The 56177-nt window shown below is 69.7% G+C and carries 51 protein-coding genes and 1 other annotated feature (1 of these 52 running past the window's edge); of the genes, 24 read left to right on the top strand and 27 right to left on the bottom strand.

The features are described from left to right. Positions 1–184: 184 nt before the first annotated feature. Complete coding sequence (locus J3P31_RS16450) at positions 185–673, bottom strand: MarR family winged helix-turn-helix transcriptional regulator (protein WP_368373095.1); 489 nt, start codon at positions 671–673, stop codon at positions 185–187. 150 nt (positions 674–823) lie between these two features. On the opposite strand from J3P31_RS16450, the gene J3P31_RS16445 reads away from it, so the two are divergent. Further along, positions 824–1267, top strand: a complete 444-nt coding sequence (locus J3P31_RS16445; protein ID WP_210529585.1) for an organic hydroperoxide resistance protein — start codon at positions 824–826, stop codon at positions 1265–1267. Positions 1268–1393: 126 nt separating this feature from the next. On the opposite strand, the gene J3P31_RS16440 is transcribed toward J3P31_RS16445, so the two are convergent. The 5 genes from J3P31_RS16440 to hutI are packed head-to-tail and all read right to left on the bottom strand — an operon-like array spanning position 1394 to position 7150. After that, positions 1394–2038 carry a HutD/Ves family protein gene (locus J3P31_RS16440; protein ID WP_497006817.1) on the bottom strand — a complete coding sequence of 215 codons (645 nt, stop codon included), beginning with the start codon at positions 2036–2038 and terminating at the stop codon, positions 1394–1396. Beyond that, positions 1983–3644: a urocanate hydratase gene (hutU, locus tag J3P31_RS16435; protein ID WP_210529583.1), complete on the bottom strand. Its 1662-nt coding sequence runs from the start codon at positions 3642–3644 to the stop codon at positions 1983–1985. Before hutU ends, J3P31_RS16440 begins: the two co-directional genes overlap by 56 nt. Further along, positions 3644–4438: an N-formylglutamate deformylase gene (hutG, locus tag J3P31_RS16430; protein ID WP_210529582.1), complete on the bottom strand. Its 795-nt coding sequence runs from the start codon at positions 4436–4438 to the stop codon at positions 3644–3646. The genes hutU and hutG overlap by 1 nt, the downstream gene beginning before the upstream one ends. 2 nt (positions 4439–4440) lie before the next feature. Continuing rightward, positions 4441–5973, bottom strand: a complete 1533-nt coding sequence (hutH, locus tag J3P31_RS16425; RefSeq protein ID WP_210529581.1) for a histidine ammonia-lyase — start codon at positions 5971–5973, stop codon at positions 4441–4443. Beyond that, entirely contained in the window at positions 5963–7150 is a 1188-nt protein-coding gene (gene hutI / locus J3P31_RS16420; protein WP_210529580.1) for an imidazolonepropionase, read from the bottom strand. The genes hutH and hutI overlap by 11 nt, the downstream gene beginning before the upstream one ends. Positions 7151–7225: 75 nt before the next feature. Here hutI and J3P31_RS16415 point away from each other — a divergent pair, with 75 nt between their 5' ends. Then, a complete protein-coding gene (locus tag J3P31_RS16415) occupies positions 7226–8590 on the top strand; it encodes a formimidoylglutamate deiminase (protein ID WP_210529579.1) in 1365 nt (454 codons plus the stop codon). 4 nt (positions 8591–8594) lie between these two features. Here the strand turns inward: J3P31_RS16415 and hutC (J3P31_RS16410) are convergent, their stop codons facing one another. The 5 genes from hutC (J3P31_RS16410) to hutC (J3P31_RS16390) all read right to left on the bottom strand — a co-directional run bounded on the left by hutC (J3P31_RS16410) (position 8595) and on the right by hutC (J3P31_RS16390) (position 12797). Further along, entirely contained in the window at positions 8595–9284 is a 690-nt protein-coding gene (gene hutC, locus J3P31_RS16410; RefSeq protein ID WP_210529578.1) for a histidine utilization transcriptional repressor HutC, read from the bottom strand. Between the two features lie 260 nt (positions 9285–9544). Then, positions 9545–10069 carry a TIGR02444 family protein gene (locus tag J3P31_RS16405; protein WP_210529577.1) on the bottom strand — a complete coding sequence of 175 codons (525 nt, stop codon included), beginning with the start codon at positions 10067–10069 and terminating at the stop codon, positions 9545–9547. Between the two features lie 49 nt (positions 10070–10118). Beyond that, positions 10119–10700, bottom strand: coding sequence for a UbiX family flavin prenyltransferase (locus J3P31_RS16400; RefSeq protein WP_210529576.1), 582 nt, complete (start codon positions 10698–10700; stop codon positions 10119–10121). 3 nt (positions 10701–10703) lie between these two features. Further along, positions 10704–12029: a UbiD family decarboxylase gene (locus J3P31_RS16395; RefSeq protein ID WP_210529575.1), complete on the bottom strand. Its 1326-nt coding sequence runs from the start codon at positions 12027–12029 to the stop codon at positions 10704–10706. A gap of 21 nt (positions 12030–12050) precedes the next feature. Then, positions 12051–12797: a histidine utilization transcriptional repressor HutC gene (gene hutC, locus J3P31_RS16390; protein WP_368373094.1), complete on the bottom strand. Its 747-nt coding sequence runs from the start codon at positions 12795–12797 to the stop codon at positions 12051–12053. Positions 12798–13046: 249 nt separating this feature from the next. On the opposite strand from hutC (J3P31_RS16390), the gene J3P31_RS16385 reads away from it, so the two are divergent. From J3P31_RS16385 to J3P31_RS16335, 11 genes are all read left to right on the top strand, one after another. Continuing rightward, on the top strand, positions 13047–14537 hold the full coding sequence (locus J3P31_RS16385) for an aldehyde dehydrogenase (protein ID WP_246849581.1): 1491 nt from the start codon (positions 13047–13049) through the stop codon (positions 14535–14537). A 95-nt stretch (positions 14538–14632) separates the two neighbouring features. After that, positions 14633–15520 (top strand): ABC transporter substrate-binding protein, encoded by an 888-nt coding sequence (locus J3P31_RS16380; protein WP_210529573.1) that lies wholly within the window; start codon positions 14633–14635, stop codon positions 15518–15520. A gap of 66 nt (positions 15521–15586) precedes the next feature. Then, on the top strand, positions 15587–16495 hold the full coding sequence (locus J3P31_RS16375) for an amino acid ABC transporter permease (protein WP_210529572.1): 909 nt from the start codon (positions 15587–15589) through the stop codon (positions 16493–16495). Between the two features lie 14 nt (positions 16496–16509). Beyond that, positions 16510–17274, top strand: coding sequence for an amino acid ABC transporter ATP-binding protein (locus tag J3P31_RS16370; protein WP_303645128.1), 765 nt, complete (start codon positions 16510–16512; stop codon positions 17272–17274). Positions 17275–17285: 11 nt separating this feature from the next. Then, a complete protein-coding gene (locus J3P31_RS16365; RefSeq protein WP_210529571.1) occupies positions 17286–18581 on the top strand; it encodes an NAD(P)/FAD-dependent oxidoreductase in 1296 nt (431 codons plus the stop codon). A 184-nt stretch (positions 18582–18765) separates the two neighbouring features. Continuing rightward, positions 18766–20004, top strand: coding sequence for an aromatic ring-hydroxylating oxygenase subunit alpha (locus tag J3P31_RS16360; protein ID WP_210529570.1), 1239 nt, complete (start codon positions 18766–18768; stop codon positions 20002–20004). 4 nt (positions 20005–20008) lie between these two features. Next, complete coding sequence (locus J3P31_RS16355; RefSeq protein ID WP_210529569.1) at positions 20009–21079, top strand: FAD-binding oxidoreductase; 1071 nt, start codon at positions 20009–20011, stop codon at positions 21077–21079. 258 nt (positions 21080–21337) lie between these two features. Beyond that, positions 21338–22903 (top strand): trimethylamine methyltransferase family protein, encoded by a 1566-nt coding sequence (locus tag J3P31_RS16350; RefSeq protein WP_210529568.1) that lies wholly within the window; start codon positions 21338–21340, stop codon positions 22901–22903. Positions 22904–22932: 29 nt separating this feature from the next. Then, positions 22933–24042 (top strand): mandelate racemase/muconate lactonizing enzyme family protein, encoded by a 1110-nt coding sequence (locus J3P31_RS16345; protein ID WP_210529567.1) that lies wholly within the window; start codon positions 22933–22935, stop codon positions 24040–24042. A gap of 10 nt (positions 24043–24052) precedes the next feature. After that, positions 24053–24787: an SDR family NAD(P)-dependent oxidoreductase gene (locus tag J3P31_RS16340; protein WP_210529566.1), complete on the top strand. Its 735-nt coding sequence runs from the start codon at positions 24053–24055 to the stop codon at positions 24785–24787. After that, positions 24784–25518, top strand: coding sequence for an SDR family NAD(P)-dependent oxidoreductase (locus J3P31_RS16335; protein WP_210529565.1), 735 nt, complete (start codon positions 24784–24786; stop codon positions 25516–25518). Before J3P31_RS16340 ends, J3P31_RS16335 begins: the two co-directional genes overlap by 4 nt. Before the next feature lie 40 nt (positions 25519–25558). Here the strand turns inward: J3P31_RS16335 and J3P31_RS16330 are convergent, their stop codons facing one another. The 4 genes from J3P31_RS16330 to J3P31_RS16315 form a co-directional block, all read right to left on the bottom strand. Then, positions 25559–26980: an NAD(P)/FAD-dependent oxidoreductase gene (locus J3P31_RS16330; RefSeq protein ID WP_210529564.1), complete on the bottom strand. Its 1422-nt coding sequence runs from the start codon at positions 26978–26980 to the stop codon at positions 25559–25561. 191 nt (positions 26981–27171) lie between these two features. Next, positions 27172–28674 (bottom strand): aldehyde dehydrogenase, encoded by a 1503-nt coding sequence (locus J3P31_RS16325; protein WP_210529563.1) that lies wholly within the window; start codon positions 28672–28674, stop codon positions 27172–27174. Continuing rightward, entirely contained in the window at positions 28671–29612 is a 942-nt protein-coding gene (locus J3P31_RS16320) for a dihydrodipicolinate synthase family protein (protein ID WP_210529562.1), read from the bottom strand. Before J3P31_RS16320 ends, J3P31_RS16325 begins: the two co-directional genes overlap by 4 nt. Continuing rightward, a complete protein-coding gene (locus tag J3P31_RS16315; protein ID WP_210529561.1) occupies positions 29609–30322 on the bottom strand; it encodes a GntR family transcriptional regulator in 714 nt (237 codons plus the stop codon). The genes J3P31_RS16320 and J3P31_RS16315 overlap by 4 nt, the downstream gene beginning before the upstream one ends. A gap of 128 nt (positions 30323–30450) precedes the next feature. Here J3P31_RS16315 and J3P31_RS16310 point away from each other — a divergent pair, with 128 nt between their 5' ends. From J3P31_RS16310 to J3P31_RS16285, 6 genes are all read left to right on the top strand, one after another. After that, positions 30451–31542, top strand: a complete 1092-nt coding sequence (locus J3P31_RS16310) for a quaternary amine ABC transporter ATP-binding protein (RefSeq protein WP_210529560.1) — start codon at positions 30451–30453, stop codon at positions 31540–31542. Continuing rightward, entirely contained in the window at positions 31542–32531 is a 990-nt protein-coding gene (locus tag J3P31_RS16305) for an ABC transporter permease (protein ID WP_210529559.1), read from the top strand. The genes J3P31_RS16310 and J3P31_RS16305 overlap by 1 nt, the downstream gene beginning before the upstream one ends. Then, the gene (gene proX, locus J3P31_RS16300; RefSeq protein WP_210529558.1) at positions 32518–33507 is read left to right on the top strand and encodes a glycine betaine/L-proline ABC transporter substrate-binding protein ProX; all 990 of its coding nucleotides are present in this window, start codon (positions 32518–32520) and stop codon (positions 33505–33507) included. Before J3P31_RS16305 ends, proX (J3P31_RS16300) begins: the two co-directional genes overlap by 14 nt. 60 nt (positions 33508–33567) lie before the next feature. After that, complete coding sequence (locus J3P31_RS16295) at positions 33568–34518, top strand: GlxA family transcriptional regulator (RefSeq protein WP_210529557.1); 951 nt, start codon at positions 33568–33570, stop codon at positions 34516–34518. Between the two features lie 228 nt (positions 34519–34746). Then, positions 34747–34802, top strand: a sequence feature (sul1 is cis-regulatory element that is thought to sense ions involved in sulfur or methionine metabolism; They are found in Alphaproteobacteria). A gap of 74 nt (positions 34803–34876) precedes the next feature. After that, positions 34877–36367, top strand: coding sequence for a SulP family inorganic anion transporter (locus tag J3P31_RS16290; protein WP_210529556.1), 1491 nt, complete (start codon positions 34877–34879; stop codon positions 36365–36367). Positions 36368–36550: 183 nt separating this feature from the next. Continuing rightward, the gene (locus tag J3P31_RS16285) at positions 36551–37111 is read left to right on the top strand and encodes a GXWXG domain-containing protein (RefSeq protein WP_210529555.1); all 561 of its coding nucleotides are present in this window, start codon (positions 36551–36553) and stop codon (positions 37109–37111) included. 177 nt (positions 37112–37288) lie between these two features. On the opposite strand, the gene J3P31_RS16280 is transcribed toward J3P31_RS16285, so the two are convergent. Together J3P31_RS16280 and J3P31_RS16275 are read right to left on the bottom strand one after the other, a co-directional pair. Continuing rightward, on the bottom strand, positions 37289–37636 hold the full coding sequence (locus J3P31_RS16280) for a YigZ family protein (protein ID WP_210529554.1): 348 nt from the start codon (positions 37634–37636) through the stop codon (positions 37289–37291). 234 nt (positions 37637–37870) lie between these two features. After that, on the bottom strand, positions 37871–38272 hold the full coding sequence (locus J3P31_RS16275) for a DUF4406 domain-containing protein (RefSeq protein ID WP_210529553.1): 402 nt from the start codon (positions 38270–38272) through the stop codon (positions 37871–37873). A gap of 92 nt (positions 38273–38364) precedes the next feature. Here J3P31_RS16275 and J3P31_RS16270 point away from each other — a divergent pair, with 92 nt between their 5' ends. Both J3P31_RS16270 and J3P31_RS16265 read left to right on the top strand, forming a co-directional pair. Next, positions 38365–39105, top strand: coding sequence for a DeoR/GlpR family DNA-binding transcription regulator (locus tag J3P31_RS16270; RefSeq protein ID WP_210529552.1), 741 nt, complete (start codon positions 38365–38367; stop codon positions 39103–39105). Between the two features lie 77 nt (positions 39106–39182). Beyond that, entirely contained in the window at positions 39183–39923 is a 741-nt protein-coding gene (locus J3P31_RS16265; protein WP_210529551.1) for a GNAT family N-acetyltransferase, read from the top strand. Between the two features lie 131 nt (positions 39924–40054). Here J3P31_RS16265 and J3P31_RS16260 read toward each other — a convergent pair whose 3' ends face one another. After that, complete coding sequence (locus J3P31_RS16260; protein ID WP_210529550.1) at positions 40055–40408, bottom strand: hypothetical protein; 354 nt, start codon at positions 40406–40408, stop codon at positions 40055–40057. Between the two features lie 1311 nt (positions 40409–41719). On the opposite strand from J3P31_RS16260, the gene J3P31_RS16255 reads away from it, so the two are divergent. Together J3P31_RS16255 and J3P31_RS16250 are read left to right on the top strand one after the other, a co-directional pair. Next, entirely contained in the window at positions 41720–42247 is a 528-nt protein-coding gene (locus tag J3P31_RS16255; RefSeq protein ID WP_210529549.1) for a YcnI family copper-binding membrane protein, read from the top strand. Next, a complete protein-coding gene (locus J3P31_RS16250; protein WP_210529548.1) occupies positions 42244–43896 on the top strand; it encodes a copper resistance CopC/CopD family protein in 1653 nt (550 codons plus the stop codon). Before J3P31_RS16255 ends, J3P31_RS16250 begins: the two co-directional genes overlap by 4 nt. A gap of 59 nt (positions 43897–43955) precedes the next feature. On the opposite strand, the gene J3P31_RS16245 is transcribed toward J3P31_RS16250, so the two are convergent. The 8 genes from J3P31_RS16245 to J3P31_RS16210 form a co-directional block, all read right to left on the bottom strand. Further along, on the bottom strand, positions 43956–44858 hold the full coding sequence (locus J3P31_RS16245; protein ID WP_210529547.1) for an FAD:protein FMN transferase: 903 nt from the start codon (positions 44856–44858) through the stop codon (positions 43956–43958). 1 nt (position 44859) lies between these two features. After that, on the bottom strand, positions 44860–45438 hold the full coding sequence (locus tag J3P31_RS16240; protein ID WP_210529546.1) for a nitrous oxide reductase accessory protein NosL: 579 nt from the start codon (positions 45436–45438) through the stop codon (positions 44860–44862). Further along, positions 45435–46256, bottom strand: a complete 822-nt coding sequence (locus J3P31_RS16235; RefSeq protein ID WP_210529545.1) for an ABC transporter permease — start codon at positions 46254–46256, stop codon at positions 45435–45437. The genes J3P31_RS16240 and J3P31_RS16235 overlap by 4 nt, the downstream gene beginning before the upstream one ends. Further along, positions 46253–47146 carry an ABC transporter ATP-binding protein gene (locus J3P31_RS16230; protein WP_210529544.1) on the bottom strand — a complete coding sequence of 298 codons (894 nt, stop codon included), beginning with the start codon at positions 47144–47146 and terminating at the stop codon, positions 46253–46255. The genes J3P31_RS16235 and J3P31_RS16230 overlap by 4 nt, the downstream gene beginning before the upstream one ends. Further along, entirely contained in the window at positions 47115–48449 is a 1335-nt protein-coding gene (locus J3P31_RS16225) for a nitrous oxide reductase family maturation protein NosD (RefSeq protein ID WP_210529543.1), read from the bottom strand. The genes J3P31_RS16230 and J3P31_RS16225 overlap by 32 nt, the downstream gene beginning before the upstream one ends. Before the next feature lie 3 nt (positions 48450–48452). After that, positions 48453–50402, bottom strand: coding sequence for a TAT-dependent nitrous-oxide reductase (gene nosZ / locus J3P31_RS16220; RefSeq protein ID WP_210529542.1), 1950 nt, complete (start codon positions 50400–50402; stop codon positions 48453–48455). Continuing rightward, positions 50395–52734, bottom strand: coding sequence for a NosR/NirI family protein (locus tag J3P31_RS16215; protein ID WP_210529541.1), 2340 nt, complete (start codon positions 52732–52734; stop codon positions 50395–50397). The genes nosZ and J3P31_RS16215 overlap by 8 nt, the downstream gene beginning before the upstream one ends. Before the next feature lie 444 nt (positions 52735–53178). Next, positions 53179–54750 (bottom strand): trimethylamine methyltransferase family protein, encoded by a 1572-nt coding sequence (locus tag J3P31_RS16210; RefSeq protein ID WP_210529540.1) that lies wholly within the window; start codon positions 54748–54750, stop codon positions 53179–53181. Positions 54751–54842: 92 nt separating this feature from the next. On the opposite strand from J3P31_RS16210, the gene J3P31_RS16205 reads away from it, so the two are divergent. Continuing rightward, positions 54843–55766 carry a LysR substrate-binding domain-containing protein gene (locus J3P31_RS16205; RefSeq protein ID WP_210529539.1) on the top strand — a complete coding sequence of 308 codons (924 nt, stop codon included), beginning with the start codon at positions 54843–54845 and terminating at the stop codon, positions 55764–55766. 60 nt (positions 55767–55826) lie between these two features. On the opposite strand, the gene proX (J3P31_RS16200) is transcribed toward J3P31_RS16205, so the two are convergent. Beyond that, positions 55827–56177: the 3' end of a glycine betaine/L-proline ABC transporter substrate-binding protein ProX gene (proX, locus tag J3P31_RS16200; RefSeq protein ID WP_210529538.1), read on the bottom strand. 639 nt of this gene lie beyond the right edge of the window; 351 of the gene's 990 nt are visible here — the last part of the coding sequence; its start codon lies beyond the right edge, outside the window; it ends in the stop codon at positions 55827–55829.

The following is a 56177-nucleotide window of genomic DNA, read 5'->3' as shown; positions in this document are numbered from 1 at the left end:
GAGCCGCTCAAGCCCCTCTCAACAGGGAACCACAAGGATGCGTTCCGCGCCGGGCCGACGGAATGGCCCCTCCACCTAACCGGGTCGGCCGCGCAAGCAAGTCAGCCCGAGCCGCGACCCGGCCGGGCCGGGCGCCCCCGCTGGCCCGCTCGGGGTAGGACGGGGACCGATCACGGCTGCAGCATCAGGCCCGATCCGACCCCTCGGGGTCGTTCGGCCGTTCGGAGACAGGCTCGCCCCGGTCCGCGATCTGGCGCGCCAAGGCGTCCCTCAGGGCGCGGACCTCGGCCCCGAGGCGCATCAGGCGGTCCGGCGTCATGGCGCTGGCCGCCATCAGGGCCTCGCCCAGGCAGCGGCTGCGGCCCTGCATGGCCCGTCCCGTCTCCGTGAGGCTCACGAACACCTGGCGTTCATCGGCCGGGTTGCGTTCGCGCCGGACAAGACCGGCCGCCTCCAGGCGCTTGACCAGCGGGGTCACCGTGCTCGGCTCGAGCGCGAGACGGTCGGCGATGGCCCCGATGCCGCGGCCGTCCTCTTCCCATAGGGCGCTGAGCGCCAGGTATTGCGGATAGGTGATGCCGAGTTCGTCCAGGAGCGGCTTGTAAAGGCGGCCCACGGCCATCGATGCGCCGTAAAGGGCGAAGCAGATCTGCTCGTCGAGAGCGGTCGGCACGGTCGCGTCGGCTATGTGATGCCCTCCGGGTTAACGCATCCATATCACGATAACATTTCGCGCCGCAACTCAGTGCTGGACGGAAGCGGGATCGCCGGCTAGATATTGTTTATCACGATAAACATCTTTGCGATGCACTGGAGATCTCCGATGACGACCCTTTACCAGACCGAAGCCACGGCGACGGGCGGCCGCACCGGTTCGGCCCGCAGTGCGGATGGCGCGCTTGCCGTGACGCTGGTCACCCCCAAGGAACTGGGCGGCGCCGGAGGGGACGGCACCAACCCCGAGCAACTCTTCGCGGCCGGTTATGCGGCCTGCTTCCTCGGGGCGCTCAAGGTCGTGGCGTCGAAGGCCAAGGTGCGGCTTGGCGAAGAGGCCACCGTCACCGTGACGGTGGGCATCGGCCCGCGCGACGATGGCCAGGGCTTTGGCCTGACTGTAGCGCTGCGCGCCAACCTCCCCGGCCTCGACCCTGAGGTCGCGCGCGACCTCGTGCATCAGGCGGATGTGGTCTGCCCCTATTCGCACCTTGCGCGCAACGGCGTCTCGGTCGCGCTGAGCCATTCGGCGGAGACGGTGCAGGTCGCCTGACGGCCCCTGCCGTCGCTGCCTTCGGGGCCGGTTCTATCCGGACCTCGTCCCCGAGGGGCTACCGGCGGCGCCCCAAAGGATTCCGGACCGGGACGGGCGGGATGCGCCATAGGGCTGCCGCGCCGGTCACGCGTCGCGCGGGGCGATCTCGGCCAGGAGCGCGCGTCCCCTGCCCTCCAGGTCCAAGGCCCGTTCAGGACCGGTCACGAGGAGGCAATCCCTGGCCCGCAGGCGCATGTCCAAGCCGGGAAGGCGCAGATCGCCCTCCTGGCAGAGGATCGCCACGACCGGCGCCCGGATGGTGAGGCTGGACCGGCCTTCCACGTCGATCCGACGCACGGCATGGCTCCACCCCGCACGACGGGTCATGACATTGAAGTCGAGCGTGGGCCCGGCGGGCAGGCGGCTGGTGACGGCCTCCTCGCCCGTGAACGGCAGGGGATCGGCCCAGGGGTCCAACAGGATCTCCGGGCGGCCGGTGGTCAGCAGGTAAAGGCCTCCCCCCTCGATCACCGCAAGGGTGCGGTCCACGCCCTCGAAGCGGGAGAATGGACCGCCCTGCGCCACCAGCGCCAGGCTGAGGCGCCAGTCGAAGCCGTCGAGCCCGGCCCCCTCCGGCGAGACCGCCACCTCATGGGTGATGCCCCCGCCGTTCCTCCATGGCATCGGCCGGGTGTCCGACCAGCGGATCAGACGCGCCCGCGCCCCCACGGCCTCAGAGCCCCGGCAGCCTGAGATCCAGCTCGGCCGCGCAGTCCCGGGCGATGTCATACCCCGCATGGGCGTGCCGCATGACGCCGGTGGCCGGATCGTTCCAAAGCACCCGCTCCAGCCGCCGCGCGGCCTCGGGCGTGCCGTCCGCCACCACCACCATGCCCGAGTGCTGGCTGTAGCCCATGCCCACGCCGCCGCCGTGGTGCAGCGATACCCAGGTCGCTCCCGACGCCGTGTTGAGCAGCGCGTTCAGCAGCGGCCAGTCCGACACCGCGTCCGAGCCGTCCCGCATGCCCTCGGTTTCCCGGTTGGGCGACGCGACCGAGCCCGAATCCAGATGGTCGCGCCCGATCACGATAGGCGCGCTCAGCTCGCCCGAGGCCACCATCTCGTTGAACATCAGCCCCGCCCGGTGCCGGTCCCCCAACCCGATCCAGCAGATCCGTGCCGGCAGCCCCTGGAAGGCGATCCGCTCGCCCGCCATGTCCAGCCAGCGGTGCAGGTGCGCGTTCTCCGGGAACAGCCGCTTCATGGCGGCATCGGTCTTGCGGATGTCTTCGGGGTCGCCCGACAGGGCCACCCAGCGGAACGGCCCGATGCCCCGGCAGAACAGCGGCCGGATGTAGGCCGGCACGAAGCCCGGGAAGGCAAAGGCGTCCACGAGCCCTTCATCCTGCGCGACCTGACGGATGTTGTTGCCGTAGTCGACCACGGGCACGCCCTGTTTCCAGAAGGCGACCATCGCCTCGACATGGGCGCGCATGGAGGCGCGGGCCGCCTGCTCGACGGCCTTGGGATCGCTCTCCTGCCGCGCCCGCCATTCCCCGACGCTCCAGCCCGTCGGACAGTAGCCGTGCAGCGGATCATGCGCCGAGGTCTGGTCGGTGACGATGTCGGGCCGCACGCCGCGGCGGACCAGCTCGGGCACCAGCTCGGCGGCGTTGCCCAAGAGGCCCACCGACTTGGCCTCCCCGCGCGAGGTCCAGTCGCGGATCATCTCCAGAGCCTCGTCCAGGGTGCGCGCCTTGGCGTCGAGGTAGCGGGTCCGCAGGCGGAAATCGATCCGCGTCTCGTCCACCTCGATGGCCAGGCAGCAGGCCCCGGCCATGACGGCGGCCAGGGGCTGCGCGCCGCCCATGCCGCCCAGGCCCCCGGTCAGGATCCAGCGGCCGGTGAGGTCGCCGTTATAGTGCTGGCGCCCGGCCTCGGCGAAGGTCTCGTAGGTGCCCTGCACGATCCCCTGGGTGCCGATGTAGATCCAGGACCCGGCGGTCATCTGGCCGTACATCATCAGGCCCTTGCGATCGAGCTCGTTGAAGTGCTCCCAGGTCGCCCATTTCGGCACCAGGTTGGAGTTGGCGATGAGCACTCGCGGCGCGTCCGGATGCGTCCGGAAGATGCCGACCGGCCGCCCCGACTGGACGAGCAGCGTCTCGTCCTCGTCCAGGTCGCGCAGGCTCGCCACGATGCGGTCGAAGTCCTCCCAGCTCCGTGCCGCCCGGCCGATGCCGCCGTAGACGACCAGCTCCTCGGGGTTCTCGGCGACGTCGGGATGCAGGTTGTTCATCAGCATCCGGAGCGCCGCCTCCGTGGCCCAGCTCTTGGCCGTCCGGTCGGTCCCGGTGGCGGGGCGGATCACGCGGGCGTTGGTGCGGTCGAACATCAGGGCCTCCTGAGGGATGGGGCAAGGTCGGCAAGGGTCCGGAGCATGGCGCCGAGCACGGGGCGAAGGCGTTGCGCCTTCTGGTCGGAGCAGGTCCAGGGCGGCGCCTCCTCGACGAGGTAGGCGCTCTGGGCGATCTCCATCTGGATGGCGTGCCAGCCCGCGCCGGGCTGGCCGTAATGGCGGGTGGTCCAGCCACCCTTGAACCGGCCGTTCGCGACATGGGTGAAGCCGGAGTCCGCGGCGAGGTCCGCGACCGCCCGTTCGAGGCCGGGGTCGCAGGACGCGCCGGAGTTGGTCCCGATGTTGAGGTCGGGCAGGAGACCGTCGAACAGGAACGGCAGGCGCGACCGGATCGAATGGGCGTCCCAAAGGATCGCGACGCCGTGCCGGTCGCGGACCCGCTCCATCTCCGCCCGGAGCGCGGCGTGGTAGGGGGCGTGGAAGGCCGCGGTGCGCTCGGCCACCTCGGCCTCGGTCGGCGGATCGGTCCAGATGGGCTCGCCCTCGAAGTCGGTCAGCGGCACGAGGTCGGTCGTGGACTGCCCCGGGTAGAGGCTCGCGCCCGACGGGTCGCGGTTCGCGTCGACGACGTAGCGGTGCACGGTGGCGCGCACCACGGTCGCGCCGGGCGCCAGCCCGCCATACAGGTCCTCGATGCGCCAGTCGGTGTCGGTCAGCTGCCGGCCCCTGGCGTTGAGACGCGCCCGGACGGCCTCCGGGACGTGGGTGCCGGTGTGCGGGAAGCCCAGGACGAGCGGGCCATCGCCCCGTTCGACGATCACCGGATCCATGATCAGAGCTCCGGCAGCGGGCGGCCCGTCGCCTGCGCCAGCGCGCCCGCGGCGACCAGGCGGGCGGCGGCGTCGAGGTCGGGCGCCATGTAGCGGTCCTCGGCGAGTTCCGGCACGTCCTCGCGGAGCCGGGCGACGACGCGGGCCAGCGGGTCCGAGGTGGCGAGCGGCGCCCGGAAGCCGATGCCCTGCGCCGCGCAGAGCGCCTCGACGCCCAGGATCACCTGGAGGTTGGCCACCATCCGGCCCAGCCGGCGCGCGCCGTGCGCGGCCATGCTGACATGGTCCTCCTGGTTGGCCGAGGTGGGCGTGCTGTCGGTCACGCAGGGGTGGGCGAGGTGCTTGTTCTCGCTCATCAGCGCGGCGGTCGTGACCTCGGCGATCATGAACCCCGAGTTGAGGCCGGGATCGGGCGTGAGGAAGGGCGGCAGGTCGTGGCTCAGCGTGGGGTCCACCATCAGGGCGACCCGGCGCTGGGCGATGGCGCCGATCTCGGCCAGGGCCAGCGCGATGATGTCGGCGGCAAAGCCCACCGGCTCGGCATGGAAGTTCCCGCCCGACACGATCAGGCCCGCCTTGGTCAGCACCAGCGGATTGTCGGTCGCGGCATTGGCCTCGATCTCGAGCGTGCGCGCGGCCTGCCGAAGCAGGTCCATGGCCGCGCCGGTGACCTGCGGCTGGCACCGGATGCAATACGGGTCCTGGACCCGGGTGTCGCCCTCGCGGTGGCTTTCGCGGATGGCCGACCCCGCGAGCAGGTCGCGCATGGCGGCGGCGGCCTCGATCTGGCCGGGCTGTCCGCGCAGGGCATGGATCTCGGGGTGCAACGGCGCGTCCGAGCCCATGATGGCATCCGTCGAGAGCGCCGCGGTGACCAGCGCAGCCTGCGCCGCGCGCCAGCCGTCGAACAGCCCGACCAGGGCGTAGGCCGTCGAGAACTGGGTTCCGTTGATGAGGGCCAGGCCCTCCTTGGGGCCGAGCGTCACGGGGGCAAGGCCCATGCGGGCCAGCGCCTCGGCGCCCGGAAGGATCTCGCCCCCGACCTCGGCGCGCCCTTCCCCGATCATCACGGCGGTCATGTGCGCGAGCGGCGCGAGATCGCCCGAGGCGCCCACCGACCCCTGCGCCGGGATCACGGGCGTCACGCCGCGCTCCAGCATGGCCTCGATCAGGGCCACGACCTCCCAGCGGACGCCCGAGGCGCCCCGGCCCAGGGACAGGAGCTTGAGCACCATCATCAGGCGCGCCACGGCGCGGGGCATGGGCTCGCCCACGCCGCAGCAATGCGACAGGATCAGGTTGCGCTGGAGGGTCGCGGTGTCCTCGGGCGCGATCTTGAGGCTGGCCAGCTTCCCGAAGCCGGTGTTGACCCCATAGACCGCCTCGGCCCCTGCGGCGGCCTGGGCCACGCGGGCCGCTGCCGCCTCGACCGCGGCCATCGCGTCCGGGGACAGGCGGGCGGCACGTTCCTCGCGCCAGATCCGCTCGAGCTGGGCGAGCGTGGCGGCTCCCGGGATCAGGGTCTCAGGCGTCAAGGTGGCCTCCGTGGATACGGGCGTGAAGGGGTGTGGAGCCGACCCGGTAGGCCAGCTCGGCGGGATGGGCAGCCTCCCAGACGGCGAGATCGGCGCGCAGCCCGGGCGCGACCCGCCCCGCTTCGGGATCCCCCAGGGCGGCCGCTGCATGGACGGTGACTCCGAGCAGCGCCTCCTCGGGGGTCATGCGGAACAGGGTGCAGGCCATGTTCATCGCAAGGCAGAGCGAGGTCATGGGCGCGGTGCCGGGATTGCAGTCGGTCGCGACGGCCATGCGCACGCCGTGCCGCCGCAGGAGATCGAGGGGCGGCACCCGGGTGTCGCGCAGGGTGTAGAACGCGCCGGGCAGGATCACGGCGACGGTGCCGGCCTGGCCCATCGCCCGGGCGCCGTCCTCGTCCAGATGCTCGAGATGATCCGCCGAGAGCGCCCCGTAGCCCGCCGCCAGCGCGGCGCCGTGCAGGTTGGACAGCTGTTCGGCATGAAGCTTGACCGGCAGGCCCAGGGCGCGCGCCTCGTCGAAGACCCGGGCGATCTGGGCGGGCGAGAACGCGATCCCTTCGCAGAAGCCGTCCACGGCATCCACGAGGCCGTCCTCGTGGGCGGCGCGGAGAGCGGGCAGGCAGACCTCGGTCAGGTAGTCGTCGGGACGGCCCTTGAACTCAGGCGGAACGGCATGGGCGCCCAGGAAGCTCGTGCGGACCCGGACACGGCGGACCCTGGGCAGCCACCGCGCGGCGCGCAGCATCCGCAGCTCCGTCTCGATGTCGAGCCCGTAGCCCGACTTCACCTCGACCAGGGTCACGCCTTCCGCCAGCATCTGGTCGAGCCGCGGCAGGGCTTGCGCGACCAGCTCGTCCTCGGTGGCGGCACGGGTCGCGGCGACGGTCGAGACGATGCCGCCACCGGCGCGCGCGATCTCCTCGTAGCTGGCGCCGTTGAGGCGCATCTCGAACTCCCGCGCACGGCTGCCGGCGTGGACCACATGGGTGTGGCAGTCGATCAGGCCCGGCGTGACCAGCCGCCCATCGAGGTCCCTCCGGGGTCCGTCGGTCCAGGGCAACTGCTCCTGCGGACCGGCCCAAGCGATGCGGCCGTCCTCGATGACGATCGCGGCCCCTTCGATGAGGCCGTAGCCCCCCTGCATCGTGGCAAGCGTCGCATTGGTCAGGATCATGGGACTCGGCCCTTGTTTGATCTACTTCATTATGTCTTATGTATATGCATAATTCTCTGTCAAGGCGGGATGTGCATGAGGACGATCTGGGCGGACCAGGCCTTGCTGGCCGAAGGATGGGCCAGCGACGTAGCCGTCGATCTGGATGATGCGGGACGGATCGCCGCCGTCCGCCCCGGGACTGCGCCAGCCGGGGAACGGGTCGGGGTCCTCGTGCCCGCTCCGGCCAACCTTCACTCGCACGCCTTCCAGCGGGCCATGGCCGGGCTGACGGAGCGGCGCGGGCCGAATCCGACGGACAGCTTCTGGACCTGGAGGGAGCTGATGTACCGCTTCCTGGACCGGCTCGATCCCGATCAGGTCGAGGCCATCGCCGCCTTCGTGCAGATGGAGATGCTGGAAGCCGGCTTCTCGACCAACGTGGAGTTCCATTACCTGCACCATCGGTCCGACGGGGCGCCCTATGCCGACCAGTCCGAGATGTCGGGCCGGATCGCCGCCGCCGCCGCGACGAGCGGGATCGGCCTGACCCTTCTGCCCGTGCTCTACCGGTTCGGAGGATGCGACCGCCGCCCTCTTGTCGGGGGGCAGCGCCGCTTCGGCAACGACCCCGACTCCTTCGCACGCCTGCTGGAGGGCGCCGGGCGGGCGCTTGCCGGGCTGCCGGCGGACGCGGGGCTGGGCGTCGCCCCCCACTCCCTGCGCGCCGCCTCGCCCGAGGACATCGCGACGGCCGCCACGCTCCTCCCGGGCCGTCCGGTCCACATGCACCTGGCCGAGACCCTGGCCGAGGTGGAGGAGGTGCAGGCCGCCTATGGGGCGCGGCCGGTGGAATGGGTGCTCGACCGGCTGGACCCCGATGCGCGCTGGTGCCTGATCCATGTCACCCAGATGACGCCCAGGGAAACGCTGGCCCTCGCGCGGAGCGGCGCGGTCGCGGGTCTCTGCCCGTTGACGGAAGCGTCGCTGGGCGACGGCATCTTCGACGGGGTGCGATGGATGCAGGCCGGGGGGCGGGTCGGGATCGGGTCGGACAGCAACATCCGGATCGGCCTGGCCGAGGAGCTTCGCCAGTTCGACACCAGCCAGCGGCTGCGCGACCATGTCCGGGCCGCCCTGGCGACGCCGGACCGGTCCACCGGGCGGCGGCTCCTCGACGCGGCGGCGCAGGGCGGCGCCCAGGCCGCCGGGCGGGAGGCCGGGGTCATCGCCGCAGGGGCCTGGGCCGATCTCCTGGCCTTCGACATGACCCACCCCGACCTGGAAGGGCTTGTCGGGGACACCATCCTCGACAGCTTCGTCCTTGCCGGCGGCAACGACATGGTCGCCGATGTCTGGGCCGCGGGCCGCCACGTGGTCCAGGGGGGCCGGCATGTCCGGCGCGACGCCATCGAACAGGCGTACCGCCGCGCGGTGCGCCCGCTGCGCGAGGGCCTCTAGGCGCTCAGTACCGGGTGGTCATGCGGTAGCCGAGCCGGTGCACGAGGCGCACATAGGTCACCGCGCGCTCTTCCCAGCGGGTGGACCGCTCGACCTGGAGGAGCGGGTCCCCCGGCGCGCAGTCCAGATGCCGCGCGAGGTCCCCGTCGGCGGCCGTCGCCGTGATCCCGATCTCCACCTCGGAGAAGGGGATCTGCGCCATCAGCCATTCGGTCGGGGCCTGGGCCGAGAAGTCGGCGTCGCGCGCCTGCGGCAGGAGGCCCAGGTTGATCCATCGGTCCTCGTGCTGATAGGGCGCGCCCGCCGCGAAATGGAGGCACACGAGGTGCCGCACCTCGGCCCCGTCGGACAGCCCCAGTCGCGCCCGCAGCCAGTCCGGCGCCGGCACGACCTCGGAGTGCACAAGGGCGTAGCGGTAGGACGCCCCCTGCCCCTCGATCTCGCGCTGGATCACGGGAATGTCGAAGCGCGCCTGGCGCAGGGGCGACAGCCGCACCCGCGAACCGGCCTTGCGCTTACGCTCGATGAGCCCGTCCTCGACCAGCTCGCGCATGGCCCGGTTCACTGTCGCCCGCGCGGACCCGTAGCGTTCGGCCAGTTCCAGTTCGCTCGGGATGAGGCTGCCGGGCCGCCATTCGCCTCGCGTGATCTTGCCCAGGATGTCCGCCTTGATGTCCCGATAGGTCGTGACCACGCCTGCGCCCTTCCACTTTCTTCACACGCCTTTGCCATCCCGGGGCCGCCGTCGCGGGGCACACCCGTCAGCATCGATAAACATAGACATAATCGCATACATCGGTACGCAAAAGCGTCCCAGTGGCGCCTTGGGCCGCCGATCCGCGACTGCGCCGGACGCGCCTTTCCCTGCGCGGCATGGCGACAGGCCGGCCCTGCCCTCCTGGGCTGCAGGGCGATGCTCCCAGCTTGCCGGCCCGTGGCGGACCGGCGCGGGGCTCAGGTCGCGACGAACTCGGCCGCAGCCTCGGCGATGAACCTGGCGTCCTCCGGAAGGGCTTCGGGGCGCGAAGGGGACTGACGGTCCAGCACCAGCCGGGCCACATCGCGCAACTCGGCCGGGTCATGGCACGGCCCGGCGGAGGGCAGATCGGCCAGACGGCGCGCGAGCATCTCGACTTCGATCCGCTCCGCGCGAAGCTCCTGCTCCTTGATCGCCGAACGCAGCTCTGGAACCGGGGCGTGCGGCGTCATCCAGGGATGCGCCTTCATCCTGATGCGGACCGCGCGCAAGGGCCGGATCACCTCGTCGCGCCAGCTTGCGCACTCCCCGTCGAGTCGCTGGACCAGGTCCCGATCCAGCACCCGGCCAGTGACCCTGGCGTGCAGCAGCGCCAGGAAGAACGGGATGTCGAGACCATGGGCCTCCTGCAGGCGCAGGCAGGCCGGGGCGATGCCGGGCACCGCGTAGAAGCGCACCATGAAGCCCCAGGGGTCGAATGGGTCCTTGTCGGTCCCCGTCATGCGACGCCTCCCTTCCCTACCGGCCGGCCTACGATCCTGGACGGCATCGTCAGGACAGGTTCTCCTTCAACCCGCTCCAGCGCTTCACCGCGCCGGCGTCGATGTCGAACAGGTCGAGCGCTCGGCCGGTGGAATGGGTCACCATCTCGTCGATGCTCTGGGGATGGGCGTAAAGGGCGGGGACCGGGGGCATGATGATCGCGCCCATCTGCGTCAGCGCGGTCATCGTCTGCAGATGGCCCAGGTGCAGCGGCGTTTCGCGCAGCATCAGGACCAGTCGGCGACGCTCCTTCAGCACGACGTCGGCGGCCCGGCTCATGAGCGTCGAGGTCACGCCGGATGCGATCTCGGACATGGTCTTGACCGAACAGGGCGCGATCAGCATCCCCATCGTGCGGAACGAGCCCGAGGCGATCGTGGCGCCGATGTCCGCCACCGGATGGATGACGTCCGCGCGGCCCTCGAGGTCGGCCTTCTGCAGGCCGAGCTCCTGGTGCAGCGTCAGAAGCGCCGATCGCGACACGACGAGGTGGGTCTCGACCCCCGCCGCCCGCGCGAGCTCCAGGGCGCGGATGCCGTAGGCCGCGCCCGAGGCCCCGGAAATGCCGATGATCAGTCGTGGCGGGCTCATCGGTCAGGCGCCCGCGAACCAGTCCCCGAGGCGGACCTCGTCCACCATCCGCAGGCGCTTGCGCTCGAACTCCGCCTCGCGCCCCCAGGGCTTGGTGGCGTCGACCAGGAGGCGGCCCCAGTGGTCCTTGGCCTCATCGCGGTAGAACGAGGGGGTGTCGGGGATGATCATCATGTCCTTGTCGGGCCGGCACCGAGTCAGGATCGCCCACTGCACGTCGTCCATGTCATAGATGTTCACGTCCGTGTCGACGACGGTGATCTGCTTGGCCCAGATCGGCTCGGCGCCGATCGTGGCGAGCATGACCTGACGCGCGTGGCCCTCGAACTGGGGCGCGATCTGCACGATGGCGTGGTTGACGAAGGGTTGGCAGGTGACGTTGACGATGCCGGGCAGGGCCGCGCTCAGCCGCTGGTAGATGTTGGCCGAAACCGACAGCTCGAGCGTCAGCACCTCCTCGGGGGAGCCGCAGAGGATCGAGTGGAACATCGCATCCTTGCGCACGGTGACGCCCAGCACCTCGAACACGGCATTCGGGCCGACGGGGACGTAGTAGCCCATGAACTCGCCGAAGGGGCCTTCGGGGCGGCGCTCATTGGGCAGGAAGCGGCCCTCGATCACCACCTCGGTCTCGGCGGGAACCTCGAGATCGATGTGGTTGCACTTGCGCATCGGGATCGGCCGGCCGCGCAGGCGGGCCGCGACCTCGAGCTCGTCCACGTCGTAGGGCAAGGGCGCCGCGGCGGTCAGGAAGGCGTGCGCGGGCGGGCCGATCAGCATGGCCGCTTCCAGCGGCCGGCCCATCTTCTCGGCCTTCTCGTGGTAGATGGTCAGGTGGTGCCGCGGAGCGAGCCGGCAGCGCAGCTCGCTGTCGCTGATGAACATGGAGCGGTGGAAGGACAGGTTCCCCACCCCGGTCTCCGGGTCCTTCGCGATGAACATCGCCGACGTGAAGTAGGGCGCGCCGTCACGATCCGAATAGGTGATCAGCGGCAGGTCCGACAGCTTGACCTCCTCGTAGCCGGGCGTCTCGGTCGCGGGGACCAGCGGCTCCTTCATCTCGGCGGAGGCCAGCGACGACAGCTTGCTCCACTGGGTGCAGAAGTCGCGCGGATCGATGCCGATCACCTCGCCCAGCCGCTCGCGCGTGCTGTAGACGTTGGTCACCACCGGAAAGCGGGTGCCCTTGACGTTGGTGAACATCACGGGCTTGCCCCAGCGCTTCTGCGCCAGGTGGGTGACGGCGGCCAGCTCGTGGGCGGGGTCGATCTCGCGGTCGACGACCATGAGATCACCGCGCTCCTGAAGCTTGCGAACGAACTCTCTCATTGGGGCTCCTTGCGGGCGGGCTCAGCGGCCCATGCCGGGTGTTGTGACGATCCGATTCGTGCGCGCCTCGTGGGTCGAGCGGAGCCGGTAGCGGTCGCCAGGGCTGATGAAGCGGCTGCGGGTGACGGGAATGCCGTCGCGCCAGGTCGAGCGGTCCAGCAGCAGGCATGGCTGGTTGGCGTCGATCTGCAGGTGCTGGCGGGTCTCCTCGTCGGCGCGGATGGCCCGGATCGTGTTGTCCACGGTCGTCACGGTGGTCTCGCGCACGAGCCAGCTGTGGGGGCTGACCTTCGAAAAGTCCTGATCGATGTACCCGGGCGCCTCCGCGGCATTCACGTAGCGGTCCTCGAGCTGGATCGGCGTGCCGTCCTCGAGGTGGAGCAGGCGCGAATGGAACACGACGCCCTCGGCCGGCAAGAGCAGCATGTTGCGGCCGGGGCTTTCCCGCCCCAGCGCCGCGTGGGCCAGCACCCGGCACGTGTGCGCGCCGCCCGAGAAGGTGATCTCCTCGGTGATGTCGGGGAGGTTGAAGATCGCGCATTGCATCCGCGGGCCGATGACGAAGGTGCCCCGGCCCTGGATGCGCACGAGCACGCCATCGGCCTGAAGTTCGCGCAAGGCCCGGCGCACGGTCAGCCGCGAGGCGCCGAATTCGCCGGCGAGCTCCTCCTCCGAGGGGACCTGGAAATTTGCGGGCCATTCCTCGGTCTCGATCCGCCGATCGATCACCGTCTTGATCTGCTCGTACAGGGGCTGATCCCGGTCCACAGGTCCACCTAAAGTGATATCACTATCGGCGCAGAGTTCGCATCGCGAAAGTCCGCTTGCAAGGGAAATCTGCCCGTTTTCTGTACTTTCAGCAAACATATCAGATTTATGCCAGATACATTGTCTGTTGTTGACACTCTGCTCTGATATCACTTAACCGATAAGACATCGCTATTGAGTTCAGCGCAGCGGGGTCGGCCCGGCCACGCGGGTCGCGACGCCACCCGCACGCTGCCAGAAGGAGGGACCATGTCGACCGAACGCCTGCCGAAGCTGTCCATGTATATCGATGGCGAATGGGTCGCTCCGGCGTCGGGGGACTACATCGAGACCGTGGACCCCTTCACCGCCGAGCCCTGGGCTCTCGTGCCGCGGGGCAACGCCGAGGACGCCGACCGGGCCGTGCGCGCGGCGCACCGGGCCTTCACCGAAGGCCCCTGGCGCCGCATGCACCCGAGCCTCCGGGGCCGCATCATCCAGCGCTTCGCCGAGCTGATCGAGCAGAACGCGGACGACCTGGCCGAGATCGAGGTCCGCGACAACGGCCGCCTGCTGGCCGAGATGCGGCACCAGATCCGCTATGTCCCGCGGTGGTTCCACTACTACGCGGGCCTGGCCGACAAGATCGAAGGCTCCGTCCATCCCTGCGACAAGCCGGCGCTCAGCTTCTCGCGGCATGAGCCTCTTGGCGTCTGCATCGGCATCGTCCCCTGGAACGCGCCGCTGTTCCTCTTCTCGCTCAAGGCCGCCCCGGCCCTGGCGGCCGGCAACACGCTGGTGATGAAGCCCGCCGAGCACACCTCGGCGACCGCGCTCAAGCTCATGGAGCTGGTCGAGGCCGCGGGCTTCCCGCCGGGCGTGATCAACGTGGTGACCGGCTACGGCCCCGAGGTGGGCGAGCCCCTCGTGACGCATCCGCTGACCCGGCATGTCGGCTTCACCGGCTCCACGAAGACGGGGGCGCACCTGTATTCGCTGGCCGCGAAGGACATCAAGCGCGTCAGCCTCGAGCTGGGCGGCAAGTCCCCGAACATCGTCTTCGGCGACGCCAATCTCGACAACGCGGTGCGGGGCGTCGTGGGCGGCATCTTCGGCGCGGTCGGCCAGACCTGCATCGCGGGCTCGCGCCTGCTCCTGCACAGGTCCATCCACGACGAGTTCCTTGAGAAGCTGACGGCCTTCACCAAGACCGCCCGCATCGGCGATCCCCGGCACAAGGACACCCGCATCGGCCCGATCGCGAACCGGATGCAGTACGACCGCGTGCTGGGCTACATCGACATCGCCCGCCAGGAGGGCGCGGAGCTGCGGCTGGGCGGCGGACGGCCCGAGATCGCGGAATGCGAAGCCGGCTTCTTCATCGAGCCCACGATCTTCTCCGGCGTGCACAACGAGATGCGCATCGCCCGCGAGGAGGTGTTCGGCCCGGTCCTGGCCGCGATCCCCTTCGACGACCCGGAGGAGGCCATCGCCATCGCCAACGACAGCGAGTTCGGCCTCGCGGCGGGGGTCTGGACCTCCGACATGCGCCGTGCCCTGCTGATGTCGGAACGGCTCGAGGCCGGGAGCGTCTGGGTCAACACCTACCGGGACGTGTCCTACACGACGCCATTCGGCGGCTACAAGAAGAGCGGCATCGGCCGCGAGAACGGCGTCGAGGGGATCCGCGAGTATCTCCAGACCAAGGCCGTCTGGCTGTCGACCGCCGAGGAGATCGCGAACCCGTTCGTCATCGGATGAACGAACTGCCTCCGGGCCCGAAACCGGCCCGGAGTACGACCACAACGGTCCGGTGGTGAACAAAGAACGGGCCGGGACAACATCGGAGGTTTGAAATGCAAAAAGCAACGACGGGCTGGCGTCATCTGGCCTTCTGCGGGCTGGCCGCCGTGGCCCTGGCCACGACGGCGGACATCCGCGCCGCGAACGCCGAAGGGGCGATGGACCTTCTGCCCGCGAAGTACCGCGACGCCGGCGTCATCAAGCTGGTCACCGACGCGAAGTATCCGCCCTTCCAGTACATCGACGAATCCGGCGAGATGGTCGGCTTCGAGGTGGACCTCTGGAACGCCATCGCGGAGCGCCTGGGCGTGAAGATGGAGGTGACGTCGGTCGCCTTCGACTCGCTCATTCCCGGCGTGCAGTCGAACCGCTGGGACATCGCCATGGAAGGCATCACCGACAACGCCGAGCGGCAGCAGGTGGTGAGCTTCGTCGATTACGGCTACACCACCTCCTCGGCCTATGTCCTCGAGGACAAGGGCGCCGAGATCACCGACCATCTCGGCCTTTGCGGCCTCAACGGCGCGGCGCAGAGCGGCACCGAATGGGTCGGCATGATCACCGGCGAGATGGCGGCCGCCTGCGAGGAAGCCGGCCTGCCGGCGCCGACCGCGTCGGAGTTCGGCACCTCGGACGCCACGCTCCTGTCGCTGTATTCGGCCCGCACCGACTTCGTCCTGACCTCGGCGGCTTCGGCCCAGGAGATCATGAAGGCGGCGCCGCGTCCCATCAAGGTCGTGCCCATGAGCATCCTGCCCCGCCAGCCGAGCGGCATCGCCTTCCGCAAGGACGAGACCGACCTGGGCGAGGCGCTCCTGGCCGCGCTCAAGGAGGTGATGGCCGACGGCACCTACGACGCGATCTACGAGAAGTGGGCCGTGACGCCGATGCGCATGGACCATGAGCCCGGCATCAACCTGTCCACCCTGCCGAGCAACTGACCCGGCGCGGGGCCGGCCGCCACCCAGGCGGGCGGCCCCGTCGCGCCCGCCTACGCTGGAGATATCATGACCGTGCTGGAAGCGCATTCCAACTCAGTGGCGGACCACAGGCCCTCCGAGGAGCCGCGTCTCACCTATGTTCCGGCCAAGGCCTGGGGAACGCGCATCGCCGCGGTGGCGCTCCTCCTGGTGGTGGTGTCCTTCCTGTGGTCGATCGCCAGCAACCCCAACTTCGGCTGGACGGTGGTGGGCGAGTACCTGTTCGACCCGCGCATCCTGTCGGGACTTTATCTCACGCTGTGGCTGACCCTGGTGACGATGGTCATCGGGATCGTGCTCGGCACCGTCTTCGCGGTCATGAGCATGTCGGGCAACGTCGTGATCGCGACGATCGCCAACGCCTACATCTGGTTCTTCCGCGGCACGCCCGTGCTCGTGCAGCTGATCTTCTGGTACAACTTGGGCGCCCTCTTCCCCGAGCTTTCGATCGGCATCCCGTTCACGTCGCTCTGGATCTCCGTGCCGACGAACACCGCGATCTCCCCGGTCATGGCCGCAGTCCTCGGACTGGGCCTCAACGAAGGCGCCTACATGTCCGAGATCATCCGCAGCGGGCTGCTGGCGGTCGATCCCGGGCAAAGGCAGGCGGCCAAGTCGCTCGGCATGACCAGCGGCCGGGCGCTGTGGCGCATCGTGCTGCCCCAGGCCATGCCGATCATCGTCCCGCCGACCGGAAACCAGGCGATCGGGATGCTCAAGACCTCGTCCCTCGTGAGCGTCATCGCCCTGTCGGACCTGCTGTATTCCGTGCAGACGATCTATTCGCGCAATTACCAGACGATCCCGCTGCTGATCGTGGCCTGCCTGTGGTATCTCCTGGCGACCACCGTGTTCAGCCTCATCCAGGCGCGCGTCGAACGCCATTTCGGCCGGTCGAGCCTGCAAGCGTCGCAAGCGCGGCGCGCACGACAGTAGGCGAGGGACAGGACATGACATCTCCCATGGTCGTCATCGATCGCGTCACCAAGAGCTACGGCGAGGTGCCGGTGCTCAGGGACATCAATCTCGAGGTCGCCGCCGGCGAGGTCATCAGCCTCATCGGACCGTCCGGGTCGGGCAAGTCCACGCTCCTGCGGTGCATCAACCACCTGGAGCGGATCCAGAGCGGCAGCATCACGGTGGCCGGCGAGCTGATCGGCTACCGGCGGGTCGGCAACCTGGCCTACGAGATGCCTGAAAAGCTGATCGCGCGGCAGCGCGCCCGGATCGGCATGGTGTTCCAGAACTTCAACCTGTTCGGGCATATGACCGCGCTCGAGAACGTCATCGAGGCTCCGGTTCAGGTCCTTGGCATTCCGCGCCGCGAAGCGGTCGAGCGGGCCGGGGAGATCCTGGCCCGCGTGGGCCTTGGCGACAAGCTGCACACCTATCCGCGGATGCTCTCGGGCGGCCAGCAGCAGCGCGTGGCCATCGCCCGCGCCCTGGCCATGAAGCCCCGGCTGATCCTGTTCGACGAGCCCACGAGCGCGCTCGACCCGGAGCTCGTCGGGGAGGTGCTCGACGTCATGCGCGCTCTCGCGGCCGAAGGAATGACGATGATGGTGGTGACCCACGAGATGAGCTTCGCCCGCGAGGTCTGCCATCGCATCGCCTTCATGGAGGCCGGCCGGATCGTCGAATGCGGCACGCCGCGCGAGGTGCTCGACAACTCCGCCTTCGAGCGGACGCGCGCCTTCCTGTCCAAAGTCCATTAGGGCGGCCGGCCATGGGATCCATCGCGACCCGCTGGGACCTCGTCGTGGTCGGCGCCGGCATCGTCGGCTGCTCGGCCGCCTATTATGCGGCCAGGGCCGGACTGCGGGTGCTGCTGGTCGAGCGCGACGCGCCGGGGTCCGCCCAGTCGGGCCGCAATCTCGGCTTCGTGCGGCAGCAGGCCCGCGACTTTGCCGAGCTGGACCTGATGATCGGGGCGATGCGCCTGTGGGAAGGTCTCGAGGCCGAGCTGGGGCGCCCGGTCGGCTGGCGGCAGGGCGGCAACGTCGCCCTCCTCCTGACCGAGGCCGATCTCGTGTCCCGCCGGGACTGGCACCAGCGCGGGCGCGAGGAGTTCGGCCTCGACACGCGGATGCTGTCGGCGGACGAGACCTTCGACCTTCTCCCGCACCTCGCCCGGGACAGGGGCGTGCTGGGCGCGATGTACACGCCCTCGGACGGCCGGGCCGAGCCCGCCCGCGCCACCCGTGCGTTCTTCGAGGCCGCGCTGGAGCATGGAGCCTCCGTCAGCCTCGGGCAGCCGGTGTCGCGGATCGACGTCAGCGCCGGCCATGTCTCGGGCGTCTGGGCGGGCGACCGCTTCCATCGCGCGGACGTCGTGCTCTGCGCCGCCGGGGCCGGCAGCGCGCAGCTCCTGCGGGGGGCGGGGCTCGACCTGCCGCAGGAACGGATCCGCGCAACGGTGGTCCGCACGGCCCCCCGCCCGGGGCTGCGGCTCGATCCATGCGTGTCGGGGCCGCAAACCGGGATCCGGCAGGACGTGAACGGCGCCTTCGTCGTCTCGGTGGCGGGGGGCGAATACGACGTGCGGCCCGACTCCTGGCGTCACATGCGATGGTATGCCCCGACCCGGAAGGCGAACCCCGACGCGGCGCGCATCAACTATCTCGCGCCGCTCCAGCACCTGCTCCCGCGGGGCGGCGAGGCCCCGCTCACCGACATCCCGCCCACGCGCGACGCCGTGCGCCCCGAGGAACGGCGCGCCCGTCAGGCCCTTGCAGAGTTCGGCCAGCTCTTTCCGGCGCTGGCGGATCTCCCGGCCGAGACCTGCTGGGCCGGGATCATCGACACCTTGCCCGACCTCGTCCCGGTGCTTGGCCCGGTGGACGACGTCGGCGGCCTGCTGGTGGCGACCGGGTTCAGCGGCCATGGCTTCGGCCCTGGCCCGATGGCAGGCAAGGCGATGGCGGCCCTTGCCGCCGGCCAGCCGTCCCCTGCGGACCTGACAAGGCTTTCCCCCATGCGGTTCCACGGACCCCGTCCGGTCAAGGCCGCGCACCGGACCTGAGGCCCGGAAGGGGCGCAGTGCCGACGTCCGGCGCGCGTCCGGAATGCCGGGTCGGGAGCCTCCGGATCGGGAAGGCCGTCGCTACCCGCAACGGACATGCCGCAATCTTCGAGGCGCTGCGTCGGCCGATGGCCGTATCAACTGGGCAAACCCCGCTTCCCCCTCCCATCGCGGAACCTGCCCCATGCTCGACGACGCCGATCTCCTTGCCCTTCTCCTGTCCCGCCGCCCCGGAACCTCGCTGGCGCGGCCCTTCTACGTCTCGCCCGAAGCGCACGACGCCGACCTGCGGCACATCTGGACCAAGGAGTGGATCTTTGCGGCCTCGGCCGCCGAGATGCCCAAGGCGGGCTCATACGTCACGCTTCAGATCGGGGCCTACCCGATCGTCATCGTCCGTGGCGCGGACGGCGCGATCCGGGCCTTCCACAACTCCTGCCGCCACCGCGGCAGCCGCATCTGCTCCGAAGCGAAGGGCACGTCGCCCAAGCTCGTCTGTCCCTACCACCAGTGGACCTACGAACTCGACGGACGGCTCCTCTGGGCCCGCGACATGGGCCCGGACTTCGAACCCACCAAGCACGGCCTGAAGCCGATCCACGCCACCGTCACCGCCGGGATGGTGTTCATCTGCCTCGCCGAGGTCGCCCCCGACGCCTCCGCGCTCAAGGCCGCCGCCGACCGCTACGCGGCGCCGCACCGGCTGGACGAGCTCAAGGTCGCGCACCAGTCCACCATCGTCGAGCAGGCGAACTGGAAGCTGGTGCTCGAGAACAACCGCGAGTGCTACCACTGCGCAGGCTCGCACCCGGCGCTGTGCCGGACCTTCAACGACGACCCGGACCTCGTGGGATCGGATGACAGCCTGTCCTCGCCGCAGGGCGCGGCGCATGTCGCGCGCTGCGAGGCGGCGGGCCTGCCCTCGCGTTACGTAATCGCGCCCAACGAGCAGTGGCGGCTCGTGCGCATCCCCTTCGTGGGCGACGCGGTGAGCTATACGATGGACGGCCGCGCGGCGGTCGCGGGTGGCATCCCGGGGATGCCCTTCGCCAATGCCGGAAGCCTCCTGTTCTTCCACTACCCCAACACCTGGAACCATTTCCTGTCGGACCATGTGCTGAACTTCCGCGTGCTGCCCATCGACGCGCAGCGCACGCAGGTCACGACCACCTGGCTCGTGCATCGCGACGCGGTCGAAGGGCGGGACTACGACCTGAACCGCCTGACCGAGGTCTGGGTCGCCACCAACGACGAGGACCGCCGCATCGTCGAGGAGAACCAGGTCGGCATCAACTCGCCCGCCTATGAGCCCGGCCCCTACTCGCCCAAGCAGGAGAGCGGCGTCCTCCAGTTCGTCGACTGGTACGCCCGGACGCTCCAGGGCTCGATCACCGGGCGCAAGCTCGTGCTGGCGGCCGAGTGACGCGATGATCCCGCTGCCCAACGAGACCACGCCGCGCTGGGACGGTGTGGAGCCCCTCGAATGCGTCATGGTCGTCCCCGAGACGGCGGACGTGAAGACCTTCGTCTTCCGCCCGCCCTCGGGCGCGGTCTTCGTCTTCCGCGCCGGGCAGTTCGTGACCCTGGAGCTGCCCCTGCCGGGCGGGCCGCTCCACCGGACCTACACGATCTCCTCGGCGCCGATCTCGAACGCCTACATCTCGGTCACGGTCAAGGCCCAGCCGGGCAGCGTCGGCGGGCGCTGGATGCACGACAATCTGCGGCCGGGGATGCGCCTCCGGGTGACGGGGCCGGGCGGCCTCTTCCACCTGCCGCGCCACCCGGATGGCAAGTACCTGTTCATCGGCGCAGGGTCAGGCATCACGCCGCTGATGTCCATGACCACCACGCTCTTCGAGCGGGGCGAGGACCCGGACGTGAGCCTCGTGGCCTGCGCCCGCAAGCCCTCGGACCTCATCTTCCGCAAGCGGCTCGAATACATGGCGAGCCGGGTGGGCGGGCTGAAGCTGCACTTCGTGGTGGACCAGGACGAGCCCTTCGAGGTCTGGACCGGCTACCGGGGCCGGTTCAACCAGCTCATGCTGGGCCTGACCACGCCCGACTACCTGGAACGCGACGTCTACTGCTGCGGCCCCGAGCCCTTCATGCGGGCGGTGCGCGAGACGCTCCAGAGCCTCGGCTACGACATGGCGCGTTACCACCAGGAGACCTTCACGGCCCCGGTCGAGCACGCGGACGATCCGCCCCCGCCCGACGTGGCGCCGGACCCGGCCGCCGTGGCCGAACTGATCTTCGCGCGCTCGGGCCGGACGGTCAGCTGCTCGCAGACCGACACGATCCTGCAGGTGGCCAAGACCTCGGGCCTCAACCTGCCCTCGGGCTGCACCTTCGGCGTGTGCGGCACCTGCAAGATCCGCAAGGCCTCGGGCGAGGTTCACATGGTGCACAACGGCGGCATCTCGGACGAGGACATCGCCGAAGGCTGGATCCTCGCCTGCTGCTCGCGCCCGATCGGGCAGGTCGAGATCGAGGCCTGAGCCGCCGGACAACCGGGTGACCCGGTCCGCGCGGGCCGGGGAACATGCTGCGGCCATGCGGGGCGGGCGGCGCGCCCCCGGATGGCACGCTCCCACGCTGAACCCTTGGGGGCATTCCGCGTCCCCTGCGGCCGGCCCTGTCCATCCTGCGACAAGGTGCCTGTCGTTTTGCGTCACGACCCGTTCGTCTTTCGGGCTGCCGCCACGCGCGCCCTGGCGTTCCCTTCCCACGTCACACGAGGCCGGGAGAGCGCCGCCATGCTAACAGAAGCCACCCAGACGGACGTGCGGCCCTCGCGCAGCGGCGGTCGTGGCGCGCGGCGGGCGCTGCGCTCGGCCCCCGACATGTCGATGCTGCCGTCCCTTCACCGCGGGATTCCCGAATGCGAGGTGATGTCCGGCGAGCAGGTCGAGCGCATCGATGCGGCCTCCATGTCGATCCTCGAGGAGGTGGGCGTCGTCTTTCGGGACGAGATCGCGCTGGCCGACTGGACGCGGGCGGGAGCGGACGTGCGGGGCGATCGGGTGCATCTCGACCGCGGTCTCGTGCGCGAGCTCATCGCCTCGATCCCGTCGGGCTTCACCTACCGCGCGCGCAACCCCGAGCGGAACCTGCCGTTCGGCGGCCCGCATTCGATCTTTGTGCCGATGACAGGCGCGCCCTTCATCCGCGACCTCGACGACGCGCGGCGCTGGCCGACGATCGGCGACCTGAACATGTTCCACAAGCTCGCGCACATGAGCCCGGCGCTGCATTCCACGGCGCACCACATCGTCGAGCCGATGGACCTGCCCGTCAGCCACCGGCACCTGCACATCACCTACTCAAGCATGAAGTATTCGGACAAGACCTTCATGGGCATGACGACCTCGCCCAGGAACGCCGAGGACGTCATGGAGATGTGCGAGATCCTGTTCGGCCGGGACGTGATGGAGCAGACGCCGGTCGTCACCGGCAACTGCAACGGCAACTCGCCCCTCGTCTGGGACGAGGTGATGCTGGGCGCCATGCGGGCCTTCTGCCGCCGGAACCAGCCGGTGCTCTGCTCGCCCTTCGTGCTGGGCGGGGCGAACACGCCCGCCTCGGTCGCCCCCGCCGTGGCGCAGCTCAACGCCGAGGCGCTGTCGGCGCTGGCCTACACGCAGGTCGTCCGCAAGGGCTGCCCCGCGATCTATGGCCATTACCTGTCCACGGTGTCGATGAAATCCGGGGCGCCCATGGCGGGCACGCCCGAGATCTCGCTCATGAACTTCATGATCGGGCAGATGGCGCGCTTCTACGATGTCCCGTGGCGGACCTCGAACCTGCTGGGCGGGGCCAAGACCTTCGACGCGCAGGCGGGCTACGAGAGCGCCATGACCATGAACGCCGTCCTCCATGCCGGGGCCAACTACATCTGGCACTCGGCCGGCTGGAACGAGGCCGGGATGCACTGCTCCGTCGCCAAGTTCGTCGTCGACGCCGAGATGTGCGCGATGGGCTACCGCATGGCCGAAGGCCCCCGCTGGGATGATTTCGACGAGGCGCTGGCGGCCGTGCGCGACGTGGGGCCGGGCGGGCACTACCTCGGCCATCCCCATACGCAGGCCAACTTCGAGCGGGCCTTCTTCATGCCCAGGATGTTCGACAACAACTCGATCGAGCAGTGGCAGGCCGAGGGCAGCATCGAGATCACCGAGCGGGCGCTCGGCCATGCCCGGAAGCTCCTCAACGAATACGAGGAGCCTCGGCTCGATCCCGGCCTGGACGAGGCGCTGCGCGACTACATGGATCGGCGGATGCGCGAGATCCCGGCCGTCGACGCCCTGAACAACGACCACTGAGGGCGCCCTCGCCCACCTGGAAGGCACAAATGAAGATCACCGAGATCCACGTCTACTCCGTCCCCCTCCCCGTGAAGGACGGCCCCTACCGGATGTCGAGCGGCGAGGTCTGGGCGCTCGATTCGACGCTCGTGAAGATCGTCACCGACGCGGGCCACGTGGGCTGGGGCGAGACCTGCCCCGTGGGGCCCACCTACCAGCCGCAGCACGCTGCCGGCGCCCGGGCGGCCCTGGCCGAGATCGCCCCGGGCCTGATCGGGGCCGATCCGCTCACGCCGGTCGCGCTGCGCCGGCGCATGGACGGCCAGCTCAACGGCCACCGCTACGCCAAGGCCGCCCTCGACATCGCGGCCCACGATCTCATGGGCAAGGCCTATGGGGCACGGGTGGCGGACCTGCTGGGTGGCGCCGTGACCGAGCGCGTGCCGTCCTACTACTCGACCATCGTCGGCGACCCGGACGAGACCGCCCGCATCGCCGCGGACAAGGTCGCGGAAGGCTACCCCCGTCTCCAGATCAAGATCGGCGGCCGCGCGGTCGAACAGGACATCGAGACGCTGCGCAAGGTCTGGGAGCGCGTGGGCGGCCAAGCCATCCGCCTGGCGGCCGACGCCAACCGCGGCCTGACCACCCGGGACGCCCTGCGCCTGTCGCGCGAATGCCCCGACATCCCCTTCGTGATGGAACAGCCCTGCAATACCATCGAAGAGATCGCCGCGATCCGGGGGCAGCTCCACCACGCCGTCTACATCGACGAGAACGGCGAGGACCTCGCGACGGTGCTGCGGCTCGTCGGCCAGGGGCTCTGCGACGGCTTCGGCATGAAGGTCACCCGGATCGGCGGGCTCCACGCCATGGCCACCTTCCGCGACATCTGCGAGGCCCGCTCCCTGCCCCACACCTGCGACGACTCGTGGGGCGGCGACATCATGGCGGCCGCCTGCACGCAGATCGGGGCCACCGTCCAGCCCCGGCTGATGGAGGGGGCCTGGCTGGCCGAGCCCTACATCGATGGCCACTTCGACCCCGAGAACGGCATCCGCATCGAGGGCGGTCACATCCGCCTGCCCGACGGCCCGGGCCTCGGCATCGTCCCCGATGAGAGCAAGCTCGGCGCGCCCGTCGCGTCCTATGCCTGAGGATCATCACATGACTCGCTTCACGGGCCGCGCGGCCCTTGTCACCGGCGCGGCGGGCGGCATCGGTGCGGCCATCGTGCGGATGCTGCGGGCCGAGGGCGCGCGCGTGGCCGTGGCCGACCGCGACACCTCCGGCCTTGAGGCGAACGCGCACCTGCCGGGCGACCTCCTCGACCCGGCCTATGCGGACGGACTGCCCCAAGCGGCCCTCGCGGCGCTCGGGCGGCTTGACATCGTGGTCAACAACGCGGGCGTCATCACCCGCGGCAAGGTCACGGACACCACCGACGCCGACTGGTCGCTGTCGCTGGGCGTCAACGTGGAGGCGCCGTTCCGCATCAGCCGCGCGGCAATCCCGATCATGGCCGCGCAAGGCGGGGGCGCCATCGTCAACACCGCCTCCTGCTGGGGCCTGCGCCCGGGGCCCGATCACGCCGTCTACTGCATGACCAAGGCCGCCATCGCCTCGCTCACCCAGTGCATGGGCATGGATCACGCCCACCAAGGCATCCGCATCAACGCCGTCTGCCCCAACGAGGTGAACACGCCCATGCTGCGGACGGGCTTTGCCAAGCGCGGTTTCGACCCCGATACGGCGGTGGCGGAACTGGGCAAGACCGTGCCCCTGGGCCGCATCGCCGAGCCCGAGGACATCGCCGACGTGGTCCTGTTCCTCGCCTCGGACGCCGCGCGCTACATGTGCGGGGCGCTGGTCGAGGTGAACGGCGGGAAATCCGTGAAATGAGCCGCCTCGACGGAAAGGTCGCCCTCGTCACCGGCGGGCGGATGGGGATCGGGCAGGCCATCGCCCGGCGGCTGCGCGACGATGGGGCGCGGGTGTTCACGGCGCAGCGGGGCGAGGACCCGGAGTTCGAGGGCATCGAGGCGGACCTCGCCGACAGCGAGGCCCCCGCGCGGGTGATCGCCGAGATCGTGGCCCGCGCGGGCCGGCTCGACATCCTCGTCAACAACGCGGGCTTCATGCAGGAGGCGCGCGCCGAGGACATGGCCCTTGAGGCCTGGGAGCGGATGATCCGGGTCAACCTGACCGCGCCGTTCCTGCTCATCCAGGCGGCGCTGCCGCAGTTGCGGGCGACGCGGGGCGCCATCGTCAACATCGGCTCGATCGAGGGGATCGGGTGCAACCCGCTCCACGCCGCCTACAGCGCCACCAAGGCGGGGCTCCACGGCCTCACCCGCGCCATCGCCGTGGACCACGGGGCCGAGGGGATCCGCTGCAACGCCGTGGCGCCCGGCTGGATCGATACGGACTTGTCCGAGGCCTACATCGAATCGATGCCCGACCCCGCCGCCGTCCGCCGCCAGATCGGCCGCATTCACCCTGTGGGCCGGACGGGGCGCCCCGAGGACGTGGCCGCGATGGTGGCCTGGCTCGCCTCCGAGGAATCGGGCTTCGTCGCCGGGCAGACTTATGTCGTGGACGGCGGGCGCATGGTGAAGCTGCCCCTGCCCTGAGACCGGAAGGGGAGGGTCCGTCGGCCCCTCCCCCCTCGGATCATTCCCGGCTCGCCCGCCATTCCTTCCAACGCAGATAGGCGTTCGCGCCCAGGGTCGAGAATGGGGGCGGGGGCAGCTTGGTCGGCTGCGGCTCGGTCAGGAAATGGCGCGTCACGTCGCTTTCGACCCCCGAGGCGAGTTCCGCCGCACCGATCCCGGTCAGCGTGCTCCGCGTCGTCCCAAGGCCGTTGCAGACGCAGGCGGACCAGAGCCCCTCCTCCAGCTGCTTCATCACGGACACGCCATTGCGGCTCAGGCAGAGATGCCCGGCCCAGGTGTGCTCCATGTCCACGCCCCTGAGCAGGGGGAAGCGGGCTTCGAACTTCTCGCGGTGGACCGCCGCGGTGCGACGCAGGCTCGACTCGGTCGGCTCCATGCCCGGCTCGAAGGTGGCGCAGGTTCGCGTGACGATCCGGTTGCCCCCCTGCCCCGTGTCGATGCGGCGCATGGTGGTGCCCATCGGGTCCGACGGCGTCACGCCCCACCGCGGCTGCCCTCCCAAGCGCCCCAGCGCCTCCGCATCGAGCTCCACCGTCATCGACGCGTAAAGGAAGACGTGCATGAGCCGGCGGCTCTCGAAGCCGAGGCTCTCGAGGTGGCCGTTGTTCGCCAGGATCACCTTGCCCGCCCGGACCCGCCCGCCCGAGGTGGCGAGATCCCAGGAGCGCCCCTCGCGCCGCATCGCCCGCACGGGCGAGGTCTCGAACACCCGGACCCCGTCGCGCCGGAGCCCTTCGCCCAGGGACCGGACATAGCCCGCCGGCTGGAGCATCACGGTGCCCGGCGTGTAAAGCCCCGACAGGTAATGGCGGCTGCCGGTCAGCTCGAACATGGCCTGGCTGTCGAGCCTCTCGCAGGGTTCGCCGAGCTCGGTCAGGTGCCGGGCGTAGCTGCGGTTCAGCGCATCGGCCGACTCGCTGGCGGCCCCGTTCACCTTTCCAGCCGGATCGAAGTAGTCCGCCGGGACGCCGTAGGTGTCGACCGCCTCGCGCGCAAAGGCGATGGCATGGCGGTTCAGCGCGATCTGCCCCCGGTCCGCGTCGGCGCCATGGCCGGAGTAGTCGTCCGACGCGATGTCGTGCGGCAGGTCGATCATGAAGCCCGAGTTGCGCCCCGAGGCCCCCTCGGCCAGCCGCCCCGCCTCCAGCACGACGATCGTCGCGCCGGGGTTCAGCTGGGCCAGCCGGCGCGCGGCGGCGAGGCCGGCGAAGCCGCCGCCCACGATCGCGAAGTCCGCCGTCATGTCCCGGTCGACCGCCACCGGGGCGGGCTGCCCTGGCAGGATGGCCGACCAGGCGGCCGGCCCGCGCTGGACCGGCAGCCGGACGGCGCGGCGTTCGCGCGGGGTGCCGCTTGCGGGCGCCCGGGCGGTCGACGCCGGGGGCCAGGCCGAGTGTTCCGATCCCGATGTGCTCGTCATGAGGGTCAATCTCTTTGTCTCGATGGCCGGCGCCCGGCCCGACTGGCGGGAGGGGTGGCGGGCCCAGGCCCGAGCGCCCGATCCGGCCGCCTGCCCGGGTGGTCCCTGCAGGAGAGGTCCTGCGGCCTGCCAGGGCGCCCCTCCCCCGCGCTGATGGAATCCTCGGCGGACGCTCCCTGTCCCCGGGCGGCTCAGTCCACCGCCTCGTCGGCGTCGTCGCTGAGGTCCACCCAGATCGTCTTGAGCTGCGTATACTGGTCGTGCGCGTGGATGCCGTTGTCGCGCCCCCCGAAGCCCGACTGCTTGTAGCCGCCGAAGGGCGTCGTGATGTCCCCCTCGCCGAAGCTGTTCACCGTCACTGTACCCGCGCGGATCGCCCGCGCCCCTCGGATGGCCTTCTTCACGTTGGACGTGAAGATCGATGCCGCAAGGCCGTAATCCGTGTCGTTGGCGAGCCGGATCGCCTCGTCGAAGCTGCCCACGGTCAGGACCGACAGGATCGGCCCGAAGATCTCTTCGCGGGCCGGGAGCGCCTTGGGGTCGCCGACCTCCAGGATCGTGGGCTCCACGAAGGCGCCGCCCTGGGTCCCTCCGCCCATCAGCACCCGGTCGGCCCCACCGAGATAGGAGGAGACCTTGGCGAAATGCGACTGGCTCACGAGGGCGCCCACCCGGTTGCGCGGGTCGAGGGGGTTGCCCATCGGCCATTCGCGGGCATGGGCGAGAACACGATCGAGGAGCTCCTCCTTGATGCCGTTCTGCACGATCAGGCGCGAGGCGGCCGAGCAGTTCTCGCCCATGTTCCAGAAGGCGCCGTTGACGATATGGGCCGCCACGCGGTCCAGGTTCTCGGCATCATCGAGCACCACGGCGGGATTCTTGCCCCCCATCTCAAGGACGACCTCCTTGAGGTTCGACTCGGCCGAATACGACAGGAAGCGCCGCCCCGTGGCCGTCGATCCGGTGAAGCTCACCATGTCCACGTCCATGTGGCGGCCCAAGGGCTCGCCCGCGCCGCGGCCCGAGCCCGGCACGACGTTCAGGACGCCCGCGGGCAGCCCGGCCTCCATGGCCAGCTCCGCCACGCGCAGCGCGGTGAGCGAGGTCTCCGACGCCGGCTTCACGATCACCGAGCAGCCCGAGGCCAGCGCCGGCCCGATCTTCCAGGCCAGCATCAGCAGCGGAAAGTTCCAGGGCAGCACCAGGCCCACGACGCCCACCGGCTCGCGCAGGATCATGGCGATGTGGTCGTCCGAGGCGGGCGAGACCTGGTCGTAGATCTTGTCGATCAGCTCTGCGTGCCACTTGAGCACATGGATCGTCTCGGGGATGTCCACCGTCTCGCAGTCATAGATCGGCTTGCCGGAATCGAGGCTTTCCAGCACCGCGAGCTCGCGCGCGTTGCGCGTCATCAGCTTGGCGAGCCGGATCAGGACTTCCTTGCGCGCGCCGGGGTGGAGCCGGGACCAGCGCCCGTCGTCGAAGGCCTCGCGGGCCTTCTGGACCGCGAAGTCCACGTCGGCGGCCTCGCAGGAGGCGACCTCGGCCAGGACGTCGCCCGTCGCCGGGTTCACGGTCTGGAAGGTCTTGCCCGAGACCGCCGGACGGAAGGACCCGTCGATGAAGGCTCCGGTCGGCGGCACCACGGTCGCGGCGATGGCCGAGTAGTCGTCGATGGTTAGCAGGGCGTTCATTCCGCGGCCTCCGCGCGCAGGGGGGTGACGGCCGAGCCTTCGGCCAGGATGGCGGCGACGGTCGCCTTGAGCACGCGCACGACCTGCTCCAGCTCGCGCTTGTCGTCCTTGTTGAGCGCCTTGAGCGGCGGCCGGGGCGGCCCGGACCGGAGGCCGTTCATCTCCACCCCGTGCTTGATGCACTGGATGAACTTGCCCCCCTGCTCGAGCACGCGCATGAGCGGCATCATCGCGGACATGATCCGGCGGCCCTTGGCGAAGTCGCCCTCCACGGCGCAGGCCTGCCAGAGCGCGATGTGCTCGTGCGGCAGGAAGTTCGATCCGCCGCAGACCCAGCTCTGCGCCCCCCAGGCGAAGAACTCGAGCGCCTGGTCGTCCATCCCGCAGGACATCTGGATATGCGGGTAGTCCCGGGCCAGCAGGTGGATGCGGTTCACGTCCCCCGAGCTTTCCTTGATCGACTGGAAGTTCCGCGACCGGCCCACGCGGTCGAGGAACTCCTCGCCCATGTTGACGCCCATGCGGCCGGGGTAGTTGTAGAGCATGATCGGCAGGTCGGCCGCGCGGTCGATCGCCAGCGCGTTGAGCGCGTTCTCGCGTTCGGTCGGCACCGCGTAGGGCGGCGAGCCCACGAGGATCGCATCCGCCCCCAGCCTTGCCGCAAAGCCGGCCATGCGGATCGAGTCCTCCTGCTTGATCGCGCCCGTGCCCACGATCAGCGCCGTGCGTCCAGCGATCGCGTCCTTGGCCAGAGCCGCGAGCTCCTCGCGCTCCTCGAGCGACTGGGCATAGTACTCGCCCGTCGAGCCGCCGATGATGATGCCGTGGACGCCGGCTGCGGCGAGGTAGTCGATCATGGCCACGAAGCCGTCGCGGTCGATCGAGCCATCCTCGCGGTGCGGCGTGACGGCGGGCGTGTAGATCCCTTCGAACTTCATGCTGTCTCCCTCGCGCTCGGGCTTGCGCCGAGCGGAATGTCGAGCCCCGGGGGCGTTACAAAGCTCTCGATCTCGGCCCGGGAAAGCTCCCAGTGGGCGATGGCGAGCGCGGCGGCGCCGTCGGCGTCCCCCGCTTCGATGAGGTCGATGAACTGGTCGTGCTGATCGGCCGCCACCTCCTGACGAGAGGCCAGCGACCGATTGCGGGACGAATAGAAGGTCATCCCGATCCGCGTATGGTCGATGAGCAGCCGCCGGAGGCTCGGCAGCAGGTATTCGTTGTCGGCCATCTCGCCGATAAGGGCGTGGAACCGTTCGTTGGTGAGCGCCCGGCCCGCCGTGTCCCCCTCGCGGATGGCGGCGCGGAACTGGGCCTGGAGCGCCCTGAGACGATCGACCTGGGCCCGCGTCGCATGGAGGGCGGCGAGCCGGCTCACCGCCGAATAGATCATCGGCGCCACGACGAAGAAGTTGCGCAGGGACTTGTGCGACATCGGCGCGACCTGCGCCGCCCGGTTCTCGCGCAGGACGACGTAACCCTCCCCCGCAAGCTGGCGCAGCGTCTCGCGCAGGGGCGGCCGCGACATCTCGTAGGCTGCGGCGAGCTCGGTTTCATCGAGCGTGCTGCCCGGCTCGAGCTCCTGCGTCAGGATGCGCCGCCGCAGGTCCTCGGCGCAGTTTGCCTTGCGGCTCCGGCTCGTGTCGGCCATGGCGCTCCCCTTTTTGGGTGGCAATCGCTCTTCGCGGTCGAAGATGCAAGATCATAGTAGCCAGAGGATAGACAAATAGTCTACAGTAGTTTTCCATGCTGCTCGGGTCGCAGAGGGAGAGCTCGCGCATGGCCACAACGGAACGAAGCGTCGCCATCGAGGTCCGGAACATCTGGAAGGTGTTCGGGTCCCGGGCCCGTCAGGCGATGGAGGCGATCCTCAGGGACAACCTTTCCAAGGCGGAGGTTCGCGACCGCTTCGGCTGCGTCGTCGGCGTCAGGGACGCCAGCTTCACCGTCGGGCGGGGCGAGATCTTCTGCATCATGGGGCTGTCGGGATCGGGCAAGTCGACCCTGATCCGCCATATCAACCGCCTGATCGAGCCCACCCACGGCACCATCCACATCGAGGGCCGCAACGTTTCGGCCATGAACGCCCGCGACCTGCGGGCGCTTCGGGCCGAACAGATCGGGATGGTCTTCCAGAACATGGCCCTGATGCCGCACCGCACCGTGCGCGACAACGTGGCCTTCTCGCTCGAGGTGCGGGGCCGACCCGACGAGGAACGCGCCCGGATCGCGGCACGGGCCATCGATGCGGTGGACCTCACGGGCTGGGAGGCGAAGTACCCCGACGAGCTTTCGGGCGGGATGCAGCAGCGCGTGGGCCTGGCCCGCGCGATCGCCGCCGACCCGTCCATCCTGCTGATGGACGAGCCCTTCTCGGCGCTCGACCCGCTGATCCGGCGGCAGCTCCAAGACGTGTTCATCGATCTCGCGGCGCGGATGCACAAGACCACGGTCTTCATCACCCACGACCTGGACGAGGCGATCCGCATCGGCCACCGCATCGCGATCATGAAGGACGGGGTGCTGGTGCAGGTCGGCACGCCCGAGGAGATCGTGACTCGTCCCGCCGACGCCTACGTCGCCGACTTCGTGGCCGGCATCTCCAAGCTCGACCTGGTCACGGCCGGCCGCATCATGCAGCCGCTCGGCCTCTACGAGCGCGAGAACGGCCCTCTCGACGCGGCGGGCTGGCCTGTGGCCCGGCCGGGGGACACCCTCAACGCGCTCGTCGACCTCGCCGTCGGCAGCGACCATCCGATCCTCGTGTCCGAAGGCGCCCAGCGGCTCGGCGTCGTCACCAAGGGGGCGCTCCTGCGCGGGATTCAGGGACGGTCCGAAACCAACACCCTTTCCATGCGAGGAGCAGCCTGATGGCAGACGGATTCAACATCCTGGACCCGTTCCGCTCGGTCGATCTCGACATCGCCGACCGCGCCGACGGCATCAAGCACTGGGCCATCAGCCACCGTGCGGCGATCGATCCGCTCAAGCGGGTCCTCGACGGCCTGATCACCTGGATCGAAGCGACGCTCCAGGCGGTTCCGCCGCTCGTGATGCTTGCGCTTCTCGTCCTGATCGCCTGGCAGGCCGCCGGCCGGCGCACCGCCCTCCTGGTGGGAGGCTGCCTGTTGGTGCTCGGCTTCCTGACGCCCGATGCCTGGTCGCTGGCCATGACGACGCTCGCCATCGTCATCGCGTCGGTGATCGTCTGCGTCCTCATCGGGCTGCCGCTCGGGATCCTTGCCGGCAAGAGCGACAGGTTCGAGGCGGCGCTGCGCCCCGTCCTCGACACCATGCAGACCATCCCGGCCTTCGTGTACCTCGTGCCGGTCGTGATGCTCATGGGCATCGGCAACGTCTCGGGCGTGATCGTCACCATCATCTTCGCCCTGCCGCCGATCGTGCGCCTCACCTCGCTCGGCATCCGCGGCGTGAACGCCTCGGTCGTCGAGGCCGCCCGCGCGTTCGGGGCCACGCCCCGGCAGATCCTGACCAAGGTCGAGCTGCCGCTCGCGGCGCCGACGATCCTGGCCGGGCTCAACCAGACCATCATGCTGTCGCTGTCGATGGTGGTCATCGCCTCGATGATCTCGGTCAAGGGCCTCGGCAACGAGGTGCTGCGCGCCATGGGCCGGCTCGATGCGAGCAAGGCCATCGTCGGCGGCCTTGGCATCGTGATCCTGGCCATCGTGCTGGACCGGATCACCCAGGGGCTCGGCCGTTCGACGCGGGAGCGCGGGCATCACCATTGGTGGGAAAGCGGCCCGGTCGGCGCCGTGCTCCACCTCGTCCGGCAACGCGGACATCACGAACAAGACCAAAAGCAGACAACAGGGAAAACGATCCATGAAACAGCTTAAGCTCGCCGCCCTCCTGGCGATGACGCTCGCGCCGTCCGCGCTCCTGGCGCAGGACAAGCCCGGCGAAGGCGTCACCGTGCGCCCGATCATGCCCGTGCAGATCGAGGAGCACATGCAGCACCTGATCCTGTTCCGGGCCCTCGAGGACCTGGGCTACACCATCGCCGAGCCCGACGAGGCGGAGTACCAGACGCTCCACCTCGCAGTGGGCGCGGGCGACGCCGACTTCACGGCGGTGAGCTGGGACGTGCTCCACGACTCCTTCTTCCAGGAAGCGGGCGGCGACGCCGTGCTGACCAAGGTCGGCACCCTCATCAAGGGCGCGCTCCAGGGCTACATGGTGGACAAGGCCAGCTACGACGCCGGGATCACCGATCTCAGCCAGCTTGCCGACCCCGAGGTCGCCAAGCGCTTCGACGCCGACGGCGACGGCAAGGCGGACCTCGCAGGCTGCATCCCCGGCTGGGGCTGCGAGCGCGTCATCGAGCATCACCTCGACGAGTATGGCCTGCGCGACACCGTCACCCACAACCAGGGCGCCTATCAGGCGATGATCGCCGATTCGATGGCCCGCCTCGAGAACGGCCAGTCGATCCTGTACTACACCTGGACGCCCTATTGGGTCGCGGGCGAGCTGGTCCCGGGCCGGGACGCCGAATGGCTGTCCGTGCCCTATACGTCGCTGCCGGACGGCGCGACCGCCAACACGGAATTCGAGGGCAAGAACCTGGGCTTCGCCGTCGACTCGATCCGCGTCGTCGCCCGCAACGACTTCCTCGAGGCGAACCCGGCGGCGCGCGCCCTGTTCGAGGCCGCAACGATCGACATCAACGACATCTCGGCCGAAGCCCTGCGCATCTCGTCGGGCGAGGACAGCGACGAGGACATCGAGCGTCACGCCGACGAATGGATCGCCGCCCATCAGGCGGAATACGACTCCTGGCTCGCCGCGGCCCGCGCCGCGGTCCCCAACTGAACCACACCGAGGGCGCCCGGGAACGGGCGTCCTTTCCCCCCGCCTGCCCCGCGTGCCGCCATGACCGAGCCCCAGTCGATCGCCTTCCTCCTCATCGAGGATTTCACCCATCTCGCCTTCTCCTGCGCGATCGAGCCGCTGCGGATCGCGAACCTCGTGGCCGGTCGGACCCTTTACCGCTGGTCGCTGATCTCCGAGGCCGGGCGGGATGCACGCAGCTCCAACGGCCTCCTGACCCGCGTGGACGGCGGGCTCGATCCGCTCGACCGCGACGCGCGGCTCTTTGTCGTCTCGGGCCTGAACGTCGAGCGTCGCGTGACACCCGAGGTGCTCGCCTTCCTCCGGCGCGAAAAGGCCCGCGGGCGCCGGATCGGCGCCATCTGCTCGGGCGCCTTCGTCCTGGCCGAGGCCGGCTTCCTCGACGGGGTCGAGACGGCGATCCACTGGGCCTACCACGACCTCATGTCCGAGCGGTTCCCCGAGGTGATCCTGCGCCCGTCCGTGTTCGTGGCCGGACCGCGCTTTGTCACCGCTTCGGGCGGGACCGCCGCGGCGGACCTGATGCTGCACATGATTGGCCTCGAGCACGGCAAGGACCTTGCCGTCGAGGTGGCTGACCAGATGGTCTACAATGCCGTGCGCGAGGGCAGCGCCGGCCAGCGCGTCTCGGTCCAGGCGCGCCACGGGACGCGGAACTCCACCCTGGTTCGCGCGGTCAAGATCTTCGAGGAGCGTCTCGAGGCGCCGCCCCGGCCCTGCGAGGTCGCCGCCGAGCTCGGGATCTCGACCCGCCAGCTCGAGCGGCTCTTCGACCGTCATCTCGGCACCTCGCCCAAGCGCTATGCGATGGAGCTGCGCCTTCACCGGGCGCGCAACCTGATCGTCCAAAGCGAGCAGTCCCTGTCCGAGATCGCGATGGCCAGCGGCTTCAACTCCACCTCGCATTTTTCCCGCGTGTTCCGCGAACGGTATGGCATCTCGCCGGGCTCACAGCGCGCCGGCCTGACCTGACGGTTCCTGCGCCCGAGGGAGCCGGTTACCGCCTTTGCCGCCGGGACGCGGAACCTCTTGCGGCCCTGGGCCAGGATCCATGCCGGCACCTTGGGCACTCTGCCTCTTGGCACGACGCACATGCCCCTGAGCCGGGCGCGGCGACCGGGTGCCGGGTCCGATCGCCGGACCGCCGGCGCCTTTGGGGTTGCCCCCTGTCGCGCCCTTGCCCTAAGAGGCATTCATTCGACTGGACCCGGTGAGATCCCGGGTGGCTCTTCCGGCCGCCGATCCGCCGGACAACCGATACGCCCGATCCGTGCTGCCGGAGACCCGTATCGGGCTGACCGGATGGGCCCTCGTTGAACATCGAACACGCATGACATCAATTGCCGCCTACCGCCAGGAATGGCTGGGCCACATCCGCGCCGACCTCCTCTCGGGGCTCGTCGTGGCGCTCGCGCTCATCCCCGAGGCGATCGCCTTTTCCATCATCGCGGGCGTCGACCCCAAGGTCGGGCTCTACGCGTCCTTCTCCATCGCCGTCGTCACCGCCATCGCAGGCGGGCGCCCCGGCATGATCTCGGCCGCCACCGCCGCCACCGCCGTCCTGATGGTCACGCTCGTGCGCGACCACGGCCTCGAATACCTCCTGGCCGCCACCGTGCTGGCGGGCCTCCTCCAGATCGGGGCGGGGCTCCTGCGGCTGGGCGCGGTCATGCGCTTCGTCTCGCGCTCGGTGATGACGGGCTTCGTGAACGCGCTCGCGATCCTCATCTTCATGGCCCAGCTGCCCGAGCTCGATCCGTCGCGCGTGGGCCCGCTCACCTACGCTCTCGTGGCGGCCGGGCTCGCCATCATCTACCTGTTCCCGCGCCTGACGAAGGCGGTGCCCTCGCCCCTGGTGACCATCGTCGTGCTGACCGCGCTGACGCTGGCCATGGGTTGGGACGTGCGCACGGTCGGCGACATGGGACAGCTCCCGGACACGCTGCCCATGTTCCTGCTGCCGGACGTGCCCCTCACCCTCGAGACGCTGGCCATCATCTTTCCTTATTCGGCCGCCGTGGCCGTGGTGGGGCTCCTCGAGAGCCTGATGACCCAGAACCTCGTGGACGAGCTCACCGACACGCGCTCGGATCGCAACCAGGAATGCATCGGCCAGGGTCTCGCCAACGTCGCGACCGGCTTCATCGGCGGCATGGCCGGATGCGCCATGATCGGGCAGTCCATGATCAACGTGAAGTCGGGCGGGCGCGGCCGGCTGTCCTGCTTCGTGGCGGGGGTGTTCCTCCTCATCCTGGTGGTGGGCCTGGGCGACTGGGTCAGCATCATCCCGATGCCCGCGCTCGTCGCGATCATGATCATGGTCTCGGTCGGCACCTTCTCCTGGGCCTCGCTCAAGGCGCTCCGGACGCATCCGACCTCGTCGTCGGTCGTGATGCTGGCCACCGTCGCGACCGTGGTCTGGACCCACAACCTCGCCATCGGGGTGCTCGTGGGCGTTCTGCTCTCGGGCGCGTTCTTCGCCGCCAAGATCGCCCAGCTCTTCGGCGTGACCTCCACCCTGAGCGCCGACGGACAGGAGCGGACCTACGTGATCGAAGGGCAGCTCTTCTACGCCAGCGTCGAGGAGTTCCTGCGGGCCTTCGACTTCCGCGAGACGCTCGCCCGGGTCACCATCGACGTGAGCCGCGCCCATATCTGGGACATCTCCTCGGTCGCGGCCCTCGACACGGCCGTGCTGAAGTTCCGCCGCAACGGAGCCGAGGTGCGGGTCGTGGGCTTGAACGAGGCGTCCGAGACGATCGTCGACCGGCTGGCGGTCCATGACAAGCCGGGAACGCTCCAGAAGCTGACCGCGCACTGAACGGCGGGGCGATGCCGGCGGCTGTGCGTCCGCCGTGCATCCTTCGCGCCTCGCCCGGCCTCCGGAGCCGGCACGCAAGGCTGGCCAGATCCCAGGGATGTCTTGTCGCCGAATCCGGCCAAGGGCGCTTTGGGTGAGGCGCGCTACGTCTTGTCCTGTCCCCGGCAAGCACAGGAGCGGGCCATGGTGGCGTCAGGACGGTTCGGGCCAGGCTGGCTGGCGCATTGGCAATCCCAAGGGATCAGCCCGCGCGAGGCCCTGGACCGCTTCGTGGACCTGCCCGGCGCGGACCCGGCGGGCCTCACGGGCGTCTGGCTGGGCCGGACCCTGCCCACGGGGCATCCCCTTGACGGCCTGCTGGACGGCTTGGGCTGGCACGGCAAGGAGATCCTGGCCGATGGCAGGGTGCATCCTCTTCTGTTCCGCCACCCCTCCGGCCAGGTCGAGGCTCTGGAGCCGGCCTGGATGCCGGCCGGCCTTGCGCTGCGGTGGCCGGCGCTCGCCCACAGTCCCGTGGCACGCATGGCCTTTCGGGCCCTGAGCCCCCTGCTCCGGGCGAGGGGTCCTGCCGCTCGGGTCGAGCCACGGGAGTTCCAGGGCCGCGACGGCGTCGCGGTCGTCTACCTCCGTCAGCCCATCGTGGATCATCTCCGCCAGATCGATGCGGCCCGGCTGATCGGCCTGATGGAGCGCCGCGGGATGGCGCGGCCTTTCTTCTTCCTGCTCAGCCGGGACGCTCGCTGATGAAGGCCTTCAGCCCCGGGGACTGACTGCAGCGCGGCAGACGGACAGCGTGCCGAGGACGCCCCGATTCGACCGATCCGGCGGATCGCACCTTCACCATTGCCGCGGCGGCGATCGTGGGGCGAGGCGGCAACCATGCCAGCCGGCTGGCGCACCACCCCGGAGACGAGGCCGGGCTCACGGTTCGGCCAGGTAGATCCGCACCGCCTCCTGCACATGCCGGAAGCGGTCGCCGCCCAGGTGCTTGCCGCCGAACCAGCGGGTCACCACGACGATGTGGTCGCGCAGCCCGTTGCGTTCGAGCATCCGCAGGATGACCAGCCCCGCCCCGGCCTCGCCGTCATCGTTCTTCAAGGCGCCGTCGTCGCAAAGGAGCGCCCAGGAGTTGTGGGTGGCCTTGGCGAACCTCTTGTTGCGCTTGAGCTCGGCCAGAAAGGCGCGGGCCTCCTCGGCCGACCTGCAGGATCCCCCTGACACGGCATATTTCGAGCCGCGGTCGCTGATGATGTTCTCAAGGATGCGCATCGGGGACGAACCACTCCTCAGACGGCTGCCGGTGCCCAAGCCCTTGGCACGGCCTGACTTGAACCGACAGGGCCGCTGTCGAGGATCGATCAGGATCCGGAGGGCCGGGTTCGCGGACCCTGGTCCGACCCGTCCCACCTTGGAAGGATGAGTCATGCAACCGCATGATCCATGTCGTCGCAAGCCCTGGGCTGGGGCCCATGACCTGGACCAGGGGGTGGCGCCGGAGCTCCGTTAGGCGCAAGCCGCCGGAGTGGCCGGCTCCAGGGCCGTGTCGAGCGGAATCTCGTCGAGCGAGTGGTAGACCGGAATGCCCCGCTCCCGAGCGATCCGCACGTCGTTGTCCGCGCCGGTCGAGGCCCCGGGCAGCCGCAGCACGGCGTCGCAATGCTGCAGCAGCCGGTGCGCCGTCGGATGCATCACGCGGTCGTAAAGGGCGTCCCCGACCTGACTCCCGCCAGCACCGTGCAGCACGGGAAGCGCGACCCATTCGCCGATCATGGGCACATGGCCCTTCCGGAAGATCGGCCAGGCCGCTTCCTCGAGGCGTCGCAGGTTGGCGGCCATCCTCTCGGGGTCGTCTCCCGTGCCGGAGCGGTACGGGCCGGCGATCAGGATCATCATGGGCTTGGGCATCGGAACCTCCATGGTTGCTGGCATTGGCTTGCCACATCATGCATGATCGTGCAATATCGTGCAAGTTCACTTACATCCACTCAGGCCCATCCATGCTGACCCGAGAGCGCAAAGCCCTTCTCCTAGACCGCCTCGCCGCCGAAGGCCGCCTTGTCGCAACGGCCCTCGCGCACGAATTGAATGTCTCCGAGGACACGATCCGGCGCGACCTGCGGGAACTGGCCGCCGAAGGGCGGCTGACGCGTGTCCATGGCGGTGCGCTGGCCGCTTCCCCGACGCACCGGCCCTTGGCCGAACGGGGGGCGCTGCAGACCGAGGCCAAGGTCCGGCTCGGTCGGCGCGCGGCCGAGCTGGTCCGGCCGGGGCAGATCGTCATCCTTGACGGTGGCACGACCCATCTGGCGCTTGTGCAGGCCCTCCCCCGCGACCTGCGCGCCACCATCGTGACTCACAGCCCTACGGTCGCCGCCGCCCTCGAGCCCTTCGAGCGGGTGGACGTCCTCCTGATTGGCGGCACGCTTCTGAAGCTCTCCATGGTGGCGCTGGGCGCAACCACCGCCGAAGCCTTCGGGCGCATCGCGGCGGACCTGCTGTTCCTGGGGGTGACGGGCGTACACCCCGAGGCCGGCCTCACGACCGGTCATCCCGAGGAAGCGGCGCTCAAGGCCTGCCTGATCCGATCCGCGGCCGAGACCGTGGTGCTGGCCACGCCGGACAAGATCGCGACGACCTCGCCGTTCCAGATCGCGCCCCTGGAGGCCGTTACCACCCTGGTCACGCTCGACGACCGGCCGGCCTGGTTGCCCGACGGCGTGGACTGCCTGGCGGCCTAGATTCTCCCTCACGGTCGGCGCAACCACCATCCTTCCCGTGACTGGTCGCATCGGCCGTGGACTGGTAACCATCCTGCATGCTCAAGCGGTCCTCCGTGCTGGCGCTCGAAGAGCGCGCCCTGAATGCCTGGCCGGCGCTCCAGACGATCACCGTCGAGGGGTGGCTGCTTCGGCTGGCCGGGGGCTGCACCAAGCGCGCCAACTCCGCCAATGCGATGGCGCCTCGGGGCGACATGGCCGAGGTGAGGCGTGTGGCCGAAGCGCTCTATGCCCGACATGGATTGCCAACCGTCTTCAGGCTGACCCCCTTGGCGCCCCGCGACGCCGAGGCCGAACTGGCGCAGGCTGGCTACCAAGTGGCGGACCCGTCGATCGTCCTCGGGGCGCGGCTGGATGCGGCCCACGATCATGCGTCCGTTCGCATTGACGACCAGCCCTCGGCCCCGTGGCTCGACGGGATCTGTCGGGCCAATGCAGTCACGGGGGCCTTCCGACCCCTGCATGATGCGGTGGTGGGCTCAATCGCCTGGCCCGCGGCCTTTGCCACGCTGCACGACAAGGGCTCGCCGCTGGGATTCGGGCTTGCCGTCCAGGAACGGGGGCTCGTCGGCCTTTTCGACATCGTCGTCGATCCCGCGGCACGGGGTCGCGGGCATGGAGCCACTCTGACGCGGGCTTTGATGGGCTGGGGGGCGCAGATGGGCGCCCGAGGCGCCTATCTGCAAGTCCGGCGCGGCAATGCCCCGGCGGAGCGGCTCTACGCGAGCCTCGGCTTCGAAACGGCCTACGCCTATCACTACCGCATCCGGTCGGCCTGAGCGCCCAGCGCACTCCCGGCCTGGCTCACCGGGGGCGGAGCGACGGACCTCGCCGCAGGAATGCCGTCCGGAGTCCCTTCAGGAGCAGTCTCTCAGCCGAGTGCACCCGGTCAGGTCAGGACGCCCGCCGCTCAGGCCCGAGCCGGCTCCTGGGAGTGCATCCGCGTACGCGCGCCAACGGGCAGCGTCCTTGGAAAACGGGTGAGCCTTGCAACCGAACGCTCCTGCGCCGGGAAGCGCCAGGCCGACTGGCGTTCCTGGTGACGGGCGTCCCGCAGCCGACCCAGGCTCAGCATCATGAGATAGGTGAACCCCAGGAGCAGCCCCATCCCAAGGAGGGCCTCGTGAACCTGATGGTTGCTCAGGTTCACGAGAAGAGCGATCGCGAGAACCAGAGCCCCGAAGCTGCTTGCGGCAAAGAGTCCGCCGAGCAGGAAGTGGACCAGCAGATACGAAGCAGTCCGACGGAAGCTTACCGGCAACATCCCCTAGCACCCCAGAGTCGAGAAGCGATCCTTGATCGCAGCACATCGTTAACCTTACGGTTAAAATACGGCGATAATTGGATGCACTTTCGCCTTCAATGTGGCGTCCTACGCCTCATCCTGACGAGATTCAGATTGCCCGAGCTCCATTGAACAACCCCTGACGACATCCCGCGTCGCCACCCCGAAGGCTGCGCAGGTCTTGCGGCCTCGGAATGCCGAATGAGCTTGGATCAGGGAGCGTAGCTTACGCCTTGGCCACTTGCGTCAAGATCAAAGGGACTAAATTCCTAACATTCTGGGAAGAATGACTTTGACTACAGCCTTATGCGAGGGCTCGTGACGGCGCCGATCTTCCGACTGGACGGCTGCCATGCCCAATCAGGACGGTGCCGTTACAGTTCCTGGTTACGGATTTGTAGCAGGCCCGCCGCGATATGGGCCAGGATCTCCGCCGGTGTCCTCCGTAACGACATCATCGCCGCAATAGCTCGGATCGCCGCGCCTGGGACCACGGCACATGATGACCAAGGATCGCCGGGGCACATTGGCGACGATCGAAACGCGATCGGATCTTGCGGGCCAAGCGGTCGAACGCGCATCAGCATCTTGTCCGCCCGATCACAGAAGGTCCGTTCGCTCCGCAATCGGCGGAACCACCTGCTGGCGCGGCCGAACCAGCGTCAGAGCTGCGCGTCATCCATCGGCACCCCGGCACAAGGCCTGACGGATCGGAGGTCAGCAGGTCCCGAGAACAGGACAGCGTTCAGCAGCAAGGACGCCCCCCCGACCGCAATCCAAGCCGCTCCCCGGCTCCGTGCGCCCGCCGTCCGATCATGTCGCCAACATCGATGGAGCCGGGAGAAGGGGGGCCTGAAGATCCGCCGATAATCGGATGCCGGGGAGGGCGATCCCGTATTCCGCGAATCCGGCCATCGGCAGCATGGCCCTCCTGCACCGGGCTCAACTGGCCCTGTTCCACTCTGCGGTCGACCTGACCCGGCCCGCGGCAGGCCCCCAAGATCGACAAGAGAGCGACCAGGGCGTCATGTGACCTGGGCCGCCGGGCGAGGCGCGCCGGACCGGCCACACGCGGCCCGATGCGTCGCGCCATCACCTTCGGCAACGCAGCGAAGATCCGCGCGGGCGCAGGCCATAGGCAGGACCATGCCTTGCGCCCAAGCCACGCCGTGTGGGGTCCGACGCGTCCGAAGTTTGCGCCAGGCCAAACCGGCTCGGTCCGCAAGCGATTAGACGGGCCATACCTGCTTCCCGATCATCGCCCCGCCGGGGCCAAACCTGGATGACACAATGACCATCAAGACCCTGACCCTCGCGGGGGCACTCTTCCTCGGGCTGGCCCTTCCGGCCCTCGCACATATCACCCTCGAAACGTCCGAGGCTCCGGCCGGCAGCACCTACAAGGCGGTCCTGCGGGTCGGTCACGGCTGCGAAGGTAAGGCCACCACCGGAATCCGGGTGCAGATCCCGGATGGCGTCATCGCCGTGAAGCCCATGCCCAAGCCCGGCTGGACGATCGAGACGACGACCGGCGCCTACGCGGAGCCCGTCCAACTCTGGGGCGAGACGCTGACCGAAGGCGTGCGGGAGATCACCTGGCGCGGCGGCGAGCTGCCCGACGCGTGGTACGACGAATTCGTGTTCCGCGCCCATCTCCCGGACGGCGGCGTGCCCGGCCAGATGCTGTACTTCCCCGTCCTGCAGGAGTGCGGCGACACGGTGACCCGCTGGATCGACCTCCCGGCCGAGGGCCAGAGCGCCGAGGATCTCGAGGAGCCGGCACCTTCGCTCATGCTGACGGCGCCGGTCACGCAATGACCGCCAAGGCGCCGCATCCCCGTCTCCCCCTCGGCCGATGGCTCCGGGCCGCGCTCCTGCTGCCGCTCCTGATGGCGGCGGGCGTGGCGCAGGCCCATGCCGTCGTCACGGCGGCCGAGCCCGGGGACGGCGCCCTCCTGGCCAGCCCCCCGGCCGAGGTGGTCCTCCGGTTCAACGAGCCGGTGGCCCTCATCCATGCGCAGGTTCTGGACCCCGATGGCCGGGATGCGCTGGCCCCCGGCGCCGCCCAGAGCCGCGAGGACGGCCTGCATCTTTCCCTGCCCGACCGCCTGGGCCCGGGCACCTACACGGTGAGCTACCACGTCACCTCGCTCGACGGGCATCCGGTGGAAGGATCGCTGGTCTTCAGCCTTGGACACGTGTCCGGTGGCGCGCATCCGGTGGCGGATGGGGCGCAGGCCTGGCGCTGGACCTTCGTGGCGGCCCGCCTCGCCCTTTACCTGGGCCTTGTCGGCGCGGTGGGCGGCGTCGCCTATGCGCGGCTGGTGCGGCCGACGGGCCCCGCGCGCGACTCGGTCTGGCAACTGGCCGGAGCCTCGGCGGCCCTGGGCCTGTGCGCCGTGGTCCCGACGCTGGGCCTGCATGGCGGGCGTCTCTTCGGAGGTCCGGCCCGCCAGTTGCTCGACCCCGCCACATGGGAGGCCGGAGCCCTGTCGGCCTTCGGTTGCACCGTCCTTTGCGCCGCCGCGGGCCTGGCTCTCATCGGGGCGGCGGCGAGGGCGCGGCGAAGACCCGGAGCCGGCATCCTGGCCCTCATGGGGGCGGGGCTTGCGCTTGGGGGCTTCGTCCTGAGCGGCCATGCGGTGACGGCGGGACCGCGCTGGATCACCTCTCCCCTCCTGCTCCTCCATGTGGGGGCGGCGGCCTTCTGGGCCGGCTCGCTCCTGCCCCTGGTTCGGGCGCTGACGCGGCCCGCGCGGGAGGCCGCCCTCCTTCTCCAGACGTTCTCCCGGCGCGCGGTGCCTGCGGTGGCGCTCCTTGTCCTGGCCGGGCTCGGGCTGGCCTGGCTCCAGGTCCGTCACCTGGCGCCCTTGCCCGCCACCGAATACGGCCGCTTCCTTCTGGTGAAGCTCGGCCTCGTGGGGGGGCTTCTTGGCCTCGCGGCGCTCAACCGGCTTCGCCTTACCCCGGCGCTGATCCGGGGCGAGGCCAGGTCGCCTCGCCGACTCCGGCGGTCGATCCAGGCCGAGGCCGCTCTGGTCGCAGCCATCCTCGCCGTCACGGCGGCGCTCGGGACCACGGTGCCGCCGCGGGCGCTCATGGCCGCCGAAGCTCTTGCAGCGCCGGGTCCGCACGACCCCGCAGTGGACGCGCGCCACCTGCATGTGATGGGAACGGGATTCCACGGGGACATTTCCTTTGCCCCTGGCGGGCTTGGCGCGAATACCGTCGCCATCCGCCTGCGTGATCTCGATGGTCGTCCTTTGCAGGTTCCCCAAGTTGCGTTGCGCCTCTCCAATCCTTCCCGCGGCATCGCGCCCCTGGAGCGACCAGCCCGGCCCGACGGTCCGGGGGTCTGGCGCATCGACGGGGTCACGCTGGGGGTGCCGGGCGCCTGGGACCTTGAGCTCGAGGTTCTCGTGTCCGATTTCGATCGGCAGACGGCCCGCGCGAGGCTCGATCTGTAGCCCCCCACGCCAAGCCGCCCTTGTGCCGGGGCCAGTTGCCCCGGCCCCGGTGCATGCGATCAAAGGAGGGAAACGACCCGCAGGCCCGGGAGGCGGGTCAGTGTCTCGGTGATCGCCTCACGACCCATGAGGCAGAAGGCGGTCGAACAGGCGTCGGCCAGGGCCGCGGATGGGGCGGTGACAGAGACCTGGCGCCACCCGGCCGCGGCCGGCCGACCGCTGCGCGGGTCGAGGATGTGGCCGATCCGCCCCGCCTGGTCGAAGGTGGTGCCGAGCGGAGCCGAGGTCGCCAGCGCCCGATCGCGCAGCGGCACGGCTGGCCCCTCCACGATCTGCACGGGCCAGTCCCCTCCGCGCGGATCGCCGCCCAGCGCCCGCAGTTCGCCCGTGTCGATCAGGATGTCGGTCAGGCCCTCGGCGGCCAGCAGGGCCGCGACGCGGTCCGCGATGTAGCCTTGGGCGATGCCGTTCAGCGTCAGCGCCATGCCCGGACGCGCCAGGGCGATGCGCCCCGGCTCGATGGTCACGCCCGTCCAGCCGACGAGATCCCGGACCGCGTCGGGATCGGGGGGGCGTCCCTCGGTCATCGCTGCCGCGTACTCGGTCCAGAGCGGCTGCACGGTCGGGTCGAAGGCGCCCTGGGTGGCCGTATGGACGGCGCCGGCCAGCGACAGGCCGTCGAGAAGATCGAAGGGCGGAGCCTCGACCACGCCTGCGGCGTTCAGCCGGGACAGGGCCGAGTCGGGCCGGTAAAGACTGAAGACATCCTCGAGCCGGTCCACCTCGGCCCAGACACGGGCGGCGATGCGGGCGGCCTCGGGATGGGCGAGCAGGAGCGAGGCTCCGGCCCCCAGCGCCGTGCCTTGGAAGCGCTGCACGGGAAGTTCGGCTGCGGCGGCCCGGCCCGCCAATGGAAGGGCTGCGGAAAAGGCCAGGAAGCGGCGTCGCGAGATGCGGGCCATGTCAGCCCTCCCCTTCTGGCGCGATCGCATGGAGCCGCTCGAGGTAATCCGCCTCGGCCCCGTCCGGGGCGGGATCCTCCCCGGATGGGACGGGGGCCAGAACATCCCGGTCCGGGATCTCGTCCAGCCGCAGCACCCGTCCGCCATTCACCTCGGCAAAGGCCGCCGCCTGCTCCCGCGCGCCGAACGGCACCAGTTCGGGCGCGCCCATGCCGCCCGACAGGGCCGATCCCTCGACATAGAAGGCCGTGTCGGCGGGGATCCAGTTATCGGTCCCGGGCTGATCCCAGGTCGCCCCGGGCGCGCCCATGTCGCTGACATAGGCGGCGGCAATCGGGGCGCTCTGCTCGGGCATGCGCTGGTAGGCGATGGCGTCGCGGACCTGGGCGAAGAACAGGGGCTCGGCCTGTCCCTTGAGGTGGATCTGCCCCTTGGGGCCCGGATGCTCGATCACGACCATCTGGCAGTAGGTGTCCAGGGCATCCGCCGTGAGCGTGGCCGGCGCAGGGAGCGCTGCCTCCTCGGTGCGGCAGGCGGCCAGCGCCAGGAGGGCGCAGGCGGCGAGGGTCAGGCGGTTCATGGGGTCACACGCTGAAAGGCAAGGCGGGCGAGAAGGAAGGCCAGGACCGGCCAGCCCGCGATGGAAAGAAGGGATTCGAGGGCGGGGATCGTCGCAGCCGCACCGCCCACGCCTGCGGCGGCCGTCGCCGCCTCGGACGCGGCCAGGTTGTAGAGCCGGAAGGCGTCGGCGGGGTTCGCGAGCAGCAGCCAGGGAAAGACCCGGGTCGTGAAGACCCCGTCCCCGCCCGAGACCACCCCGGCCAGGAGCCCGAGGTCGTAAAGCACGATGAGCACGAGCCAGAGCCCGATGGCCAGCCCCGCCGCCGCACCGGGCCGCCGGGCCCAGGCCGAGATGGCATAGCCCACGCCCAAAAAGGTCGCGCCAAGAAGAAGCGACGTCCAGAAGAGCCGCAGCAGTGCCGGCAGCCCCTGCGCCGCGTGCGCATCGACGGCGAAGGCCGCCACGCTCGCCGCGCCGTAGCCCACGCCGGTCGCAAGGGCCAGGATCCCGAGATGCGCGGCGAACTTGCCCGCGAGGAGCTCGCCCCTCGACACCGGATAGGTCAGCACGAGCGGGAGCGTGCCGCGCTCGACCTCGCCCGCGATGGCGTCGAAGGACATCAGCAGCGCCACGAGCGGCACGAGGTAGACGCCCAGCGAGGTGAGGCTCGCCACCGTCACGGACAGGCGATCCACGCCCAGATCGCCCGTGGGCGCGCTGCCGGCGGCCGACAGGACCAGCGAGAACAGGGTCATCATCGCGATGACGATGGCGACCCAGCGGTTGCGCAGCGCAATGCGGAACTCCGCCGCGGCGGTTGCGAGGACGCGGCTCATGCCCCGGCTCCTTGGCTGAAGTGGCTGTAGATGTCCTCGAGGCTGGGCGGGATCACCTCGACATCCTCGACGAGGCGGTCCAGCGCCGCGATCTGGCCAAGCCGCGCGAGCTTGTCGTCGGCCGCGCAGGTGAGGTCGACCATCACGCCGTTGCGCCGCCCGCCCGCCAGCTGCCGGGCCACGAGGTCGGCCTGCCCCGGCCGCGCCCGGACCTGAAGCTGGATCGGGAGCGATGCCCGTCGCCGCAGCGCGTCCAGCGTGTCGTCGGCGACCATCCGTCCGCGTGACAGGATGACGATCCGGTCGGTGCGCGCTTCGACCTCGGTCAGGACATGCGAGGACAGCAGGATCGCCGCGCCGCCCGCGGCGAGCTCGTCCAGGATCGCGTAGAACTCGCGCCGCGACACCGGGTCCAGGCCGGAGGTCGGCTCGTCGAGCACGAGGAGGCGCGGACGCCCGATCAATGCCTGCGCCAGGCCCACGCGCTGACGCATCCCCTTGGAATAGGTGCCGATGCGGCGGGTCGCGGCCTGCGCGAGGTCCACACGTTCGAGGAGCGCCATGGCGCCCTTCGGATCGGCCCCCCGGAGCCGCATGTAGAAGCGGAGCTGCTCCAACCCCGTGAGCGCGGGATGGAAGGCCGCGTTCTCGGGCAGGTAGGCGGTGCCGTCGCGCGCCGCCCGCGCGCCCGGGGCGCCGCCCAGCACCTGGACGTCGCCCGAGGTCGCGGGGATCAGGCCCAGGATGATCTTCATCAGCGTGGACTTGCCCGCGCCGTTGTGGCCCAGCAGGGCCACCCGTTCGCCCGGGTTCAGCGCGAGGCTGACGCCCGAGAGCGCGGCCACGCCTTCGTAGGTCTTAGTGACCTGCGAGCAGCTCAGCGTCTGCATCGTCGACTCCTGTCTCGGGCCGGTGAAGGCGCGCCTCGGCCTCCATCGCGGCGATGTTGTCGGGCACCGCGATCTCGATCGGGGCCATGAGGGGGTGGCTGTCCACGACGCCGCCCGGGAGGGTGGCCGGGAAGTTCGCCTGGCTCCAGCGCACGAGCTGGACGGCGGGCGATCCGATCAGGAGGGCGGCGGCCGGCTGCGACCACAGGATCTGGTCCATCAGGTCGTTGGGTCGGAAGCGTCCGTCCGCGAGGCCGTCCCCGTCGAGGTCGAAGGCCGGATGATCGGACCAGTAGTTGCCGCGGCCCTCAAGGCTCCATTCGACGTCGCGCGTGCCCACGTACTTCACCTGCGTCTGGTTGCCGATGAAGGCGTTGAGCGTCAGGGCGTTCCGTTCCGAGCCGGCGGTGAAGTGGATGCCGATGGCGCAACCCTCGAAGCGGTTGCCGGCGATCAGGTTCGATTGGGCGTTGAACACGAAGAGGCATTTGCCGGCCCCGCCCCGCACGAGGTTGCCGGTGATGTCGGCGTGGTTCGCGTAGTTGAGCATCAGCCCGTAGCTGATGTCCCCGAGCGAAAGATTGTCCCGCACGGTCAGCCGGTCCGAGAACATCAGCGCGAAGCCGAGGTGGTTGCCGATCGAGACGTTGCCCGACACCTCGGAGTTGTTGGTGTACATGTAGTGGACCGCGAAGCGCAGGTCGCGGAAGAGGTTGTCGCGGTAGACGTTGTCGCGCGAGATGTTGGAGAAGATGCCGTCGCGCCCGTAGCGGATGTCGTTCCGCTCCACGACCGCGTGGCTGGTGTTCCAGATGTAGACGCCGTTGCCGCGCGCGTTCATCCGGTGGTCCTGCCGCCCGACGACCGTGTTGCCGCGGATGACGGTGCCGTTCGCGCCGTGCAGGTCGATGCCGTGCAGGTTGCCGAGGAGGACGTTGTCCTCGATCACCGCGTCGCGCGCGACCTTGGTCAGCTTGATGCCGGCGTCGATGGTCTCCTGGCTGGAGCCCGAGCCGGTGACATGCACCCCGCGCACGGTGACGTCCGCGCCCGTGATGGTGATCACCGACCCCGTCCCGGGGCCTTGGATCTCGGCCTGCCCCTGCCCGTCGAGGGTCACGGGACGGTCGAGGGTCACCGGGCCATCGTAATGGCCCGGTTGAAGGATCAGCACGTCGCCGGGCTGGGCCTCGGCGACGGCGGCCGCCAGCGCCCCCGGACCGGGCTCGACCCGACGCTCCTCGGCCGCGGCCCCAAGGGCCGGCAGCGCGAGGGCGAGAAGGAGGATCCGGGGGAGGCGCATGGCTCAGACCCCCTTGGCCTCGACGAACATCCGGCCCCGCATCTCCATGTGGAGCGCGTGGCAGAACCACTGGCAGTAGTACCAGTAGACGCCCGGATTGGCCGCCACGAAGGTGACCGAGGAGGTCGCCTGCGGGCCGATCTCCATGGCGACGCCGTGGTTGCCCATGGTGAAGCCGTGGGTGAGGTCATCCACCTCGTCGAGGTTGGTGACGATCACCGTGACCTCGTCGCCTTCCTTCACGGTGAAGCTTTCGAGGCTGAAGCTCGGCGCGACGGACGACATGTAGACCCGCACCTTGTTGCCGTCGCGGACGATCTTGTCGGTCCATTCGTCGATGTTGACGCCGTCGGCCTCGGCCTGCTTGCGGGTCTCGGCCCACATGCGGTCCTGGCGGTCCCAGATCGACAGGGGGTTCACGATCGAGGCATGGACCGCGATGGCGTCGTGCGGCTCGGCGAAGTTCGGGCCGTCATGGAGCAGCACGGCCTTGTCGCCCGAGATGTCGAAGAGCTGGTCGTTCTCGGGCTTGAGCGGACCCACGTTGATGTAGCGGTCCTTCGAGAACTTGCAGAGCACCGCGAGGTACTTGCCGTCCGCGTCCAGCGTCTCGCCCATGGAGGTCTTGAGGTGGCCGGGCTGGTACTGGACGTCGAACTTCTCGAGGATCGGATCGACGTTTTCGCCGTTGTAGGCGCGGATGGCGGCGTCGAGGTTCCACTTCACCACCTGGCTGTCGAGGAACAGCGAGGTGTAGCAGTTGCCCTTGCCGTCATAGGCGGTGTGGAGAGGCCCGAGGCCCAGCTCCGGCTGCGCGACGATGACCGAGGACGGGTCGGCGTCGTCGGTGAACACCGCGTCCAGCTTGCGCACGTCGATCACCGAGACCGTGGGCGACAGCTTGCCCGCGATGCAGAGGTGGATCTTGTCGGGCGCCATGTTGCAGCCGTGCGGGTTGTTGGGCACGGGGATGTAGCGCGTGTAGTTCTTGTTCTGGCCCTTGCGGCCGTCGATGACCTTGCAGCCGTTGATCTCCTGGTAATCCCCGGCGGCGATGCCCTTCTCGATCTCGGCGAGGTTATAGACCACGACGTGGTCCATCTCGCTTTCCATCATCTCGCCGGCATTCGTCCCCATCTCCGAGTTGTAGGAGGTGGAGAAGGCGTACTTGCCCTCGTAGTCGGCCTCGGCGTTGTCGAGGTTGCCCGACACCAGCACCTGCCAGGCGACCTTCATCTCGTCCGCGTCCACGGCGGTGAAGACGTTCACGTAGGTCGACACGTCCGTCATCGTGGAGCCGTCGTTGACGAGCGGCGCCTCGTCCTCGCCGTTGGCAAAGACGTAGTTGGTGCGCGGCCACTTCTGCGGGCGCATCCCGTGGATGGCCTTCGCGTTCGGGATCTCGAGGATCTTGTCGGTCTTCATCACGTCGCAGCGGACGCGGGCCACGCGGGTGTTGGCCTTGTCGTTCATGAACAGGAAGCGGCCGTCGTAGCGCCCTTCGGTGAAGGACATGTGGACGTGGTGCAGGTCGCCGTTGTCGTGCACGACCTTGCCGTTGGCGGCGAGCTGCTTCTTCGTCTTCTCGGTCATGTTCTCGGTCATGATCCGGCGGGACTCGTTGGTCTGGCCCCAGCCGGTGGCCGAGCAGCGGTTGAACACCGGCACCCGCATCAGCTCGCGCATCGAGGGGACGCCCAGGATGCGCATCTCGCCGGTCTGGCCCGAGGACCAGAAGCCGTAGTATTCATCCAGCTGGCCCGGCGCGACGGCGCCCGAGGCGGCCTCCTGCGCGGCGGCCGGGGTCGCGGCGGACAGGCCCGCCAGGCCGGCGACGCCACCGAGGCCGGCCAGCCGCGCGCCTCCCATGGAGCCCAGCAGAGCGGCACCGCCTGCGGTGGCGCCCAGGAGCCCACGGCGGGTCAGGCCGCCCTTGGGAAGGTCTTCAGGCATCTATTTTCCCTTTCAGGTTGGGGTGATTGGTCAGGTCGCGGCGCACCGTCGCCTCGGAAAGGCGGGCCGTGCCTGCGGCGACCGCGTCGCGGCGCTTGATCGTCTTGATGACGACCGGGCATTTCGTGGTGCTTTGATAGAGCACCTGGCAGTTCATGCAGTTGACGCACTCGTTCGGGTTGATCTCCCCGGTCGGGTGGATCGACTGGACGGGGCATTCGACCGCGCAGGTCCGGCAGGGGTTGCCGCATTCGTGGTAGCGCCTGAGCCAGTCGAACATCCGGATGCGCGCCGGGATGGCGAGCGCGGCGCCCAGCGGGCAGAGGTAGCGGCAATAGAACCGCTCCACGAAGAGCCCGATGCCCAGGAGCGTCAGCGCATAGAGCGTGAACGGCCAGGCGCGGGCGAACTTGAGCACGATGGCGGTCTTGAAGGGCTCCACCTCGGCCAGCCGCTCGGCCTGGTCCATGGAGGCGAGGGTCACGCCGAAGAGGCCTAGGAAGATGATGTACTTCACCGCCCAAAGCCGCTCGTGCAGCCCCCAGGGGAGCGTCCACTGCGGCACCTTCAGCATGCGCGCGACCCGGTTCGACAGCTCCTGCAGGGCGCCGAAGGGGCAGAGCCAGCCGCAATAGGCCCCCCGGCCCCAGAAGATCAGCGCCGCCGCCACCGAGAACCACAGGATGAAGGTGAGCGGGTCCATCAGGAAGGCGTCCCAGGTGAACCCGCCCCGGAGCGAACCCAGCAGCGTCATCAGGTTCACGACCGAAAGCTGCGCGTTCGCGTGCCAGCCCAGGAACACGAGCGTGGCGAGAAGGAAGCCCGTGCGGAACCAGGTCGTCGCCCGCGCCGACCGCGTGAGGAACCCTTGGAAGAAGAACGCGGCGGTGAGCGCGGCCAGCATCACCGCGAGGCCCGCGACCTCGAACCGCTTGTCCCACCAGATCCGCTGCCAGAGCGCGCGAGCGGCGGCCGCGTCGTCCTGCTCGGTGGCGGCTGGCGCAACGGCGGCGGGCACCGGGGGCGTGGCGACGCTTCGCAGGAAGGCCGGGGGCGGCTGCCAGCCCAGGTCGAACGTGGTGAAGACCTTGTCGCGCGCGCCCACGCTCCGGTTCACGAGGAGCTGGAGCCGCCAGGGCTGCGTCGGATCGAAGCCCGAATCCGCCGGGATGCGGAACAGGTCGGTCTCGCTCAGGGCCGGCGCGCCCGGGACGGCCACCTGGCTCAGGCGCCGATGGTCGCGGTCATGGAAGAGCAGCGTCAGGTCGTTCTGGATGAGCTGGATGCGATCGAAGATTCCACCGCGGACATAGCCCGACCCCTTGAAGGAATAGAGCCCGCGCCCGGCGACGAGGAGCGCCTGGTCGCCGTCCCGGAGCCAGCCGCGCAGGTTCGCCTCTTCCGCATCGCCCAGCGTCGCCGCGCCGATCTGCGGGATGCTGACCAGGGTGGCGTACATGTCGATGAACGTGGTCTCGGGCGCGTCGGTCAGCGCATGCTCGGCGGCGCGGGGATCTGGGTTGGCCGCGAAGGCGTCGTTGACCTGCGCGACATCGAGCGACAGACGGCGGATCGTGCCGTCGCCCACGAGTCCGGTCCAGTCCGCCGCCGCGGCGGCGTCGGGGTTCAGTTCGACCATCGGGCCGGTCGAGGCCGCTTCGGCAGCAAGGCCGCCCAGGCCCAGCGCGCGGGCGACCCGCAGCCCGGCGCGCCGGATCGAATCGTCGATCACCATGACCGTCACGGTCGCGCCCGAGATGATCTGGAGGTCCTGCGTGGTTCCGTCGGCCGCCGCGGCGAGATCGCGGCCGACATAGCCCGCGATCAGGTCGCGGACCTTGGCCTCGGGGATGCCCACCAGCACGATGGGCTCGTGGTGCCGGACGAGCCGCGCCCCGATCACCACCCCCTTCGGATCCAGCGCGAGAAGCGTGTCGATGGGCTTGCCCGAATAGCCGGTGGTGCTCACGAAGTCCGAGGTCACGAAGGCCCAGCCGATCGGAGCCCCATCCTTCAGGACGGGGGCGACGGGCAGGTCGTCGCGGATCGGGCCGTAGCTCCCTGCCCCCGGCACAAGGTCTCCGGCGGCGACCTGCGTCAGGTAGTCGGGAAGCACGGGCTCGGCCCGCAGGGGCGCCGCAAGGACGAGAGAGAGCACGAGGGCCAGCACGGAAGCCAGCACGGTGGCCAGCACGGAGGCCAGCAGGATCTGCCCTCCCCGAATGGCCTGGCCCGCCTGGACCCGCGCATTCCAGCGACGGGGGCGCGGGCCGACAAGGTCTGCGGGAGCCTGCCTCGGGGTGACGGTGGATGCGGGAACGTGTGCGGTCATGAGCGACGGCGTAGGGCATGGCCCCGGGCCGAACGTTGCGCCCGCGCAAAGTCCCGGCGCGCCGCCAGCCGGGCTGCCTTCCCGGCCAGGGCGGGGCTGAGCCGATGGGCGTCATGCCGCGGGGCTTCGGATCCGTCGCGTCGATCCCCGCCGCTCGGGGCTCGGTGGCGCGGTCTTTGGCGATCATGGGGCTGGCGAGCCGTCCGCTCGTCGCCGCGTTCGCCGCGGGGATGGACGGTCGGCCCCGGCGGGTCCGATCGCTGCCCCGCTCAGGCCACGCGGTGGCGGCCGTTCCTGCTCAGCCGGCCGTCCGTGGTTCTCTCGACATGGACGGGCCTGGGTCAGGGCGGCCCTGGATGGAGGGGGCCGGCGCCAATGTCATCCCGCCACCCTGTTGTGGCCTCCGGGACCTGCCGCCCCAGTCCCCGGCTGGAACCGGTGGGGTCAGTACCACATGTCCGGCACGGCGTCCTTTCGGCGTGCCATGAAGTCCAGCAGGCCCTCGTTGATGCCTTCGTCGATCGGCGGGGCCTCGTACTCCGCCAGCAGCTTCTTCCACCGGGCGTTGGCGCGCTGCGCGTAATCCAGCCCGCCCTGCTCGCTCCAGGTCTCGAAGGGCTGGTCGTCGTTCAGGGCGCTGTCCCAGTAGGCGGTCTCGTAATGCCGCAGGGTGTGGGCGGTGCCGAACAGGTGCTGCCCCGGCCCAAGCTCCGCCAGCGCGTCGAAGCCCAGCGTGTCGTCGTTGACCTCCATGCCGTCCAGATAGGCGTGAAGCGCGCCGCACATGTCGGTGTCCATCACCAGTTTCTCGTAGGACATCGACAGGAGCCCGTCGAGGAACCCCGCCGAGTGCAGGACGTAGTTCGCACCGCCCTGGATGGCCGACATCATCGACATCATGCTTTGCTGCATCGCCTGGCCGTCCGGCAGCTTGGACGTGCAGAAGTTGCCCGCGCAGCGCAGCGGCAGGTTCAGGCGCCGCGCCAGCTGGCCCATGACGAGCGAGCCCAGCGCCGGCTCGGGGGTCCCGAAGGTCGGCGAGCCCGAGCGCAGCGACATGGAGGAAAAGAAGCTGGCCAGAACGGCGGGCGCGCCGGGCCGCACGAGCTGGCTCAGGGCGCAGGACACCATGGACTCGGCCAGCCCCTGGGCCACGGACCCCGCCATGGTCAGCGGCGACACCGCGCCGCCCAGCAGGAACGGCAGGTGGATCGACCCCTGGTTGGCGCCCGCATAGGCGCGGATGCCGGCCGCCGTGACGCCATCGAGCACCAGGGGCGAGGTCGTGTTGAAGTTGCCCATGATGACGCAGTTCCGGTCGACGAAGTCGGACCCGAACAGGATCCGGCACATCTCCACGCTGTCACTGGCGCGATCCGCGGCCGTGATCGAGCCCAGGAACGCCCGGTCCGAATAGCGGATATGGGCATAGACCATGTCGAGATGCCGCTTGTTCACCGCGACATCGGTCGGCTCGCAGACCGTGCCGCCGGAGTGGTGCAACCATGGCGAGGACTGCGACAGCTTCACGAAATTCCGGAAGTCCTCGATGGTGCCGTAGCGGCGCCCCCGGTCCAGATCCATCACGAAGGGCGAGCCGTAGGAGGGCGCGAACACCACGTTCCGGCCGCCGATGCGCACCGAGTTCGCCGGGTTGCGGGCGTGCTGGGTGAACTCCGCCGGGGCGGTCCTCAGGACCTCGCGCAGGAGCCCGGGCTCGAACTTCAGGTTCCAGACGCCGGCGGTCAGTTCCGTCACCTGCGCCCCGGCCTGGCGGTAGAGCCGCATGGCCTCGGCATCCTCGCGCAGCTCCATCCCGATCTCGGCCAGGATGCGGTCGGCGGTCGCTTCGATGCGAACGAGGCTGTCCTCGGACAGGAGGTCATAGGTCGGGACGTTCCGCACAATGTAGGGCCGCCGCGTGCCCTGGGCGCCCTGGAGACGGCTCTCGCGTCGCTGCGATCGACCCCCGCGCGGGCGCTTGGTGTCCTGACCTGGAGTTGATCCGTCGGGCATGGCTCGTTTCTCCAACAACTGATGGCAAGGCTAGGCCGTTCCCGCCCTCCTGTGACGCTGGAAAACCCTCATCGGTTTGATAAGCTCGGCTTATGGGAACGCTCCGCAGCCTCCTGCCCTCGATCAACAGCCTGGTGGTCTTCGAGGCGGCTGGCCGCCTGTCCAGCTTCACCGCCGCCGCGCGCGAGCTGCACATGACCCAGGCCGCCGTGTCCTACGCGATCCACCGCCTGGAGGAGCAGCTGGGGACCGTTCTCTTCCTGCGGGAGCACCGCCGGGTCCGGCTCAGCGAGATGGGGGCGAGGTTCCATGCCGACGTCGCGATCGGCCTGTCCCATATCCAGCGGTCCGCGCAGGACCTCCGGGCCTCGGCCGCCGGGAGCCATGTCACGTTGTCCTGCTCGACAGCCTTTGCGGCCTTCTGGATGGTTCCGCGCATGGCCAGGTTCCGCGAGGACCTGCCCCAGGTCGACCTGCGGATCCAGACGGCCGATCGCGATCTCGACCTGCTGGGCGAGGGCATTCCGCTGGGTATCCGTGGCGGGGCTCCGGCCGACTGGCCGCACTACGAGGCCGAGGTGCTTGCCCCCGAGGAGATCTACCCGGTCTGCGGAGCGGGATACCTGTCAGGCGTGGATCGGCCGGTCCGCGCCGCCGACCTGCTGGCGCATCGCCTGATCCACCTGGAGGAGCCCTTCCGCTCGGCCGCCACCTGGAGGGACTGGTTCGCTTCGGCCGGCATCGACGGAACGAAGGTCCCTTCGGGCCTTCGGATCAACGATTACGTCCTGGTCGTCCAGTCGGTCATCGAGGGACAGGGCATTGCCCTCGGCTGGCGGCATCTTGTCGAAGGGCTCGTGAGCAAGGGGGTTCTCGTGCGGCTGACGGGGCACGCGCTGACGACAGGCAAGGATTTCCATGTGATCTGGCCCAAGGAGGCCAGGCTGTCACGGCCGGCGCAGGACGTGCGCGACTGGCTGCTGCGGCAGCGCATGGCGCCCCCGGCCCGGTCCTGAGATCGGACAGCGACAGGCACCCCCGTCAGGGGTGCCTGGACAGGGCGATGGGCCACGGCCTCAGTTCATTGCGGCGGCGCGGGCGTCCCGAAGCCAGCCGTCGTATTCGGCCTGATGCGCCGCGATCCAGTCGCTCACGTGGCGGTCGATGTCCTCGGAGGAGTCCTCGCCATCGGCGATGAGCTTGTTCTCGGCCGAGATGTCGTTGATGTCGATCCTGGCCTCTTCGAGGAGCTTCCTGGCGGCCGGGTTGGCGGCCAGGAAGTCGTTGCGGGCCACCACGCGGATCGAATCGACGGCGAAGCCCAGGTTCTTGCCGCCGAAGGTGGTCTCGCCCGTCGCGCCGTCGGGCAGCGAGGTGTAGGGCACCTCCAGCCATTCCACGTCCCGGCCCGGGACCAGCGCGCCGGA

Origin of the sequence: Rubellimicrobium arenae (assembly GCF_017916275.1) — a bacterium.
In the GTDB taxonomy this organism is placed as follows: domain Bacteria; phylum Pseudomonadota; class Alphaproteobacteria; order Rhodobacterales; family Rhodobacteraceae; genus Rubellimicrobium; species Rubellimicrobium arenae.
The sequence above is the reverse complement of the archived record's forward strand: the minus strand, read 5'-3'. Positions and strand labels throughout refer to the sequence as shown.

Coding starts and splice junctions, on each gene's coding strand:
- proX (WP_210529558.1), top strand. CDS start 32,518: ATGAAACAGCTTAAGCTCGCCGCCCTCCTGGCGATGACGCTCGCGCCG.
- J3P31_RS16400 (WP_210529576.1), bottom strand. CDS start 10,700: ATGAGCCCGCCACGACTGATCATCGGCATTTCCGGGGCCTCGGGCGCG.
- J3P31_RS16295 (WP_210529557.1), top strand. CDS start 33,568: ATGACCGAGCCCCAGTCGATCGCCTTCCTCCTCATCGAGGATTTCACC.
- J3P31_RS16210 (WP_210529540.1), bottom strand. CDS start 54,750: ATGCCCGACGGATCAACTCCAGGTCAGGACACCAAGCGCCCGCGCGGG.
- J3P31_RS16255 (WP_210529549.1), top strand. CDS start 41,720: ATGACCATCAAGACCCTGACCCTCGCGGGGGCACTCTTCCTCGGGCTG.
- hutI (WP_210529580.1), bottom strand. CDS start 7,150: ATGATCCTGACCAATGCGACGCTTGCCACGATGCAGGGGGGCTACGGC.
- J3P31_RS16365 (WP_210529571.1), top strand. CDS start 17,286: ATGGGATCCATCGCGACCCGCTGGGACCTCGTCGTGGTCGGCGCCGGC.
- J3P31_RS16320 (WP_210529562.1), bottom strand. CDS start 29,612: ATGAAGTTCGAAGGGATCTACACGCCCGCCGTCACGCCGCACCGCGAG.
- J3P31_RS16240 (WP_210529546.1), bottom strand. CDS start 45,438: ATGAACCGCCTGACCCTCGCCGCCTGCGCCCTCCTGGCGCTGGCCGCC.
- J3P31_RS16445 (WP_210529585.1), top strand. CDS start 824: ATGACGACCCTTTACCAGACCGAAGCCACGGCGACGGGCGGCCGCACC.
- nosZ (WP_210529542.1), bottom strand. CDS start 50,402: ATGCCTGAAGACCTTCCCAAGGGCGGCCTGACCCGCCGTGGGCTCCTG.
- J3P31_RS16405 (WP_210529577.1), bottom strand. CDS start 10,069: ATGACGGGGACCGACAAGGACCCATTCGACCCCTGGGGCTTCATGGTG.
- hutG (WP_210529582.1), bottom strand. CDS start 4,438: ATGGATCCGGTGATCGTCGAACGGGGCGATGGCCCGCTCGTCCTGGGC.
- J3P31_RS16310 (WP_210529560.1), top strand. CDS start 30,451: ATGGCCACAACGGAACGAAGCGTCGCCATCGAGGTCCGGAACATCTGG.
- J3P31_RS16370 (WP_303645128.1), top strand. CDS start 16,510: ATGACATCTCCCATGGTCGTCATCGATCGCGTCACCAAGAGCTACGGC.
- J3P31_RS16345 (WP_210529567.1), top strand. CDS start 22,933: ATGAAGATCACCGAGATCCACGTCTACTCCGTCCCCCTCCCCGTGAAG.
- J3P31_RS16440 (WP_497006817.1), bottom strand. CDS start 2,038: ATGACATCGCCCGGGACTGCGCGGCCGAGCTGGATCTCAGGCTGCCGG.
- J3P31_RS16355 (WP_210529569.1), top strand. CDS start 20,009: ATGATCCCGCTGCCCAACGAGACCACGCCGCGCTGGGACGGTGTGGAG.
- J3P31_RS16270 (WP_210529552.1), top strand. CDS start 38,365: ATGCTGACCCGAGAGCGCAAAGCCCTTCTCCTAGACCGCCTCGCCGCC.
- J3P31_RS16340 (WP_210529566.1), top strand. CDS start 24,053: ATGACTCGCTTCACGGGCCGCGCGGCCCTTGTCACCGGCGCGGCGGGC.
- J3P31_RS16330 (WP_210529564.1), bottom strand. CDS start 26,980: ATGACGAGCACATCGGGATCGGAACACTCGGCCTGGCCCCCGGCGTCG.
- J3P31_RS16315 (WP_210529561.1), bottom strand. CDS start 30,322: ATGGCCGACACGAGCCGGAGCCGCAAGGCAAACTGCGCCGAGGACCTG.
- J3P31_RS16230 (WP_210529544.1), bottom strand. CDS start 47,146: ATGCAGACGCTGAGCTGCTCGCAGGTCACTAAGACCTACGAAGGCGTG.
- J3P31_RS16325 (WP_210529563.1), bottom strand. CDS start 28,674: ATGAACGCCCTGCTAACCATCGACGACTACTCGGCCATCGCCGCGACC.
- J3P31_RS16205 (WP_210529539.1), top strand. CDS start 54,843: ATGGGAACGCTCCGCAGCCTCCTGCCCTCGATCAACAGCCTGGTGGTC.
- J3P31_RS16250 (WP_210529548.1), top strand. CDS start 42,244: ATGACCGCCAAGGCGCCGCATCCCCGTCTCCCCCTCGGCCGATGGCTC.
- J3P31_RS16395 (WP_210529575.1), bottom strand. CDS start 12,029: ATGAGAGAGTTCGTTCGCAAGCTTCAGGAGCGCGGTGATCTCATGGTC.
- J3P31_RS16335 (WP_210529565.1), top strand. CDS start 24,784: ATGAGCCGCCTCGACGGAAAGGTCGCCCTCGTCACCGGCGGGCGGATG.
- J3P31_RS16350 (WP_210529568.1), top strand. CDS start 21,338: ATGCTAACAGAAGCCACCCAGACGGACGTGCGGCCCTCGCGCAGCGGC.
- J3P31_RS16280 (WP_210529554.1), bottom strand. CDS start 37,636: ATGCGCATCCTTGAGAACATCATCAGCGACCGCGGCTCGAAATATGCC.
- J3P31_RS16360 (WP_210529570.1), top strand. CDS start 18,766: ATGCTCGACGACGCCGATCTCCTTGCCCTTCTCCTGTCCCGCCGCCCC.
- J3P31_RS16275 (WP_210529553.1), bottom strand. CDS start 38,272: ATGCCCAAGCCCATGATGATCCTGATCGCCGGCCCGTACCGCTCCGGC.
- J3P31_RS16375 (WP_210529572.1), top strand. CDS start 15,587: ATGACCGTGCTGGAAGCGCATTCCAACTCAGTGGCGGACCACAGGCCC.
- J3P31_RS16380 (WP_210529573.1), top strand. CDS start 14,633: ATGCAAAAAGCAACGACGGGCTGGCGTCATCTGGCCTTCTGCGGGCTG.
- J3P31_RS16415 (WP_210529579.1), top strand. CDS start 7,226: ATGAGGACGATCTGGGCGGACCAGGCCTTGCTGGCCGAAGGATGGGCC.
- hutU (WP_210529583.1), bottom strand. CDS start 3,644: ATGTTCGACCGCACCAACGCCCGCGTGATCCGCCCCGCCACCGGGACC.
- J3P31_RS16290 (WP_210529556.1), top strand. CDS start 34,877: ATGACATCAATTGCCGCCTACCGCCAGGAATGGCTGGGCCACATCCGC.
- J3P31_RS16260 (WP_210529550.1), bottom strand. CDS start 40,408: ATGTTGCCGGTAAGCTTCCGTCGGACTGCTTCGTATCTGCTGGTCCAC.
- J3P31_RS16285 (WP_210529555.1), top strand. CDS start 36,551: ATGGTGGCGTCAGGACGGTTCGGGCCAGGCTGGCTGGCGCATTGGCAA.
- J3P31_RS16235 (WP_210529545.1), bottom strand. CDS start 46,256: ATGAGCCGCGTCCTCGCAACCGCCGCGGCGGAGTTCCGCATTGCGCTG.
- J3P31_RS16265 (WP_210529551.1), top strand. CDS start 39,183: ATGCTCAAGCGGTCCTCCGTGCTGGCGCTCGAAGAGCGCGCCCTGAAT.
- J3P31_RS16215 (WP_210529541.1), bottom strand. CDS start 52,734: ATGACCGCACACGTTCCCGCATCCACCGTCACCCCGAGGCAGGCTCCC.
- J3P31_RS16245 (WP_210529547.1), bottom strand. CDS start 44,858: ATGGCCCGCATCTCGCGACGCCGCTTCCTGGCCTTTTCCGCAGCCCTT.
- J3P31_RS16225 (WP_210529543.1), bottom strand. CDS start 48,449: ATGCGCCTCCCCCGGATCCTCCTTCTCGCCCTCGCGCTGCCGGCCCTT.
- J3P31_RS16385 (WP_246849581.1), top strand. CDS start 13,047: ATGTCGACCGAACGCCTGCCGAAGCTGTCCATGTATATCGATGGCGAA.
- J3P31_RS16305 (WP_210529559.1), top strand. CDS start 31,542: ATGGCAGACGGATTCAACATCCTGGACCCGTTCCGCTCGGTCGATCTC.